At 40.1% G+C, this 48,764-nt stretch carries 41 protein-coding genes (1 of these 41 only partly in view); 13 read left to right on the top strand and 28 right to left on the bottom strand.

Features of this window, described 5'->3' with window-relative positions; translation table 11 throughout:
• Nucleotides 1–1,711: the 3' portion of a heavy metal translocating P-type ATPase gene (locus tag BLR27_RS10150; protein WP_090704466.1), read on the top strand. The gene continues 554 nt to the left of window position 1, outside the view; the window shows 1,711 of its 2,265 coding nt (coding positions 555–2,265); the start codon falls outside the window, past its left edge; it ends in the stop codon at nucleotides 1,709–1,711.
• Nucleotides 1,712–1,739: 28 nt separating this feature from the next.
• A complete protein-coding gene (locus BLR27_RS10155) occupies nucleotides 1,740–1,946 on the top strand; it encodes a heavy-metal-associated domain-containing protein (protein WP_090704547.1) in 207 nt (68 codons plus the stop codon).
• 63 nt (nucleotides 1,947–2,009) lie between these two features.
• Here the strand turns inward: BLR27_RS10155 and BLR27_RS10160 are convergent, their stop codons facing one another.
• On the bottom strand, nucleotides 2,010–2,771 hold the full coding sequence (locus tag BLR27_RS10160; protein ID WP_090704468.1) for a DUF4382 domain-containing protein: 762 nt from the start codon (nucleotides 2,769–2,771) through the stop codon (nucleotides 2,010–2,012).
• A 115-nt stretch (nucleotides 2,772–2,886) separates the two neighbouring features.
• Between BLR27_RS10160 and BLR27_RS10165 the strand changes: the two genes are divergently transcribed.
• From BLR27_RS10165 to BLR27_RS10175, 3 genes are all read left to right on the top strand, one after another.
• Nucleotides 2,887–3,114: a hypothetical protein gene (locus BLR27_RS10165; protein ID WP_143007724.1), complete on the top strand. Its 228-nt coding sequence runs from the start codon at nucleotides 2,887–2,889 to the stop codon at nucleotides 3,112–3,114.
• A gap of 4 nt (nucleotides 3,115–3,118) precedes the next feature.
• A complete protein-coding gene (locus BLR27_RS10170; RefSeq protein WP_090704472.1) occupies nucleotides 3,119–3,946 on the top strand; it encodes a hypothetical protein in 828 nt (275 codons plus the stop codon).
• Between the two features lie 78 nt (nucleotides 3,947–4,024).
• Complete coding sequence (locus BLR27_RS10175; protein WP_143007725.1) at nucleotides 4,025–5,056, top strand: hypothetical protein; 1,032 nt, start codon at nucleotides 4,025–4,027, stop codon at nucleotides 5,054–5,056.
• Nucleotides 5,057–5,085: 29 nt separating this feature from the next.
• Here the strand turns inward: BLR27_RS10175 and BLR27_RS10180 are convergent, their stop codons facing one another.
• Nucleotides 5,086–13,014 (bottom strand): PKD-like domain-containing protein, encoded by a 7,929-nt coding sequence (locus BLR27_RS10180; RefSeq protein ID WP_090704476.1) that lies wholly within the window; start codon nucleotides 13,012–13,014, stop codon nucleotides 5,086–5,088.
• A gap of 319 nt (nucleotides 13,015–13,333) precedes the next feature.
• The gene (locus BLR27_RS10185) at nucleotides 13,334–13,762 is read right to left on the bottom strand and encodes a response regulator (RefSeq protein ID WP_090704477.1); all 429 of its coding nucleotides are present in this window, start codon (nucleotides 13,760–13,762) and stop codon (nucleotides 13,334–13,336) included.
• A gap of 173 nt (nucleotides 13,763–13,935) precedes the next feature.
• Here BLR27_RS10185 and BLR27_RS10190 point away from each other — a divergent pair, with 173 nt between their 5' ends.
• A complete protein-coding gene (locus tag BLR27_RS10190; RefSeq protein ID WP_090704479.1) occupies nucleotides 13,936–16,746 on the top strand; it encodes a S8 family serine peptidase in 2,811 nt (936 codons plus the stop codon).
• Between the two features lie 29 nt (nucleotides 16,747–16,775).
• Here BLR27_RS10190 and BLR27_RS10195 read toward each other — a convergent pair whose 3' ends face one another.
• Together BLR27_RS10195 and BLR27_RS10200 are read right to left on the bottom strand one after the other, a co-directional pair.
• On the bottom strand, nucleotides 16,776–17,972 hold the full coding sequence (locus tag BLR27_RS10195; protein WP_090704481.1) for a cytochrome-c peroxidase: 1,197 nt from the start codon (nucleotides 17,970–17,972) through the stop codon (nucleotides 16,776–16,778).
• A 196-nt stretch (nucleotides 17,973–18,168) separates the two neighbouring features.
• Complete coding sequence (locus BLR27_RS10200; RefSeq protein WP_090704483.1) at nucleotides 18,169–18,747, bottom strand: thymidine kinase; 579 nt, start codon at nucleotides 18,745–18,747, stop codon at nucleotides 18,169–18,171.
• A 177-nt stretch (nucleotides 18,748–18,924) separates the two neighbouring features.
• On the opposite strand from BLR27_RS10200, the gene BLR27_RS10205 reads away from it, so the two are divergent.
• A complete protein-coding gene (locus BLR27_RS10205; RefSeq protein ID WP_143007726.1) occupies nucleotides 18,925–19,833 on the top strand; it encodes a hypothetical protein in 909 nt (302 codons plus the stop codon).
• On the opposite strand, the gene rodA is transcribed toward BLR27_RS10205, so the two are convergent.
• Entirely contained in the window at nucleotides 19,826–21,085 is a 1,260-nt protein-coding gene (gene rodA, locus BLR27_RS10210) for a rod shape-determining protein RodA (protein ID WP_090704487.1), read from the bottom strand. The genes BLR27_RS10205 and rodA overlap by 8 nt on opposite strands.
• The gene (gene mrdA / locus BLR27_RS10215; RefSeq protein ID WP_090704489.1) at nucleotides 21,078–23,003 is read right to left on the bottom strand and encodes a penicillin-binding protein 2; all 1,926 of its coding nucleotides are present in this window, start codon (nucleotides 23,001–23,003) and stop codon (nucleotides 21,078–21,080) included. The genes rodA and mrdA overlap by 8 nt, the downstream gene beginning before the upstream one ends.
• A 416-nt stretch (nucleotides 23,004–23,419) precedes the next feature.
• Between mrdA and BLR27_RS10220 the strand changes: the two genes are divergently transcribed.
• Together BLR27_RS10220 and BLR27_RS10225 are read left to right on the top strand one after the other, a co-directional pair.
• The gene (locus BLR27_RS10220; protein WP_090704491.1) at nucleotides 23,420–24,295 is read left to right on the top strand and encodes a helix-turn-helix domain-containing protein; all 876 of its coding nucleotides are present in this window, start codon (nucleotides 23,420–23,422) and stop codon (nucleotides 24,293–24,295) included.
• Nucleotide 24,296: 1 nt separating this feature from the next.
• Nucleotides 24,297–24,722 carry a DUF983 domain-containing protein gene (locus tag BLR27_RS10225; protein WP_176767666.1) on the top strand — a complete coding sequence of 142 codons (426 nt, stop codon included), beginning with the start codon at nucleotides 24,297–24,299 and terminating at the stop codon, nucleotides 24,720–24,722.
• Between the two features lie 3 nt (nucleotides 24,723–24,725).
• On the opposite strand, the gene BLR27_RS10230 is transcribed toward BLR27_RS10225, so the two are convergent.
• The 7 genes from BLR27_RS10230 to BLR27_RS10260 form a co-directional block, all read right to left on the bottom strand.
• The gene (locus BLR27_RS10230; RefSeq protein ID WP_090704492.1) at nucleotides 24,726–25,241 is read right to left on the bottom strand and encodes a rod shape-determining protein MreD; all 516 of its coding nucleotides are present in this window, start codon (nucleotides 25,239–25,241) and stop codon (nucleotides 24,726–24,728) included.
• Nucleotides 25,241–26,068 carry a rod shape-determining protein MreC gene (mreC, locus tag BLR27_RS10235; protein ID WP_090704495.1) on the bottom strand — a complete coding sequence of 276 codons (828 nt, stop codon included), beginning with the start codon at nucleotides 26,066–26,068 and terminating at the stop codon, nucleotides 25,241–25,243. The genes BLR27_RS10230 and mreC overlap by 1 nt, the downstream gene beginning before the upstream one ends.
• A gap of 287 nt (nucleotides 26,069–26,355) precedes the next feature.
• Nucleotides 26,356–27,378 carry a rod shape-determining protein gene (locus tag BLR27_RS10240; RefSeq protein ID WP_090704497.1) on the bottom strand — a complete coding sequence of 341 codons (1,023 nt, stop codon included), beginning with the start codon at nucleotides 27,376–27,378 and terminating at the stop codon, nucleotides 26,356–26,358.
• Nucleotides 27,379–27,481: 103 nt separating this feature from the next.
• Complete coding sequence (gene purH, locus BLR27_RS10245; protein WP_090704499.1) at nucleotides 27,482–29,008, bottom strand: bifunctional phosphoribosylaminoimidazolecarboxamide formyltransferase/IMP cyclohydrolase; 1,527 nt, start codon at nucleotides 29,006–29,008, stop codon at nucleotides 27,482–27,484.
• Nucleotides 29,009–29,241: 233 nt separating this feature from the next.
• Nucleotides 29,242–29,820 (bottom strand): phosphoribosylglycinamide formyltransferase, encoded by a 579-nt coding sequence (gene purN, locus BLR27_RS10250; RefSeq protein ID WP_090704501.1) that lies wholly within the window; start codon nucleotides 29,818–29,820, stop codon nucleotides 29,242–29,244.
• Nucleotides 29,821–30,063: 243 nt separating this feature from the next.
• Nucleotides 30,064–31,188, bottom strand: a complete 1,125-nt coding sequence (gene hppD / locus BLR27_RS10255) for a 4-hydroxyphenylpyruvate dioxygenase (RefSeq protein WP_090704503.1) — start codon at nucleotides 31,186–31,188, stop codon at nucleotides 30,064–30,066.
• Nucleotides 31,189–31,259: 71 nt separating this feature from the next.
• Nucleotides 31,260–32,426 (bottom strand): homogentisate 1,2-dioxygenase, encoded by a 1,167-nt coding sequence (locus tag BLR27_RS10260; protein WP_090704505.1) that lies wholly within the window; start codon nucleotides 32,424–32,426, stop codon nucleotides 31,260–31,262.
• 350 nt (nucleotides 32,427–32,776) lie between these two features.
• Here BLR27_RS10260 and BLR27_RS10265 point away from each other — a divergent pair, with 350 nt between their 5' ends.
• Both BLR27_RS10265 and BLR27_RS10270 read left to right on the top strand, forming a co-directional pair.
• Nucleotides 32,777–33,781, top strand: coding sequence for a fumarylacetoacetate hydrolase family protein (locus tag BLR27_RS10265; RefSeq protein ID WP_090704507.1), 1,005 nt, complete (start codon nucleotides 32,777–32,779; stop codon nucleotides 33,779–33,781).
• 6 nt (nucleotides 33,782–33,787) lie between these two features.
• Nucleotides 33,788–34,690, top strand: a complete 903-nt coding sequence (locus BLR27_RS10270; protein ID WP_090704509.1) for a flavin reductase family protein — start codon at nucleotides 33,788–33,790, stop codon at nucleotides 34,688–34,690.
• A 209-nt stretch (nucleotides 34,691–34,899) separates the two neighbouring features.
• Here BLR27_RS10270 and BLR27_RS10275 read toward each other — a convergent pair whose 3' ends face one another.
• The 4 genes from BLR27_RS10275 to BLR27_RS10290 all read right to left on the bottom strand — a co-directional run bounded on the left by BLR27_RS10275 (nucleotide 34,900) and on the right by BLR27_RS10290 (nucleotide 38,475).
• Nucleotides 34,900–35,640, bottom strand: coding sequence for a LytR/AlgR family response regulator transcription factor (locus tag BLR27_RS10275; protein ID WP_090704511.1), 741 nt, complete (start codon nucleotides 35,638–35,640; stop codon nucleotides 34,900–34,902).
• Nucleotides 35,641–35,642: 2 nt separating this feature from the next.
• Nucleotides 35,643–36,710: a sensor histidine kinase gene (locus BLR27_RS10280; protein ID WP_245704490.1), complete on the bottom strand. Its 1,068-nt coding sequence runs from the start codon at nucleotides 36,708–36,710 to the stop codon at nucleotides 35,643–35,645.
• A 53-nt stretch (nucleotides 36,711–36,763) separates the two neighbouring features.
• On the bottom strand, nucleotides 36,764–37,534 hold the full coding sequence (locus BLR27_RS10285) for a LiaF transmembrane domain-containing protein (protein ID WP_090704515.1): 771 nt from the start codon (nucleotides 37,532–37,534) through the stop codon (nucleotides 36,764–36,766).
• Nucleotides 37,535–37,701: 167 nt separating this feature from the next.
• A complete protein-coding gene (locus BLR27_RS10290; RefSeq protein ID WP_090704516.1) occupies nucleotides 37,702–38,475 on the bottom strand; it encodes an NYN domain-containing protein in 774 nt (257 codons plus the stop codon).
• A 218-nt stretch (nucleotides 38,476–38,693) separates the two neighbouring features.
• Here BLR27_RS10290 and BLR27_RS10295 point away from each other — a divergent pair, with 218 nt between their 5' ends.
• A complete protein-coding gene (locus BLR27_RS10295; RefSeq protein WP_090704551.1) occupies nucleotides 38,694–39,602 on the top strand; it encodes a Gfo/Idh/MocA family protein in 909 nt (302 codons plus the stop codon).
• A gap of 162 nt (nucleotides 39,603–39,764) precedes the next feature.
• Here the strand turns inward: BLR27_RS10295 and BLR27_RS10300 are convergent, their stop codons facing one another.
• The 9 genes from BLR27_RS10300 to BLR27_RS10340 form a co-directional block, all read right to left on the bottom strand.
• Nucleotides 39,765–40,223, bottom strand: coding sequence for a DUF1801 domain-containing protein (locus BLR27_RS10300; RefSeq protein ID WP_090704518.1), 459 nt, complete (start codon nucleotides 40,221–40,223; stop codon nucleotides 39,765–39,767).
• Between the two features lie 8 nt (nucleotides 40,224–40,231).
• Nucleotides 40,232–40,675 carry a molybdenum cofactor biosynthesis protein MoaE gene (locus tag BLR27_RS10305; RefSeq protein ID WP_090704552.1) on the bottom strand — a complete coding sequence of 148 codons (444 nt, stop codon included), beginning with the start codon at nucleotides 40,673–40,675 and terminating at the stop codon, nucleotides 40,232–40,234.
• 7 nt (nucleotides 40,676–40,682) lie between these two features.
• Nucleotides 40,683–41,795 carry a HesA/MoeB/ThiF family protein gene (moeB, locus tag BLR27_RS10310; RefSeq protein WP_090704520.1) on the bottom strand — a complete coding sequence of 371 codons (1,113 nt, stop codon included), beginning with the start codon at nucleotides 41,793–41,795 and terminating at the stop codon, nucleotides 40,683–40,685.
• A gap of 2 nt (nucleotides 41,796–41,797) precedes the next feature.
• Nucleotides 41,798–42,031: a MoaD/ThiS family protein gene (locus BLR27_RS10315; protein ID WP_090704522.1), complete on the bottom strand. Its 234-nt coding sequence runs from the start codon at nucleotides 42,029–42,031 to the stop codon at nucleotides 41,798–41,800.
• A 15-nt stretch (nucleotides 42,032–42,046) separates the two neighbouring features.
• Entirely contained in the window at nucleotides 42,047–42,778 is a 732-nt protein-coding gene (locus BLR27_RS10320; protein WP_090704524.1) for a sulfite exporter TauE/SafE family protein, read from the bottom strand.
• Between the two features lie 4 nt (nucleotides 42,779–42,782).
• A complete protein-coding gene (locus BLR27_RS10325; RefSeq protein WP_090704526.1) occupies nucleotides 42,783–43,982 on the bottom strand; it encodes a molybdopterin molybdotransferase MoeA in 1,200 nt (399 codons plus the stop codon).
• Nucleotides 43,983–44,083: 101 nt separating this feature from the next.
• On the bottom strand, nucleotides 44,084–45,064 hold the full coding sequence (gene moaA / locus BLR27_RS10330) for a GTP 3',8-cyclase MoaA (RefSeq protein WP_090704528.1): 981 nt from the start codon (nucleotides 45,062–45,064) through the stop codon (nucleotides 44,084–44,086).
• A gap of 13 nt (nucleotides 45,065–45,077) precedes the next feature.
• Entirely contained in the window at nucleotides 45,078–45,686 is a 609-nt protein-coding gene (locus tag BLR27_RS10335; RefSeq protein ID WP_090704530.1) for a nucleotidyltransferase family protein, read from the bottom strand.
• 4 nt (nucleotides 45,687–45,690) lie between these two features.
• Entirely contained in the window at nucleotides 45,691–46,812 is a 1,122-nt protein-coding gene (locus BLR27_RS10340) for an XdhC family protein (protein ID WP_090704532.1), read from the bottom strand.
• A 138-nt stretch (nucleotides 46,813–46,950) separates the two neighbouring features.
• Here BLR27_RS10340 and BLR27_RS10345 point away from each other — a divergent pair, with 138 nt between their 5' ends.
• Nucleotides 46,951–47,403 carry a YciI family protein gene (locus BLR27_RS10345; RefSeq protein WP_090704534.1) on the top strand — a complete coding sequence of 151 codons (453 nt, stop codon included), beginning with the start codon at nucleotides 46,951–46,953 and terminating at the stop codon, nucleotides 47,401–47,403.
• A 64-nt stretch (nucleotides 47,404–47,467) separates the two neighbouring features.
• Here the strand turns inward: BLR27_RS10345 and BLR27_RS10350 are convergent, their stop codons facing one another.
• Nucleotides 47,468–48,496 carry an LLM class flavin-dependent oxidoreductase gene (locus BLR27_RS10350; RefSeq protein ID WP_090704536.1) on the bottom strand — a complete coding sequence of 343 codons (1,029 nt, stop codon included), beginning with the start codon at nucleotides 48,494–48,496 and terminating at the stop codon, nucleotides 47,468–47,470.
• Nucleotides 48,497–48,764: the final 268 nt, after the last annotated feature.

Here is a 48,764-nt window from a genome sequence, read left to right on the forward strand (position 1 = left end):
CTATCCTGAATACTGGCATAACAGAGGATTACATCCGCACGTGTATTATGAGGCTGCATCAGTTATTATAGCATTTATTTCTTTCGGAAAATTACTGGAAGAGAAAGCTAAGTCAAACACGACAACAGCTATTAAAAAATTGATGGGATTACAGCCTAAAACAGTCAGAATTCTCAGCGATGGCAAGGAAGAAGAGATTCCTGTTTCGCAGGTTGTGCCCGGCCAGATCATCGTTTTGAGACCAGGAGAAAGGGTCTCCGTAGATGGTATTACTGTTTCAGGATCATCCTATTTGGATGAAAGCATGATCAGCGGTGAACCGGTGGCCGTGTTGAAGGTCGAAGGCGATAAATTATTTGCGGGTACAATTAACCAGAAGGGGAGTCTTCAATTTAAAGCCGAAAAGGTGGGTGCAGATACCATACTTGCACATATAGTAAAAATGGTTCAGCTCGCTCAGGGAAGTAAGGCTCCGGTACAAAAACTGGTGGATAAGATCGCCGGAATATTTGTCCCGGTAGTGATTGGTATTGCAATTTTGACATTTACTGTCTGGATGTTAATTGGAGGTGAACAAGCATTTACTCATGCTTTACTTACTTCGGTGACTGTACTTGTGATTGCTTGCCCCTGTGCTTTGGGGCTTGCAACTCCAACAGCAATTATGGTGGGTGTTGGTAAGGGTGCTGAAAATAATATCCTTATTAAAGATGCCGAAAGTCTTGAATTGGGCTATAAAGTCAATGCAGTAATTCTTGATAAGACCGGTACCATTACAGAAGGCAGGCCAATTGTTACCGCAATGAATTGGGCTGCTGAAATTAAGGATCAGGATGATTATTTAAAGGTTTTGTTCAGCCTGGAAATAAATTCTGAGCATCCACTTGCTGATGCGGTAATTAAGAAGCTAAAAGAGGACGGAATTTCAGGTTTTCCACTGGATTCATTTGAAAGTATCACAGCCCGGGGAGTGAAAGGTGTATATAATGGGATTGGATTTTTCGCAGGGAATCTTCACTTTCTTGAAGAGCAAAATATAGTTTTAACTACAGATCAGGAAGATTATGTACAGAAAAAGCAACATGAAGCAAATACAGTAATCTATTTTGCCGATCAGACAAAGGTTCTTGCGATCATTTCTATTGCCGATAAAGTGAAGGATTCATCAAAAGAGGCCATCCGCCAACTGCATGAAATGGGTATTGAAGTCCATATGCTTACCGGGGATAATGAGCAAACAGCTTCTGCTGTAGCAAATGAAGTTGGAATAAAAAGCTACAGGGCTGAGGTTCTGCCCTCAGATAAGGCCGATTTCATTAAACAGCTTCAGTCTGAAGGAAAGATTGTTGCAATGGTAGGAGATGGGATCAATGATTCTCATGCCCTGGCACAGGCAGATGTTAGTATTGCGATGGGCAGGGGTTCAGATATAGCCATGGATGTTGCCAAGATCACCCTGATTACCTCCAATCTGCAGTCCATACCCATGGCATTGAAACTTTCAAAAAAGACTGTTCAGACTATTCGTCAAAACCTGTTCTGGGCCTTTATTTACAATATTATTGGGATTCCGCTTGCGGCGGGTGTATTGTATGGCTACAATGGGTTTTTACTCGACCCCATGATAGCAGGTGCAGCAATGGCGCTCAGTTCGGTATCTGTTGTTAGTAACAGTCTCAGATTAAAAGCTTTAAAACTCAGGTCTAATTAATTAAACAATGACAATAAAATCAGAAATAATGGAAGAAATAAAATTTAAAACGAACATTAAGTGTTCAGGATGTCTGGCTCAGGTTGGTCCGGCATTGAATGAAACTGTCGGAGAAAATAACTGGCAGGTTGATCTGGCTTCAGCAGATAAGACACTAATTGTAAATGGAGATCTTAAGGAAGTTGAAATAATAGCAGCTCTGAAAAAGGCAGGATATACAGCCGAAAGGATTTAAATAGCTTAAAAAAAGGAAGGGCACGCTAGCGTGCCCTTCCTTTTTTTAATTGTGAGATTGAATTTATTGAGTAATTGTGATCGTTCCAAGATCCTTTACAGATCCTGTAACTACGGCAACATTCTCAATAGTTTTATTGATGTACGGACTTACCGGTTGAATCTCAATTTTATAAGTTCCAGCAGCTACACCTGGGAACCAAAATTTACCAGTAGCATCACTAACAGTTCCAAGAGTATCAGTTCCTGCGATCGCATAGATCTTAGGGTTTGAAGCTGAAGGTGTTATTGTACCTGTAATTGCTCCCGAAACAGCATTAGGAATTGCTCTGATTACCGGTTTTAAAATGTATTTACCACTTCCTGTCTGAACAATAGATTTTGCAGCATCAAAGTCAAGTAACATAGTATAGGCAACACCTGCTTCCAGGGTTTCCTGTACTTTTAATTTTACACCTGAAGTTTGTCCGCTCGGAGTAGTCAGATCATACGTTACACCATCGATCTTAACTTTATTTCCTGTATTATTTAATACAAGTCTCACTTCCTGGATATTTCCTGAAGGTATATCCTGAGAAGCAATAAGCGTATCCTTACCCATTCTGAAATTAAGAATATTAAAAGGGGTAGGACCAACAGCAAGAGTGCTTGTACCATCAGAAGTTAGAATCTGAATTTCTTTTACACTTAAATAAATTGCTTCATAAGCACCGGGACTATCGGTGATCTTCACATTCATTTTGGTCATACCGCCATCGGTATTCTTCTTACAGGCAGTAAATCCCATTGCAAGGCCTATAAAGCCTATGATCATTATTTTTTTCATAATATTATTTTTAGATGTACACTAATAAATCAATAACCCTGCCATTGCATTTTTTGATCTAAAATAAACTGGCTTGGTTTATGTTAGCATAGGTCATAACTAGATGAATATCAATATGAAAAGATTAATTAACTCTGCATCAATCCCACTACTGGCCATTGGGCTTTTTTTAATGGGCTCTTGTACTAACAATGCTACAAAATCTGCTGAGCCAGAAGTTGTTGTAATGGATTCGGTCTCAAAGGATCTTGAAAAAACCACCAGCGAACTGGAAGATAAAAACGCAAAGCTTGAGGCTTCGTTAGAAAAAATAGATAAAGAATTTGAACCTTCAGCAAAATAAAATCATGAAAAGTAATAACAATTTAAAGATGAGTTTTATGCCTTTGATCTTAATGATCGCTCTGGCCATTGCTGTTCCTCAACAGGATAAAAAGGATTCTCAAAACAAGGGGAAAAGTGAAGCTAAAAAGGCTGATGATGATAAGAAGAATAACAATTCTCAAAAAGGAAACGATCAGGGTAAGGAGAAGGGTAATCAAAGTAATGGGAATAATAACCAGAAATCTGATCATAAAAATGATCAAAGCTATGGTTCAAAGGATGATCATTCAGATAAAGGATCTGATAATAAAGACTGGAAAATTAAGCGCGGCAATGGAAATAGTAGAGTTTTAAATGGTAACAGGGATATTGATATCAATTGGGATCTGTCAAATTTCGCTATGCGCAGGACTCCTAAAAATCAAAAAAAGATAAGTATTTGTCATAAACCAGGTGCTTCTGGCTCGGGTAATCCTGTCAATATCAGTATTTCAGAAAATGCTTTGAACGCACATTTAAACCATGGCGATCAAATTGGAAATTGTTCTGTGAATTATTCAGATCGATGGTCAGATAATTATATTAAATCACGTGAAGGAGTTTATACGGTCTATGAACAGACTTATGAAACGATGACATACAGTGAAGCACTATTGAAGTTTGCAGCAGAAAAACTTTTGGGAATCAGGACTAATCTGAATACCAGCAGAGTTAATTTGAGCTCTCAGGAAGTTGAACGCAGAGAAATGCTGATCCTGGATCTGCAAAATAATGTGACCAGCCTGGAAGATCAATTGCAACTTAGCAGACAAAAAGTTGATTCTGATGTAAATATCATCGTTCAATTGTAAGCAGAAATAATAGTCGGATTATAAAAAGGCAATTCATATATTGAGGTTTTTAATTCTCAATATATGAATTGCTTTTTTTTGTTATTATTTTTCATGGGTCAGTATTCAGGCTTAATGAGTCCGGGAACTTTACCCGTAATTATTGAGGGCCAGCAACCCAACCTGTCGATAGATAATACTGGTATCATCAGAATGGTGTATGGAAACCAGGATAGGATCTATTGTATTACATCATCAGACAACGGACTTAATTTTTCAACGCCAGCTCTGGTTGCTGAATTGCCAAAAATGCATTTGGGGAGTAGTCGCGGACCTCAGATTGCCTCTTCAAGTACCAGAAGTTTAGTTAGTGCCATTGATAAAAACGGAAATATACATTCTTATATACTGAATCATTTAAAAGGCGTATGGACAAAGGTCGCTAATGTTAGTGATACACAGGGTTCGGCTGTTGAGGGACTTATGGCTCTTGCATCCGATAAGAATGATAATTTTTATGCAACCTGGCTTGACATCAGGGACGGTGGGAATAACAATATTTATTTCTCTTCCCTGAATTCCAAATCTCAAAAATGGAGTCCGAACACATTGGTTTACAAATCACCGGATAAACATGTTTGCGAATGTTGCAAACCCAATATTGTAGCAAATAATGGCAGGGTGGTAATTGGTTTTCGTAACTGGTTAATGGGAGCAAGAGATATTTATTATGCTGTTTCAACTAATAAGGGTAAATCATTTACTACAGCGGTTAAATCTGGGAATGGTTCATGGCAATTAAATGCTTGTCCGATGGATGGAGGGAGTCTGGCTCTTAATGCATCCGGGAAGGTGTCTGCGGCCTGGAGACGAAATGGAGATGTATATTATTGGACAGAAAAGCAGGTTGAACAGAAGCTGGCACCAGGAAGGGATGTTAGCATGGCTCAAAATCAGAATAGCGTGTATGTTGCCTGGCAAGACAGCAAAAAGATACACTTAATGAATCTAAACTCTAAGCAAATTTCCGAAATCGGAACTGGAACATCTCCTAAAATATATGTGTTAGATAATGGAAAAGCGATTTGTCTTTGGGAGGATAATAAGGTTGTAAGGTTTAAAATAATCTGATCAGAATAAATCAATTTCATTTAAGATTTTTATCTCTTCAGGATCAGATACCCTTTGTTAAGTCCAGTTATGGTTTTCCCGTTAATGATGCGGTTTGTTGTGATCAGGTAATAATACACTCCATCTGTTAGGGGTGTGCCAGTGTTAGTCAGCATTCCTGTATTAGCATAACCCTTAAACACCCGGTCACTTTCATTATAGCCATTTAAACGAAACACTTCATTTCCCCAGCGATTGAATATCAATACCAGGTTATCCGGAAAAGAAACTATGTTTTCTATTTTGAAGAATTCATTCCCCAGGCCATCATTATTGGCCGAAATTAATGGGTCTGGTTTGATATCCGGGTTAATGGGAACTTCATTTTTTACTGTTACAGGGATGGAAGCTTCCGGTGGATAAATGTCACCTATAATTACTACAGCTCCTGACCCAATTCTAACCAATGGATCAGAGCTTGAAATGATATCAATTATCACATCTTCATCTCCTTCCTGTTCGTCATCGGTTAATGCTGCAATAGTTATTTTTTCAGTGGTGCTTATTTTACCACGTGGAATCCGGATGTCCTGAAACTGGTCCAGCAGCACATAGTCGCGGTTTTTTACTGCTCTCCCCCTGTAGGCAACCCGGATAATTACATCATCCTTGAATGGTCTGAGTAGGCGCGCCGTTACTGTTGTTTTTTTACCCTCATTGACTGTGCTGAGCGAAGGAGTTAAGCTGACAATAGTAAATGGAAATACCTCTATTTTTAGGGTAGCGGTAGCACACAATCCCGAAGTATTACACACTCTGTAATTTATAGTTTCAATGCCCCAGAAGCCTACATTCGGTTTATAGACAAATGCTCCGTTTGCCCCAAAGGTTATGGTGCCATTTTTAGGATTAGAGGTAAGCATAAAACTGATTGTTTCATCCTGACGGTCGAAATCATTTAATGCAACACTCCCGGATATCTGGATCTCTTCATCGGTTTTGAAATAATCATCTACTGCAATTGGTGCACAATTTCCCGCTAGTAAATCAGCCGATACAAGGGTCGTGCATCCGTTTGCATCAGTCACAAGTAGTTCATATCGGCCCGGAGCGAGGTTATTAATAGTGTTTTCAGTTTGTGGCAGGCCGGTCCATTTGAGCGTATAAGGTTTAGTCCCTCCTGTAATAGTAGCAGCGATCATTCCATCGGTAGAGATCTTACAGGTGGTATTTTTTACTGTTAAGGAAGCTTTTAATACCTCCGGCTGATCAATTAAGATACTCTGCGTTTCCGTACATCCGTTTGCATCAACAACGGTAAGGGCATAGGTGGTATTAGGAGCAAGATTTTTTATGTCTTCTGTACTTTCATTGTTAGACCATTTATAGGTATATGGCATAGTACCACCGTTAACACTGATATTGATAGAGCCGCTTGGACTTCCAAAGCAGGTAGCATCAGTTTTAACAAATGAAATTTTAAGAGGCTCATTCGGTTCCCGGATGGATATCGATTCAGTAAGGATACATCCATTCGAATCTGTTATTATAAGAGTATAGGTGCCTGCTTTCAGATTGCTGATGTCTTTGATTGTCTGCCCGTCTGCCCATTTATAGGTATAGGGGGCCGTACCGCCTGAAGCTGTAATTTTCAGGGATCCATTCTGGCCTCCGAAGCATGATACATCCGTCCTTGTAAATGTTAGGCTTAAAGGTGCAGCAGGCTGCGATATCCGGATGTCAGGAGATATTACAGTTATACATTCAGGATGAGCTGCATCCCGTACATATACCTGATAGTTTCCATTAGTAAGCCCGGTAAAATTTGTACCACTTTGCCAGTTTTTGCCCAGATCTATGCTGTATTCATAATTCCCGAATCCTCCTGACGCCGATTCAATCTTAATTGAGCCATTATTAGAACCATAGCAGCTTACATTGATGGATGAAGCACTTGCTGTAATTGCAGAGGCAGGTTGAACCACTACTGCATTTCCTGTTCCTGTATTTGAACAGGAAAAGGCATCGCTAACAGAAGTAATTGTATAAGTTTTTGTAGCGTTCGAAGAAACATTAAAGGTATAGGTATTGCTGCCTATACCGCTGATTGTTTGAGGAGTTATTCCATCAGTATAGGTTATGGTCCATGGAGCTGTTCCTGTTAATTGAACGCTTAAGGTGGTAGTTGCCCCATAGCATGCTGTTTTCCCACCGCTAAGTGTGGCAGTAGGCAGAGGATGAACAACGATAGTGTATATACTTACAGTACCTGCACACCCATTGTAAAATGGTGTAATTGAATAGGTTACTGTACCTGCATTCAAGCTATTATTGGTAATTGATTGTGCCGGAATTGTATTTGTTCCGCTAGTTAAATATCCCTGCAGATTTGGGCTTGCTGTTGCTGTCCATGTAAAAGTAGTTCCCGGGATATTTGAAGTGATCACTACTTCTTTTGAAGCAGATCCTGTACAGATAGCTTGTGTTAATATGGCATTGCTGACTTTAGGCAAGGGTTTTACTGTGATCGAATAGCTGAAAGAGGGTCCGGTACATCCATTTACTATAGGAGTGACTGTTATAGTTGCAGTTTTTGCTGATGTTGTATTATTATCAGCTTTAAATGCCGGTACATTTCCGCTGCCGCTTGCTGCAAGTCCGATCGTCGTATTGGAATTGGTCCAGGTAAAAGTAGTACCTGTAATGTTACTGCTGAAATTGGATGCAGATACAGCGGATGCGGCACATACGGTTAAATTACCAGGTGTTACAACAGTTGGTGTAGGATTAATGGTAATAGTATAGGATGATGATGGCCCAATACAATTGTTCAATGTTGCAGTTACAGTAATTGTAGCGGTAATTGGAGCTGTGGTGTTATTGATAGCAATAAAGCCTGGCACCTTAGTGTAACCACTGGCTGCTAATCCGATTACCGGGTGCGAGTTGGTCCAGCTAATAGTTGCCCCCGGAGGAGTACTGTTAAAAATGGTTTCCGGTACAGCAGATCCTTTACAGAAGGTTAGATTTTCCGGGACTATTACGGTGGGCAATTGATTTACTGTTATATTGAATACTCTTGAAACACTGACACATGAATTTATACTCGCAGTTACTGCATAAGTTCCTGACATAGATGGATCAGAATTTAATCGTGTAATAGATGGACCTGATCCGGTAAAACCTTTCGGTCCGGTCCATTGATAGGTGGCAAGCGGATCCGGGTTTTGTACGGAAAGAACTAAAGGTTCACCCTGGCAAACAGGACTTAAAAATGGATTAACTGTTGGTTGTGGAGGAGCACCGGGACTTGTTATTGATAATGAAGGCCCTGTAAACAGGCATCCGCTGGCGTTTCTGACCACTACTGAATAACTGCCTGCTGCTAATCCAGTGAAGTTGCCGCCATTTTGGATAAAAGTGTTTCCTCCATTGATCGAATATTCTAAAGGTTCAGTTCCGGATGCGGTTATGGAAATTGTTCCGTTACTTAAATTACAGGCTGTTTCATTGGTAACAGCAGTTGAAGTGATTATAGGAATGGGATTTACGGTAATTGTATAACTGGATGATGGCCCTGTACACCCATTTAAAGAAGGGCTTACGGTAATGACAGCCGTTATTCCGGAAACAGCTGTATTGGTTGCGATGAAGCTTGGAATATTCCCGGTTCCACTTGCAGGAAGCCCGATCGCAGGGTTTGAGTTGGTCCAGATCAGGACAGTTCCCGGCGGACTACTGGTAAAGTTAGTCGATGGAACAGTTGTTCCGGCACATATGATTGAACTTGCAGGAACAATGACTGTTGGCAATGGATTTATGGTGATGGTAAAATTGTATTCTGCACCTGTACAATTATTCAGCGATGGAATTACGGTGATAGTTGCTGTGATGGGGGAATTAGAATTATTGACTGCAGTAAATGCAGGGATATTGCCGTTTCCGCTTGCTGCAAGGCCAATTTCAGGGTTTGAGTTACTCCAGCTGATAGTAGCTCCAGGTGGAGTACTATTAAAACTGCTTGATGGTACAGTGGATCCTTCACAAAAGATCTGGCTGGCCGGGACACTAATTATTGGAAGGGGACTAACTGTTAGGCTGAAGTTTTTTGAAATACTCACGCAGGAATTAACCGTAGCAGTTACGGCATAGGATCCTGACATGGAAGGGTCTGAGTTTGATCGTATAATAGAAGCTCCGGAAGCATTAAATCCAAGAGGGCCTGTCCAGGTATAGGTAGCCAGAGGATCCGGATTCAGGATCGAAAGAATTAAGGGTTCACCCTGGCAAACCGGACTGACAAAAGCATTGATCTCAGGTTGGGGTGGGGCTCCCGGACTGGAAACTGATAATGATGGTCCTGTAATGATACAACCAGTCGGATTACGCACCATCACCGAATAACTTCCCGCTGGTAAACCAGTAAAATTACCTCCATTCCTGACAAAAGTAGCTCCTCCGTTCACAGAGAATTCCAGAGGTTGAACACCATCAGCCGTTATTGTGATTGTTCCATCATTTATATTGCACTTTGATTCATCTGTGGCAATAGCTTTTATGATCTGTGGCAGAGGGTTAACCGAAATAGTATAGCTTAATGATGGACCTGAACACCCGTTAACAATCGGAGTAATTGTAATGATTGCGGATATTGCTGAAATGGTTGAATTCAATGTGATAAAGGCTGGAATATTTCCGGTCCCACTTACAGGAAGCCCGATCGCGGAATTTGAATTGGTCCATATATAAGTGGTCCCAGTTATGTTACTTGCAAAATTTGTAGCGGGTATGGTCGATCCTGCACAAACAGTAGAGTTACCCGGCCCGCTTACTCTAGGCAGTGGATTAACTGTGATGGTATAGGTTATTGGATTACCGGCACATCCGTTGATGGTGGGAGTTACGGTAATGCTTGCAGAGATGGCAGCAGCAGTGGTATTGAGTGCTGTAAAAGAGGGCACATTCCCTGTTCCGCTGGCAGCGAGTCCGATAGCGGTATTGGAATTGGTCCAGGAATAAGTGGCACCAGCTGGTGTACTGCTGAAGCTGCTTGAAGCGATGGTTGTACCTGCACAGCTGGTGATATTGGCAGGAGCCAGCATGACCGGCAAAGGGAAAACGGTAATGTTATAGCTGGATGTAGGACCTGTACACCCGTTAATGATTGGAGTTACGGTAATGGTCGCAGAAAGGTTGGTAGTTCCGGTATTGATGGCGGTAAATGAAGGCAGATTTCCGGCTCCGCTGGCGGGCAGTCCGATGGCGGTATTGGAGTTGGTCCAGGTATAAGTAGCCCCTGTCGGGTTGCTGCTGAAACTGCTTGCCGGAATGCTGGAGCCAGCACAGGCATTGAAACTAAGAGGAACCGTAACGGTTGGCAATGGGTTAACGGTGATGGTATAGGTACGGGAAGGTCCGGTACATCCGTTGACCATAGGAGTAACGGTCAGGGTAGCACTAATGGGTGCAGAACCGGGGTTAATTGCAGTAAATGACGGTATGTTTCCAGTTCCGCTGGCAGCGAGTCCGATGGCGGTATTGGAATTGGACCAGGAAAAAGTGGCTCCTGCAGGAGTACTGGTAAATAAGGCAGCGGGAACGGTTGCTCCGGTACAGATCACGGTATTTGCAGGTAGATTAACAACAGGCAATGGATTAACGGTGATGGTATAGCTTGCCGGCGCACCTGTACATCCATTCAAAAGGGGTGTCACGGTGATGGTTGCTGTGATAGGAGCAGAGCCTGAATTCAGGGCAGTAAATACAGGCATATCACCTGATCCGCTGGCGGACAGTCCGATGGCTGGATTGGAATTGGTCCAGGTATAAGTGGCCCCGGCCGGAGTACTGATGAAGCTTCCTGCGGGAATAGAAGCTCCGGCGCAGTAGATCATATTGGCTGGAACGGTTACCACCGGCAGTGGATCAACGATCAGAGAAAAAGTTTTTGCTGTACTAACGCATGAGCCAATACGTGCTGTTACGGCGTAGTTGCCAGACATGGCCGTTGTGGCATTGGTTCTGGTTATGGAAGTTCCGTTGGCAGTGAATCCTAATGGACCGGTCCAGCTGTAGGTAGCCAGAGGATCGGGGTTAGCGATGGTAATATTAATAGTCCCGCCCTGGCAAATGGGAGAGATAACGGCAGTGATCTCAGGTGCAGGCGGAGCTCCCGGGCTTGATACAGATAAGGTTGGTCCGGCAGTAGTACATCCGGAAGCATTCCGCACCATCACAGAATAACTGCCTGCGGCCAGTCCGGTGAAAGCACCTCCGTTTTGCAGGAAGGTACTTCCACCATTGATTGAATACTCTAATGGGGCAGCGCCAGTTGCATTTATAGTAATGGTTCCGTTACGTGCATCACATACAGATTCACTGGTTGCACTGGCAGAAACGATAACCGGCAGTGGATTAACCGTGATGGTATAGGTTATTGGATTACCGGCACATCCGTTGATGGTGGGAGTTACGGTAATGCTTGCAGAGATGGCAGCAGCAGTGGTATTGATTGCTGTAAAAGAGGGCACATTCCCTGTTCCGCTGGCAGCGAGTCCGATAGCGGTATTGGAATTGGTCCAGGAATAAGTGGCACCAGCGGGTGTACTGCTGAAGCTGCTTGAAGCGATGGTTGTACCTGCACAGCTGGTGATATTGGCAGGAGCCAGCAATACCGGTAAAGGGAAAATGGTAATGGTATAGCTGGATGTAGGACCTGTACACCCGTTAATGATTGGAGTTACGGTAATGGTCGCAGAAAGGTTAGTTGTTCCGGTATTGATGGCGGTAAATGAAGGCAGATTCCCTGTTCCGCTTGCAGCGAGTCCGATAGCGGTATTGGAGTTGGTCCAGGTATAAGTAGCCCCTGTCGGGTTGCTGCTGAAACTGCTTGCCGGAATACTGGAGCCAGCACAGGCATTGAAACTAACAGGAACAGTGACGGTTGGCAATGGGTTAATTGTTACAACAGCAGCACTGGATGTGACTGAACCACAGCCGTTAGTGACTATAATATCATACGATCCGGCATCGGTACTTGCAACTGAGGGGATATTAAAGGTATTATTATTTGCCCCGGAAATAGAAACACCATCTTTTCTCCATTGATAACTGCTTGATAATTCGCTGCTTACAGTAACACTGAGATTTAATGGCAAGCCCAAACAAACTGCCTGGCTTAAAGGGTTATTAATTACAGGTAAATTATTAATTGATGCTGTTACCGGTGTTTTATTACTTTCGCAGGTAGTTCCGGTATTGGTAGTTACTGAAATGGAAACTGAATATTGAGTGGTAGTATTTAAAACGGGAGTTACATACTGTGAATTTTCACTTGACTGCAATAAAATGCCATTATTGTCATACCAATTGTATTTTTCTCCAATTTGCGCTCCTGAAGCAGTTAAGGTTATTGTACCACTGCTACAACGTGCCTGAGAAGGAACTATAGGTGCTGGAATATTTGCCGGACCAGTACCTGAAATGGTAAAATCACTGGCAGAGCCCAATAAACCGGATAATAGTACAACATACCATTTATCTTTTACAACTGTAAACGGAGTTATTGGGTCGTTATGGTCAAATTGGCCGCATATATTTAGGTTATTTAAGGAGGAACAACTTGTGGGTTGTGTGTCAAATCCACCCCATACCCATATATTGACTCCGCCTGTTGCAAGAGTGGTGGTTAAATTGATCTGACCATTTTCCGTGGCTTTAAATATTAACCATTGTGCATTACCTAGTCTTTGTCCGGCTGTCGAACATGAGCCATAATTTGGTCCGCTCGGTGCGTTTACGCCGCTATTTGCAGGTAATCTAAAAGTTAAAGGTGATTCGCACGTATAAAATCGGGTGGATGAGTTAGTGAAGCATTGCGCTGTGCCATTCTGTGCATTAGTTATAAATAAAATAATAAACAGGAAAAACTTTATCCAGACACTAACAGGAGCAAGAATAAAATTAAAAAAGTTTTTCATACTGCCTGCTCGAATTCATGATCGAGTGATATCATGACTATTAGCCTTTCTTACGGGAAAATGGTGATAAATGTTACTGGAATGGCCTTATATAAATTATTAGAATTCAATTTTTCGGACTTGATAATAACTTGTCTCAATAATTAAATAACTATTGATTTTAGGATTGTTAACGATAACAGTTTTCGATTTAATTAATATCAGGATGTGTTTTTGATACGGGTTTTAAAAAGCGGAAATAACAGATTAAAGTCAGGAATAGGATAGTTGGACACAAATAAATTGAACCTGTTCCAAAAAAATCGAAATGATTCCTAAACTAGCTCAATAAAAGTGATGAACTTTGAAGATTTTTAAGATAATCGGAAGTTAATGACGATGTCAGAAAGTCGATCACAAAAGGATATTGCTTTGCTTTTTCAGAGTGATCTTCATCAATTGAAAATGAAGTGATGATAATCTTTGTCTCTGTAAAAAATGGCCAGATATCCAGAGAGAAGTGATGTAGAAATTCCCATCCATCCATTACGGGCATATGTAAATCTAATAGGATGAGTCGTGGATAATTGCATGCCGGATCAAAGTCTGCCTTTAAATAATTTTTGCAATACTCCAATCCTTCACGACCATTTAACAAAGTGGTAACTTCATCTGAGATGTTTGATTTTTTCAGGATTTGCTTTTGAATCCATAATGTAACTTCGTTATCATTGATACAAAGCACATTTTTATATCTATCAGTAGGCATAAATGTATTGGTTCAGTAGATGTACATATATACGAATTGGCATTTGAAATGTTACGTATATTTAATATGTAAGTTGGATATTGAGTGCATCTGGTTTAGTTATCAAGGGCCCAATAAATTGAATATTAATTAACTTATTCCCTTATTTTATTAGTTTTGGCAAACACTCCTGAATGAAAAGATTTTTACTGCTGGTATTTTTTTTCTCCTCATTGGCAGCATCCGGGAGTGATGATCCTCAATCAGTAAATCCGAGAGTCTTTAAATTGCCTAAAGGGCTTAGTGCCAAAGATTACCTGCCAAATACACTGATTGTTAAGTTCAGAAAGGGTGTATCAACCGGTGATATCCGTTCTGCAACATCTTCATTTGGATTAAATAGCCTTAAGCTTAAATCCGCTGTGATACAACAGGTTAATCAGGTTTTTAAGGATGCATTGTTGTCAAAGTCAGGTCAGTTGCTTTCAACCCTCAAAACAACTGACAGTATTGGTCTTGACCGTGTGTATGAATTTAATTTTAATTCAGATAAGACTATTGTAGAGGTCATTAACGAAGTGCTTGCGAATGGGATGGTTGAATACGCAGAGCCAAGTTATATTTATCATACAGCCTTTATTCCGAATGATCCATTTTATACAGGATATCAAAGCTTTCTTAAGCAAATAAAGGCCGAACAGTCCTGGGATCTGATCAGGAACTCATCGAATACTGTTATTGCCATTGTCGATTCTGGTTCGGATATGGATCATATAGATCTTAAAGCGAACATTCTCCTTCCAGGAAAAGATCTGGTTGGTGCCAGTTTTAGTACTCTCCTGGAGGATGATGATCCGGATGTTAAAAGTGATAGTACCGATCATGGTGTTAGAGTCAGTGGAATGGCATCTGCTGTTTCAAATAATGGTATTGGAATTGCAAGTGTTGCATCCAACGCTAAGCTTTTGATCGTAAAGGCAGGTGCAGATAATAATGGTTCTACCATTTATAGAGGTTATGAAGGAATTAAATATGCAGCGGATAATGGCGCACATATTATAAACTGCTCATGGGGTGGACCCGGAGGAGGGTCTTATGGTCAGGATGTGGTCAATTATGCCTTGTCAAAAGGATGCCTGATAATTGTTGCAGCAGGCAATTCGAACACTTCAGTACCCGAGTATCCTGCAAACTACCCTGGAATAATGTCCGTAGCTGCTGTGGATATGAATGATCGTAAGAGCAGTTTTTCAAACTATGGTAGCCATGTATCAATTGCTGCACCCGGTGAGGTCTTTACAACTACCAATGGGAATAAATATGATGTAGCAAGGGGGACTTCCCTGGCTGCCCCGATGGTTGCAAGTGCTGCAGCATTGGTCAGATCAAGGTTCCCGCTTTTTGATATGGTACAGGTAAAGGAACAATTAATGGTTACATCCGACAATCTTGACGCAGCTAATCCTGCATTTTCCGGATCTCTTGGAAAAGGTCGTTTAAATGTTTTTCGTGCACTCACTGAGGCAGTTCCCGCAATCAGGTATCAAAACATTACAATATTAGATAAAGGAAAGGGATCGAGGCCTTCCGGTGATACATTGCGCATTTTCCTTGATCTTAAGAATATTTTGTCGCCTGCAACGGGTGTTATTGCTAAGTTAAGTTCTGCCAATCCCAATATTCAGATCATTGATCAGGAAGTTCTTATAGGTAATATGGCCACCATGCAATTAAAGACCATGATGGGCCCCTTTCGTGTTTATATAAAACCCGGAATTTCTGAAAATGCACTGGTAGATTTTATAGTCTCTTATTCTTCCGGTGGTTCTTATGCTGAAAATGAAAAATTTCAGATCAGGGTTGCGTTGGATTATCTGAATATTGAGGTTAATCAGGTATCCACTACTATAAGTAGTAATGGCCGTATCGGATATAGTGATCCGGATTCCAGGAACGGATTAGGTTTTATATACAAAGGTGATCCCTTATTATTTGAAGCTTCATTAATGATCGGTACCTCTGCAGTTAATGTTTCAAATAATACCAGGAATGATAAGGGTGGTGCCGATGAACATTTTATAAAAAAGAAAATTGTTTACAAGGATCCTGATCCGCTTGCCGCATTTTTGAGTCGTTCAGAATTTGATGATTCCGGGAATCCAGCCCGACTGAACCTGTATGTCAGGCATTCTATAAGGGCTTTCTCGGCTGCTCCCGATGATAAATATGTTCTGGCCGAGTATGAAATTGAAAATACAGGTAAAACAGTTTTAAATGATATTTACGCTGGTCTTTTTACCGATTGGGATGTAGATCCCTATGGAACCGACATTACCAAATACGATGTAATCAACAGACTGGGATATGTTTACGGAAAATATGGAAACACACCTTATGCCGGAGTCAAACTGTTGAGTCCGATAGGACAACCCTTATATTATCCGATGAGTGCCCAGGTTTTAGGTGATCCGCTTCAGACCGGAAATGGTTTTAGCGTGGCCGAGAAATATCAAACCCTTTCGAGTGGTATTAAGGCAACAAGCCTGGGCGAGAATTCTTCAAATGGTTATGATGTGATGTTTGTCTCCGGTTATGGACCTTATACTATTCCTGTGAATGGCTCGGTTAAGGTGGCATTCGCCTTGCTGGCAGGCGATAATTTGACTGATATTCAGGCATCTGCTATTTCCGCACAAAAAAAATACGAAGAGCAAAATAACTCAATGGCAGAAATTTTGGAGGATGGATTTGTACTGGAGCAAAATTATCCTAACCCTGCTGCCGATCAAAGTACGATTGAATTTGGAATCGATAAAGCAGGATTGGTCTCACTTTTACTTTATAATTCAATTGGTCAACCTGTTAAAGAATTGCTCAATGGAAGTTTGCAGAAAGGTTCTTATGGTGTAAATGTTGAGCTCACAGATTTAGACCCCGGAATTTATTTCTATAAAATGTTGTTTGATGGCAAAGAAAAAACATTGAAGATGATCATCTCTAAATAGATCCCAAAATACACTGTACGGTCAGTGGATCATAGAAAAGGATCGCTCCATTTTTTATCTGTATAAACGTTTGTTCCTGAAAGTGTTTGCAAAAATGCGACAAGAGCACTTACTTCATTTTCAGTTAAGTTTAAACTCTGCCCGATTCTATTTGGTGCCAGCCGTGCATCCAGATTCGGATTTTGATTCTGATTTAAAGCAATTGTATTATAGTGATTAATCGCTGCCCTCACTGTTCGGTTCGCTCCGGTATGCATCATAGGACTGTTCACTCTTCCGCCAACTCTGGTTAGGTCTCTTAATGAAGGAGCACGTGTAACTGTCAGATCCCTGTTTGCACCATTGATAACTCCGATAATTCCATTGTTTCGGCTGTTAGGATCGATATCAAATTCAGGGGCATTATGACAGGCATTGCAGCCAACACCGCCTGCTATTCTGCTGGAATTTGCATCAAAAACAGGAGGTGTTATAAATAAATTTTTCCCCGAGTTTTCTTCGGCAGTGAAATTAGGAAAGTTTTGATTGTCATTAGCAACTTGTACTCTTCCTGCGTCATATTTGGAATCAAAAGATTGAATGCTTCTGATAAATTGTGCGAGACATTCCTGTAAGCGTGACTCTGTGACATTTACATCATTATAGGCAAATTTAAACAGTTCATTATAATATGGTATTCCTTGTAGTTTGGTCAATAAAGTACTAAAAGCGGGTCTACCATTCTGACCGCTAAAACCCATTTCGGAATGATCCATCATAGGCTGGGTAGTTTGCAGTTCCAGGCTTGCCGCCCGCTCGTCCCAGAAAAATTTTTGCTCTACAGCAAATCTTGAATTGACCAATCTCATTGAATGTCTTGCAGTTACGCCGCCAAGAATCGCGCTACTTACCAATGCAGAATCACTAAATGCAAATTCTTGTTTATGGCAGCTGGAGCATGATACCGAATTATTTACACTTAAACTTTTGTCATAAAATAGTACCCTTCCCAAAGTTGCTTTCGCATTTAATATCGGGTTGGCACCGGTATTGTCTTTTATGATATAGGCAGGTTTGATCTGTCCTGAATAATTACTCAGACTATTCAGATCTATATTATCTCCAAAAGCAGCCTTTATCGCAGGGAAACTCAGCTCCGGAGTGCTTTGACTATCGCTTTTACTACAACTTGCGGCAATGATTACCAGAAAGCATATGGTAAAAAGGACTTTTAGGATATTCTTCATAATCTAAAGTTTAAGGATCAGGAAAGGAAAGGCAGAATTGGGTTAACTGGTAGTTAAAATCTTTACGGTTTTTATTGATATACGTAATCTTCTCTTGCTTAAGTTTAAGGTTCCTGAAGACCTATACAAAGGGATCTGTACCTCAGATAAAGGAAGATTTGAGAAATTTGAATAATTACACTTGTACAGCTGATTTTTAACCGATACTATTATAGCAGGTTCTGCAGCGGGGTTCGTAACTTTCTTTTTCACCCAGTAAAATTTTTGATTCACTGGCTGCTGTACGGTAAGAATAGGTTGCGGGACCGCCGCATTGCAGACAAACGGCATGAACCTTAGTCACTAATTCAGCAATCGACATCAATGCAGGCATGGGGCCGAATGGCTTACCCTGAAAGTCCATATCCAGGCCTGCAATCACCACGCGTATTCCGCGATTTGCAAGTTTGTTGCAAACATCAGGTAATTCATCATCAAAGAATTGAGCCTCATCAATGCCAACCACTTCGGTATTTGCACCTAATAAAAGAATGGAGGCAGCATTTTCAACAGGAGTGGAATGTATAGAGTTCAGATCGTGAGAAACCACAGAGTTTTCATCATAGCGCGTATCTGTTTTGGGCTTGAAAATTTCAACGTTTAGTTTGGCTATTTGTGCACGGCGAAGCCTTCTGATCAGCTCTTCTGTCTTTCCGGAAAACATGGAACCGCAAATAACTTCAATGCTGCCCCCTAGTTCTTTTCTTCGCTTAAAATTATGCTCACTGAATAACATTCTGCTCGTTTCCCCGCTTTTTTTCTGGTATCAAATATCTGAATTTTCTGCCGGATTGACGGTGTTAGGGATTAAATATTAGTCCCTATTCTAGATAAATGTCCTTATATTTGGATATGCGCAATTTTCTTTAGCGCCATTTTAAGGCTGATCTGAGTCCAAAAACCCATTTTTGAAATGATGATGAATAAGAAAGAAATTTTTAAGAAAGTCGGTGGTATTATTTCTGAGCTTAATGAACAATTTGAATATCTCTCCCAAAATCCGGATAATTTAAATGAGCTTGAATTGGAGCTTTTTGCAGCGAATGCTGATTTTCTATCCGACCATATTTCAATCCTTTTAAAACTAAATAAAAGTTCCGGCGAATTAAAAAAGGATAATACTATTTCTGAAATTAAGAATGAGGAAACCAGAAATGTAGTTTCAGTGAAAAGTGAATCGCATGAAGAGGAAGTTTATGAAGAGGAGGTGGAAGAGGTAACTATCCCTGACTGGAAGTTCGGAATAGAAAATGAAAGCCTTGTATCTTTTGATTTTGAAGAAAAGTCTGCTGATGAGCTATTCGACAGACCCCTTACGGAAGAAGAAATGCGGGTTATTGATGAGAAAACAAGATTAAAAACGGTACCGCTAGAAGAATCTGTTGTGGATTTGGATAAAAGTGAAGCGATGGAGAACCTTCAGCATGTAATTTCTGAGGAACCGATTGTAGAATTTCAAGCCAATGAAACCATTGAAGAGCCGGTGTCTCATTCTGAATCAGACCTGCATCCACTTACTTTAAATGAGATACTTTCTGCTCAATCCTCACAAAATACTGTATCCAGCCAGTTTAATCAAAGGCAATCCAAAGACCTTAAAGGACTCATCAGCCTGAATGACAAATTACAATTTGTAAGAGATCTTTTTAACGGATATAGTCTGGCATATAGTGAAGCAATAGAGCTTTTGAATCGTTTCGATAATTTTGAAGCCGCAGATAATTTTCTAAAACAAAATTATGCGTTAAAGAATAGCTGGGCAGAAAAACAGGATGTTGCTGATAAGTTCTATGAGATCCTTAACCGTCGATTTTCTAAATAATACCCATACGGTTTGAATCGAATTTTAACAGAATAAAGAGCAGGATCGTAAAACTCCATAGCGATGAACCTCCATAGCTAAGAAATGGCAATGGAATTCCAATCACCGGAATCAGTCCGATGGTCATTCCAATATTGATAAAAATGTGAAAAAACAGGATGGATGCCACTCCATAGCCATATATTCTTGAGAAGGAAGATCGCTGTCGTTCTGCAATATTTACGATTCTTATCAGTAAGAACAGGTAAAGCCCTATTACAACAAAGCATCCTGCAAATCCCCATTCTTCACCTACCGTGCAGAATATAAAGTCAGTGCTCTGTTCAGGAACAAAATCATATTTAGTTTGTGTACCCTGGAGATAACCCTTGCCCCAAAGACCTCCGGAACCGATCGCAATTTTTGATTGATTCAGGTTATATCCAATTCCCCGTGGGTCGTTTACTTTACCAAGAATAACGTCAATACGGTTCTTTTGATGGGGTTTAAGGATCTCATTATATGCGAAATCAACTGAGAATATAAATAGTATAGAAAAAAGCACTCCAAAGCCTGTTACAGTGATCATTTTTCTGTTTTTCCGATAGAAATAGATCATGATCCCTGCAAAAACAAGTACACCGACAAGCACAATATATTTATTATAGAGAACTGTAAGAACGAATAGTAAGATTGAAAGACCTTCTATTACCAGGAAGTATCCAGAAAGTCCTTCGCGATATAGCACAAAGATCAGTGAGCTGAAGGTTAGGGCAGAACCTGCATCCGGTTGCAATAGTATGAGCGCTGTTGGCAAGAGAATAATAAACGCTGCTACTAATTGTGTTTTAAGATCCTGCACTTTTATTGTCCCTGAACTGAGATACCTTGCCAGCAGGAGACAGGTGGCAAATTTGGCAAATTCAGATGGCTGTAGCCTGAAACTTCCAATAGGTATCCATGCCTGATTGCCACCAACATTCCGGCCAATAATGAGCACGAGAATGAGCAGAATGATTGTTATTCCATAGAAAATGGGAGAAAAAGTATTAAAGAACTTGCTGTCCAGCAGGAGAATAGCGAAACCAATTATTATTGCAGAAATTATAAAGATCAGCTGTTTGCCATAATTGGTATCCAGATCCAGAATGCTGGGATTCATAGGGTCATAAACAGCCGCATGGATGTTGAACCATCCGATCACGCAGAGGGTTAGATAGGTTAATATGATGAACCAGTCTACATTAAAAAAGAGGCTGCGTTGATTATTCATTATTACTTATAACTCTATTTGCCTTATTAGGCTTTTTGGTATTATTACTAGTACTATCTGTTACGGGTTTTTTAACTGAGGGTGAATTGCCAACGGCTCCCGGTAATAAATTCGCCTGCAGCAAGCGATCTACATACGCCTGAGGTCTGCTGATGGTCTTTTTAATATATTTTTCAACCATTAAGCTGGCTATTGGCGCCGACCAGGTTGCTCCAAATCCTGCATTTTCAACAACTACGGCTATAGCTATCTTTGGATTATCACGCGGTGCAAATGCTACAAATACAGAATGGTCTTTTCCATGTGGATTTTGTACGGTTCCCGTTTTGCCGCACATTTCAATATCGATGATCTTCGAATACCATGCAGTACCGCTGGGTTGGTTTACCACCGCACTCATTCCATCTATAACTACATCGAAATATTTGGAGTCGATACCTGCATTGTTTTTTTTGAGGTATTCTTCCTTAATAACTTTTTTATCACCTATGGCCTTGATAAGATGTGGTTTATAAAAAAAGCCACGATTGGCAACGATAGCCATCACGTTGGCCATTTGTAAAGGTGTAATACCTAGTTCCCCCTGTCCAATGGATAGAGAAATTGTATAGGCAGATCCCCAGCGATCATTTTTGAATCGTTTTGTATAGAGTTCATCTGTCGGCAGCAGTCCATTTCGTTCTCCCGGAAGATCAATTCCCAGTGCAGTACCAATACCAAAAGAAGAAACAGCATTCCTCCATTTTTTAAATGCATTTACAGGGCGCATACCTGCAAAATCGATCATACGACTGTAAGTATAGCCATAATAGGTATTGCAGGATTCTGTAATAGAGGATTTCAGATTTACTGACCCATGAACGTGGGTGCATCCCATATATCCTCTTCTGCCATAACGATAGCCCCCGGGGCAAAAGAAATATGTATTTTCATTGATCAAGCCGAATTGCTGAGCAACTAATGCATTTACTACCTTAAATATGGAGCCCGGTGGATATTCAGCCTGAATTGGCCGAACGAACATTGGCTTGTATTTATCATTCAGTAAAGCCATATAATTATTGCCACGCTGCCGGCCTACCATGAGGTTTGGATCATAACCCGGACTACTGACAAAAGATAGAATTTCTCCAGTGGAAGGTTCGATTGCCACGATACTGCCGATCTTATTTTGCATCAGCTGTTCACCGAATTTTTGCAGATCCTTGTCAAGTGAAGACATCATATGTTCCCCTGATACAGCCACCGTATCATACTTCCCACCCGCATAATTTCCTTTAGGTCTGTTCAAAGCATCCACCATAAGATTTTGAACACCACGTTGTCCTCTTAATAATTCCTCGTATGATTTTTCAATTCCTGTGATGCCGTGATAATCTCCCTGGCTATAGAAGCCATTAGATTTTTCGATCACTTTTTGATTTACTTCCCCGATATAGCCCAGGAAATGGGCAGCAATACTATCAGGGTATCGGCGAACTGTGCGGTTTTGAACAAAAAAGCCCGGGAAATTGGTCAGTTTTTCCTGAAATGATGCATATATCTGCACAGAAAGTTGTTTTTCAAATATGGATGCCTTGTAGGGAGAGTAGTTTCGTGCTTTTTTAAAACGTCTGTCAAAACCGGCTTTATCAATTCCAATCAGTTTGCAGAATTCAAGTGTATCGAAAGCCTTAACCTCACGAGGGATAACCATAAGGTCGTAAACAGGTTCATTTTGTACCAGGATCTTTTCATAGCGGTCTAAAATTACACCCCTTGCCGGGTAAATTGGTAACCGTCTGATCACATTATTTTCTGCAGAAAGAATATATTCATCACTGATCACCTGAATGTAAAACAGACGGGCAAGCAGAATCGCTATTATAGCGATGAATATTCCCTGAACCACAAACTTCCTGGCAAAAAAACTATTCATTAACCTGTATGAAATTATGTATTAGTCCCGCTTTATTCATTTTGATATTTCAATCGCTTAATGTTGGTTGAACACTTTTGTAACCAAAGCTTTTTTATCAAACGCAAAAGTAAGAAAGAATTGTTCAGCAGTTGTTAGCTGTATTTAATTATTTGGTCATTTTCACTCGGCTATGTGTAATTATGCTTCTGGTTTGATTGATTCGCCAATGCTTATTTTCCATTTTATTCCGGTGATGTTAAAAATTGTCATATTACTTATGTTTACCCGAATCTCCACGATTTTCATTTAGAATTTCTTTTAAATGGGCTTCATGGCTGATCTTTATTTAATATATAGCAATAAATCAGTAAAAAGTACCATTTAACCCATGAATTGTGCCACTCTATTGGTATAAGTATCTGTAAATTTGCAGGATGAAGGGTGAAATTCCTGTTTATAATATCACTTCCTTTGCTGAGTTCAGGAATGAAGATATTCTGGTTAGCCGTTTAGCTAGCTATTGGGCATCTCATAAAGACCTTTATAATTCACACCGTCATAATTTTTATCACTTTGTGATGTTTACTAAGGGCAATGGGACTCATACGATTGATTTTCAAACCTTTCCTGTCAAAGAGTTTCAGATCTATTTCATGATACCCGGACAGGTTCACAGTTGGGATTTTGAAGGTAATGTAGATGGGTATGTTATCAATTTTTCAATTCCATTCTTTCAATCCTTTTTATTAAAACCGGATCTGCTTGAAGAATTTACTTTTTTTAGCGGATCTGTAAATGATTCCGTACTTCAAATACCAAATGAACTGGAATCGAAGGTTAGAGGGATATTTGAAGAAATATTATCTGAGGGTACAGAAAACCGACCATTCAATCTTCACTTGGTCCGGGCCCTGCTCTTACATGTTTTTATTCTGGTTTCCCGCTTAAATGCTGCTCCTGCTCTCGAAACCGGTACATCATATAATCATACCCTCCTGAAGAACTTCAGAAAACTTATTGAGAACAACTATGCTAAACTCAGGCTTCCTAGGGAATATGCAGAACTGCTTTATATAACTCCCAATCATTTAAATGCCTTATGTAATGATTTACTGGGTATTCCAGCCGGGCAGCTTATCAGAGACAGGTTGTTCCTGGAAGCGAAAAGGCTATTGGTCAATTATGATCTTACAATCAACGAAATTTCCGATCGTCTTAATTTTAATGACAATTCCTATTTCAGCAGATCATTTAAAAAACATGCGGGGATCAGTCCCGAAGAATTCAGAAGAAAAAATTTAACTAAATAATATGGAAAATACTCATAATAATACCGGTATAAAACCAATTTCACAGACCTATGCTGTGTTGAATGCGAAATGCCCCCGTTGCAGAAGAGGAGATATGTTTATGAATCCTATGTACGGCTTTAAATCACAGAAAATGTATACAAGCTGCTCTCATTGTGCCTTAAAATATGAACGTGAACTGGGATATTTCTATGTATCGATGTTCATCAGTTATGCTTTAAATGTAGCTCAGATGATCACTGTTGGCATATTGACTTATTTTATTACGGGAAATACTGAAAGCCCATGGCTTTATATGGGTACTATTTTTCCTGTTGTGCTAATTCTGGCACCATTAAATTTCAGATATTCCAGAGTTCTACTTCTGCATTATATGACCCCAGGATTAAATTATATTCCATCCATGAGTGAGAATAAAGGATCTTAAAGATTAGCGAACTTTTTTGCGGAAGAAGGCAAATTCTGTGATCAGTATTAGAAAAACTGTAAAAAGCGTACTCAGAATCACACGAATTAAGGTGTATCCGATTTCGGTGAATTTAAAATTTTCGAAAGTAAACAGAATAAAATGATGAGAGAATGTCAGAATAAAGGCATAGAAAATAAACCATCGGAAGCCCATGATCCCAAGACTTGGTTCAGGCTCATTGTCAAATCCATCACGTTGAACAGTAAGGCTGATAAAAACGATCCTTACAAATGCCATTACCGTACAGGCAGCGGCATTTAGTCCCAGTGTGTCATAGAAAACATCAATTGTTAATCCTGTTAAGAATGCAAACAAGAAGAGTAGTCCATTGGGAATTCCAAAAGGAAGAATAAGAATAAATAGAATATACATATAGGGTATACTCAGGTTATAATAGCCAATGTTTTTCAACAGAAATACCTGAGTGGCGATCAGCAAAAGAAAACGGATACTATTGGTGATTACTACTCGTCCCATTATTCGACTTTATTTTGAGCTTCTAAAGACAATTGTTCTGCGGATAAAAGATTATTGATCACATAGACATATTGTAATGTCGCAAAATCAGTATCTAATTTCACTTTAATATCAAGAGAACTATCGCCATCCTTGGCTCTGGTTTCTGCAACATAACCAATATTAGTTCCTTCCGGAAACAGAGAAAATTCTGATGTAACTACTCTGGCGCCTTTTTTTATGATCAAATGACTTTGAATATCCTTTAGATAGGCAAATCGCGGATCATAATTCCCATCCCCCCAAACCAGGGAGCCGATATTGCCATTTACATTAGCGCTAACTTTTGTTTCGGTATGAAGTAATGAACGTATGGTTGCAAAATTTTCATTAACATTTAATACAATGCCTACAATTCCTTTAGCAGAAGTAACACCCATCCCTTTGGCGATCCCATGTTTAGTGCCACGGTTAATGGTCAGATAATTATTCTTCTGATGTACGGAGTTGTTAATGACTCTTGCAACAGTATACGTGTATTGTTGTTTTAATGTGGTATCACGGACTGTAATCTGCTTTATACTATCACTTTTAAAGGAAGTAGCGAGCTGATTTCTAAGTTTGGCATTCTCTGCAGCCAGGCTGTCATTGGTTTTCCCAAGTGTCAGGTAACTGCTGATTTCATTTACCCGTTCATAGGACCGGCCAATCAGCTGATTTGAAGAATTCCAGACACTTGCACGCTGGTAAGAATTGTTCTTAATAAGTAGGATCAGCGAAATGGTGAAAAATATAATCAGTAGAAAAAATGCGTTGTACTTACTGATGAAAAGCCAGAGGTTACGCATGCTTGGAGTTATAAGTTTTAAGTTGTAAGTCTATGGTTATAAGTTATAGGTTGTAAGTTATAGGTTTTAAGTTGTCTGTTGTTTAAGGTTTAAATAAGGCTTAATTTATAACATTCGATCTGTTGCATGTATAGTTTAATAAATTTTGATATTGGAAATATTATTCATCTTTCGAAGATAAACTTTATAATACTTACCACTTATTACTCAGCACTTACTACTTAAAACTTATTACTTAAAACTTACTACTTAAAATTTACTACTTACCACTTAAAACTTACTACTTTCTATTGCATCAAAAATTTAAAAGTCCCAATATTCTTCAATGCGATTCCAGTTCCGCGAACAACTGCACGCAATGGATCTTCGGCAACATGAACAGGTAGTTTTGTTTTAGCTGCAATTCTTTTATCAAGGCCACGTAATAATGCGCCTCCGCCTGTTAAATAAATTCCTGTTTGATATATATCTGCAGAAAGTTCAGGAGGAGTGATCTCCAGAGCTTTTAAAATTGCTTCTTCAATTTTTGAAATTGATTTATCCAGACAATGTGCTATTTCAGTATAGGATACGGTGATCTGTTTAGGAACTCCTGTCATAAGGTCACGCCCCTGGACAGCATAATCAGAAGGTGGATCTGAAAGTTCGGGCAATGCTGCTCCAACTTCAATTTTGATCTTTTCTGCTGTACGGTCACCGATCATGATATTATGTTGTCTGCGGATATACTGAACAATATCACTGTCAAAATTATCTCCGGCTACACGGATAGACTGATCACAAACAATACCTGAAAGTGCAATAACAGCTATCTCAGTGGTACCACCACCAATGTCAATGATCATATTTCCCATCGGTTCTTCCACATCTATTCCAATACCGACAGCAGCAGCCATAGGCTCATGGATCAGGTAAACTTCTTTTGCTCCTGCGATCTCTGCCGAGTCACGTACAGCACGCTTTTCAACTTCTGTAATACCAGATGGGATGCATATTACCATACGTAAGGAAGGGAAAAACCAGCCTTTACCATTGTTGATCATTTTGATCATACCACGGATCATGTATTCAGCAGCATTGAAATCGGCAATAACGCCATCTTTTAATGGCCTTACTGTGCGGATATTATCATGGGTCTTACCTTCCATCTGCATGGCCTGCTTGCCTATTGCAATAACCTTGTTGGTTGTCCGGTCAAAGGCCACAATTGAAGGCTCATCAACTACAACTTTATCGTTGTGTATTATAAGAGTATTTGCAGTGCCAAGGTCAATGGCAATCTCTTGTGTAAACCAATTAAATAATCCCATTCCTTATTTGTTATCGTGGTGAAAAGTATGCTAAGATAAACTCTTTTTATCAATGATTATTATGATGATGTCTGTTCGGCTTCATAATAATCTTCATCGGTTTTTAATGTTTAAAGTGTCTGATTCCAGTGGTAACCATTCCTACACCTTTGTCGTTTGCCATATCAATGGATTCCTGATCTTTTATGGATCCTCCTGGCTGTAATATCATAACTACACCAGCTTTGGCTGCAATTTCGACACAATCAGGGAAAGGGAAGAAGGCATCAGATGCCATCACGCTACCCTCAATACTGAAGTTAAAAGCTTTTGCTTTGACTATTGCCTGTTGTAAAGCATCAACCCTTGATGTCTGTCCAACACCGCTGGAAATTAAGCGGCCATCTTTTGCCAGGACAATTGTGTTCGATTTGGTGTGTTTAACAATTTTATTTGCGAAAACCAGATCCATTAGCTGTTGCTGCGTAGGCTTGCGTTCAGTTACTGTGGTCATTTGATCAGCAGTTTCCATTAACAAGTCTTTATCCTGTTCAATAACGCCATTCAATAATGTTTTGAATTGCTTTGCAGGAAGCTGAACATCATTTCTTTTTAATAAGATACGGTTCTTTTTCCCGGATAATATTTTTTGGGCGTTCTCCTCGAATGAAGGAGCGATCAATACTTCAAAAAATAGATTGCTTATTTCCCTGGCGGTTTCTTCATCTATTTCGCGGTTACAGATCAATACACCTCCGAATGCTGAAACCGGGTCGCAGGCCAGTGCGGTTTTCCATGCGTCCAGAATTGAATCGCTGGAAGCTATACCACAAGCATTTGTATGCTTTAAAATTGCAAATGTTGGAGTTTCAAATTCATCGATCAGAGCAACTGCAGCATCCACATCCACCAAATTATTGTAAGAGAGTTCCTTGCCGTTCAGCTTTTCAAACATGGCATCCAGATTGCCATAAAAAACACCTTTCTGATGCGGGTTTTCTCCATAACGCAGGGTGCTGGCTTTTTGCTCGCTGTATTTGAATACAGTTAAAGGATCTTCCTGATTGAAATAATTGAAAATTGCTGTATCGTAATGTGATGATACGTTAAATGCCTGACGTGCAAATGATTTACGATGACTTAACAGGGTATATCCGCCATTTTCAGAAAGAATATTACCTAAAGTTTTATAATCATCTTTTGAGGCTATGATCACTACATCATTAAAATTCTTTGCTGCTGCGCGTATTAGTGAGATGCCACCAATATCGATCTTTTCAATGATGTCTTCCTCTGATGCTCCAGAGCTAACTGTTTCTTCGAAAGGGTAGAGGTCAACAATAACAAGGTCGATCTCAGGAATTTCATATTGCCCGATCTGTACCTGATCTTCCTTATGTTCTCTGCGATTTAAGATACCACCAAATACTTTTGGATGGAGGGTTTTTACCCTGCCACCAAGAATGGAGGGATAACCTGTCAGATCTTCTACTGCTATCACATCAATGCCAAGTTCACGAATGAATTTTTCAGTCCCGCCGGTTGAATAAAAAACAACTCCCTGTTCATGAAGTTGTTGGATTAGTGGGGCTAAATTATCTTTATAATAGACAGAAATTAAGGCGTTTTTGATCTTAACAGGGTGGCTCATTGAGAATACGGTTTTAAAGCCGCAAAGATAGTTTTTTTGATCGGTTTGATGTTAAAATTTAGCTAAAAAAGCTAAAGAAAATGGTGAAGGCAGAAAGCTAAAAGCGTTTGGAAAAATTGGTATTTTATTAAAAAAGGCAGGAAGGATTAGAAATTAGCAGGATATTTATTAAAAAAAACTTTCAATTTTATATTGTGCTTTCTGGTTTTAGCTTTCTGCTTTCACCTTTCAGCCTAACTTTTCATCTTTTTCAGCAATTGCTCAACCACTTTAGGATAGTGCAGATGTTCAAGCTGCTGACCCTTGAACTTGATCATTTCAATATCATCACCCTTTTCAATTTTAAAACGCGACTGATGTATAGCCTCACCCTCATCGAAATGTTCATTAATGAAATGGATGGTAATTCCTGATTCTTCTTCACCGGCATCCAGTATTGCCTGATGCACTTTATCACCATACATTCCTTTACCTCCATATTTAGGGAGAAGTGCAGGATGAATATTGATGATCTTATTTGGAAATGCTTTTATCAGGTTCTCAGGAATAAGCCATAAAAAACCAGCAAGTACGATAAGGTCGATCTGTAGATTCTTTAATAGTTTGACTATATCATCGGTTTTGTAAAATTCGTGCTTATCAAAACTGTGGGAGGGGATCTCAAAATTATCTGCACGCTGTAAAACGTAAGCTTCAGGATTATTGGTCAGAACAATGGCGATCTCTGCATCCTGATGTTTTTTAAAATATTCCATGATCTTTTGGGCATTTGATCCGGAACCGGAGGCGAAAATGGCGATACGTTTCTTCAAAGCGATACTAATTTTAACAAAGATATTGTTTTGGGGGTTTTAAGGAAATGAAATCGCAAATTTCATTGAAATACAGGGATATCCCTATATTTTTGAAACAATTGAATCTTGGTCCCTGCCTATTTATTAAACGGATGAAGGATCTTTACCAACAGAAACAAAATGATTCTATGTAGTAAAGATCCATCACTGCCTAAGGATATAAAATTTCTTAGTATTATTGAATAGGTATTAGCGTTTTCCTTACAAATTCCCTCTTAACTCCTGCTCGCGTTCCAATGCTTCAAATAAAGCCTTGAAATTTCCGGCTCCAAATGATTTTGCACCCTTGCGCTGAATGATCTCAAAGAAAAGTGTCGGACGGTCTTCAACAGGTTTGGTAAAGATCTGCAATAAGTACCCTTCTTCATCACGGTCAACCAGGATCCCTAAATGTTTCAGCGGCTCAATATCTTCCTCGATCTTACCAACACGCTGCTCCAGATCATCATAGTATACCGCTGGGACCTTTAAAAATTCGACCCCGCGATCCTGAAGTTTTGTTACTGTGTCAACAATGTCATGGGTTGCAATGGCAATATGCTGAACACCCTCATCACCGTAGAAATCAAGGTATTCTTCAACCTGTGATCTCTTTTTGCCCTCTGCAGGTTCATTGATCGGAAATTTAACATAACCATTCCCATTGCTCATTACCTTACTCATCAGCGCGGAATATTCGGTAGAGATCTGCTTGTCATCAAAGGTCAGGATATTTCGGAAACCCATTACATCCTCATAGAACTTAACCCATTTATCCATCTGGTTCCATCCTACATTTCCCACACAATGATCTACATAAAGCAATCCTGCCGGTTCCGGGTTATAATGACTTTCCCATTTTTGATATCCCGGCATGAATAATCCCGTATAATTATGGCGTTCAATGAATAAATGAACCGTTTCGCCATAGGTATAGATTCCGCTCATGCGAATCTCGCCGTTTTCATCCTCCAGCGTTTGAGGATCCATATAACTTTCTGCCCCTCTTGAAGTAGTCTGTAAATGAGCATCATAAGCATCATCTACCCAGAGGGCAATGATTTTTACGCCATCGCCATGCTTGGTTAATTGTTCGGATATAGGATGTTCCGGAAATAATGGAGTGGTGAGTACCAGTCGGATCTTGTTTTGTATAAGAACATAGGAAGCACGGTCTTTTACACCAGTCTCCGGACCTGCATATGCAAGGTTTTGAAATCCAAAGGCGGTTTTATAAAAATGTGCCGCCTGCTTGGCGTTACCAACATATAATTCGATGAAATCTGTTCCTTTAAGGGGAAGGAAATCAATATTTTGTGTTATATTTTCAACTAATTCTGTTTTCATGATCGTTTTTTAATATGAACCTAAAAGCCGTCTGCCAATAATTGGGAACAGCCCATTTCTCAGGATTTACTTTATTCTATATTCTCCTGCCAGCTTTTATGATAGCTTTCATCCTCAATGCTCAGGGCATAATCCGTCAGCATTAATGGTTTGAAAGGATCGATCATAACGGCCAGCTCTTCAGTTCTTTCTTTGCCAATTGATTTTTCAACAGTCCCCGGATGCGGTCCATGAGGAATTCCGCCCGGATGCAGAGTGATCTGTCCCCTGACCACACTTTTTCTGCTCATGAAATCGCCATCTACATAGTATAAAACCTCATCACTGTCCACATTGCTATGGTTGTAAGGGGCAGGTATAGCGTCGGGATGATAATCATATTTACGAGGACAGAAGGAGCAGATTACGAAATTATGTCCTTCAAAGGTCTGATGGACCGGTGGCGGTTGATGAACCCTGCCTGTGATCGGTTCGAAGTCATGAATAGAAAATGCCCAAGGATAATGAAAGCCATCCCATCCTATAAAATCGAAGGGATGAGTACCGTAAATATAAGGGTAGATTAAACCCTGCTTTTTGATCAGCACTTTGAAATCACCTTTTTCATCGATCGTTTCAAGATCTTGCGGGCGTTTGATATCCCTTTCACAGAATGGGGAATGTTCCATTAATTGTCCCCATTCGTTTCGATACCTTTTTGGGGTGCGTATCGGACTGAAACTTTCTACTATGAACAAGCGGTTATCTTCCGTATTGAATTCCATCTGATAAATAGTACCCCGGGGAACAACCAGATAGTCGCCGTATTCAAAGGGTATCTTTCCAAACCCGGTTTTCAGAGTTCCGCTGCCCTCATGAATGAAAATAACTTCATCTGCCTGACTGTTCTTGTAAAAATAATCGGTCATGGAATGTCGCGGAGCAGCCAGAGAGATATGAAGATCACTATTCACTAAAACAGGCTTGCGACTTTCCAGATAATCATTTTCAGGCTTGATCTTGAAGCCGGTAAGACTGGTATGGCGCAAATGTTTTTCTCTTGCGATCTTTGGTTCTACAGAATAGGGCTCACCCAATTCTTTGACAATTGTTGGGGGATGACAATGATAAACCAGCGAATATAGGCTGGAAAAACCTTCGGTTGAGACCAATTCCTCAGCATACAGTGAACCATCCGGTTTACGGAATACGGTATGACGCTTATGAGGAATAGATCCTAATGTATGATAAACAGGCATAAATTAGAATTTACTGGAATTTATAATTGGTTGATACAAAGGTAAGCTTTTCTTTCAGTGAAACTTGCATGGGCCTGCCTGCGGTAGGCAGGTTTACCGCTCATACAACGAATGAACTTAGCTGGGCGATCTTTTGAACACTGCTGAAGACATAAAAAAATGCAAAAAACTTGCGCTCATGCAAGCCTTCCTGCGGTAGACAAGCTTTATAACCTTTAAAAAACAATAATATTTTTATGAAAATTAAATCATAAAGAGCCTGCATTTCATTTGTTTTATTTAGCTTCAAATTTATCCATACAGTCAAAAATTATTAGTTTTGATAAGCTGCTAACCTAAATTATAATTTCATGAAACTAGTTTCCTATAAAACCGAAGACCGTGAGCATTTGGGCTTATTCATTAAGGGCCATATTTATAATCTGAATTCCTGTGATAAGCTTATTCCTGACTCCATGAATGAGTTTCTGAATGGGGGAGAGGAATTAATGGACAGGGCAAAAAAAGTTGATAATGAAATAAAGTCGGGTAAGCAGGAAGCGAAAGAGGAGATCTTCTTTGAGGTTTTGGCTCCGGTTCCTCATCCAAGTTCTTGCAGAGATGGATACGCGTTCAGACAGCATGTGGCTTCGGCCCGCAAAAACAGAAAGGTAGATATGATCCCCGAATTTGATCAGTATCCCATTTTTTATTTTACAAATCATAATTCCATTCAGGGTGTTGGGGATATTGAATGTATGCCTGATCATTTTGAAAAGCTTGATTTTGAGTTGGAGGCCTCCATTGTGATCGGTAAAAAGGGAAGGAATGTGAAGGCTTCTGAAGCCGATGATTATATAGCCGGTTATATGATCATGAATGATATGAGCGCCCGTACCCTGCAGATGGAGGAGATGCTGTTGAATCTGGGTCCCGCAAAAGGAAAAGACTTTTCAACGGTTATTGGTCCATGGCTGGTTACTCCTGATGAACTTGAATCCTATAAAATTCCGGCAAAGCCTGGCCATACTGGTAATGCCTATGCGCTGGATATGAAATGCTGGGTGAATGGTAAAGAGGTTTCTTCCGGGTCAATGGGTGATATGGACTGGACCTTTGCAGAGATCATTGAGCGTTGTTCTTATGGTGCGGATATTTTGCCGGGCGATGTAATTGGCTCAGGAACAGTCGGAACAGGTTGTTTCCTTGAATTAAATGGAACCGGACTGTTGAATGATCCTGATTTTAAGCCGCAATGGCTTCAACCCGGAGATATTGTAGAGATGGAGATCACCGGACTGGGAAGGCTTACCAATACGATCATTAAGGCAGATACTGACTGGTCTATTTTAAAATTAAAGAAGAAAAGTATTTAGATATCTATGCTAACTATTAATGTAGCTGATCTGAAGACCGCCGAATTGCAGAATTATCTGCAGTATGCGATTGCTCCGCGTCCCATCTGTTTTGTTTCAACCATTGATAGGGATGGCAATGTCAATTTAAGTCCCTTCAGCTTTTTTAACATGTTCAGCACCAACCCTCCGGTTTGTATTTTTTCACCAGCGAGGAGGGTTAGGGATAATACGACCAAGCATAGCCTTGAAAATGTTTTAGAAGTACCCGAATGTGTGATCAATGTGGTGAATTACAGCATGGTACAGCAAACTTCTCTCGCTAGTGTAGAATATCCAAAAGGTACCAATGAATTTATAAAGGCTGGATTTACACAGTTGGCTTCCGATCTTGTTAAACCACCAAGAGTGGCTGAATCGCCCGTGCAAATGGAGTGTACTATCCGGGAAGTGATCAGTTTGGGCGAAAATGCCGGAGCAGGAAATCTGGTGCTTGCAGAGATCAAACTTATCCATATCAATGAGGAAATACTGGATGAATCGGGTAAGATCGATCAGGCCAAAATTGACCTTGTAGCACGTTTAGGTGGCGATTGGTATTGTCGCGTAACAGAAGCTAATTTATTTAAGGTTGAAAAACCTGTGCGTACTCTGGGTATAGGGGTAGACCTGCTTCCTGCATCCATCAGAAACTCCGATATACTGACAGGCAATAATCTGGGGCAATTGGGAAATGTGGAAGCTATGCCTTCTGATGAAGAAATTGAGAAGTTTCAATTTGATCCCGAATTAAGGCAAATATTGAACGCCACTATCGGTGACAACCGGACAAGAGAACGGGAATTGCATCAGTATGCCAGGACTTTACTTGAGAAGGGGAATGTGAATGTGACTGATGCCTGGAAAGTTTTACTTAGTTATGAGGTCTGAGGTCGGAAGCAATACTACGAAATTCAAATTAGTACTTCATTATTCAAATTCTTGATTCTTGGCTCAATTGGTCTGAGGTCTGAGGTCTGATGAATGAGGTCTGAAGAAATGCGGGTAATTTCAAATTTGAACTTCATCATCCTGGTTCTTGGCTCCTGCTTCTTGGTTCATAGCTCAGACCTCAGTCCTCCTACCTCAGTCCTCCTGCTTCATAACCCCAATACCTGCCTTAACTTCGGATATCCTGTTTTACTTACCGGAACTTTTTCTCCTGATTTAAGGATTGCCAGATGTGAATCCTTTTCATAAGGGTCAATCCTGGTAATCTCATTGATCCTTACGATGTAGGAACGGTGAACCCTGACAAAATTATCCTCACCCAACATCTTTTCGAAATAGGCCATGGTCTTATTTTTAAGGAATGAGCCTTCAGGGGTATGGATCTTTACATAATCATCGTCTGCCGCAAGGAACAGAATATCGGTGACAGGAATGATCTTGATCTTGTTGCCTGTTTTGACTACAATGCGATCATTTTTAGGGCTTGAACTTTGCAGGTTTTCAAGCAACTCTTTCGTATTTTGTTTAGGCTCTGATCTTTGTTGCTGATCCATCCATTTCTGCACCGCTTTATCAAATCGCTCCCTGGTAAATGGTTTCAGCAGGTAATCAACTGCATGCTCTTCAAATGCTTTTATTGCGTATTCATCGAATGCGGTAGTGAATATTACGGATGGTGGTTGTTCAATAAGTTCGAGCATTTCAAAGCCATTGATCTTAGGCATTTGTATATCCAGAAATATAAGGTCAGGGTTGTACTGGGCAATAGCCTTGACGCCCTCAAAGCCATCATTACATTCCTGAACGATCTCGATTTCTGGCCAGTTTTGCAGATATTCTATCACTACGGAACGAGCCAATGGCTCGTCATCAATTAAAATCACTCTCATATTTATACCTGAGGAATCTTTACAATAGTTGTAAATATATGGCTATAAGACGTTGTTTCCAATAGGTCTGTCCTGCCAAATAATAAGTGTAATCTTCGTTTTACTCCGCTAAGTCCAAAACCGGTTCCATGCTTGGGTCTTGTGGTATCAGGGTCGTAGGGGTTCTGAACAGTAATATGCAGTTCATTTTCAACGCATTCTCCAAAAATACTGATCGTAACCACTCCTGTGGTATCGTAAAGACCAAACTTGATGGCATTTTCAACAATTGGCTGTAGAAGCATGGGAGGCAGTTTTTTTGCTTTACAGGCTTCATTATAAGAGATCTCAGTTGATAAACGATGACCAAATCTTACTTTTTCGATATCAAGATATAATTGTAAATGTTCAAGTTCGTCGATGAGTGATACAGGCTGCTGATCTTCTTTTTTCAATGTACCACGTAGAAAATCAGACAATTGGTGGATCATTTTACGGGCTTCTTCAGGTCTGCTTCCTATCAGTGCGGTAATGGAATTCAGACTATTGAAGAGAAAGTGTGGTTGAAGCTGCTGCCTTAAGTTGTAGAGTTCAGCATCTCTGGCAAGGGTTTCGGCCTCAAGTTTTCTTTTCTCTGTTTCTTTCTGGTCCAGCTGGGTGTACCAAACAACGCTAACCATGGCCATTAAGCCAATCATGAGCAGTCCGATGAAAAACCGGATGGGTAATGAATTGTATAAGAATTCAGAATAATGAGGATCGTTTAAGATCAATTTGTCAAGAGTCCAGTTATTGACTACCAGCCATAAAGAAGCAAGAATAGAACAATACAAAAGCATCAGCAGGTAGCCGTTCTTTTCGGGCCTGTAATATTGAAGGTTGTTGCCAATAAGGTAGCAGGCTATTGCAAGTAGGCTAATACTGACCGAGCTATCAATAAAGGATGTTTGTGCGCTGAAGCCAAACCAGAGCAATATTGCCGACTGAGATATCATACAAGCTACAATGCATTGTACCACGATCAATGTCAGCTTGCTTTTCGACAATACCGGTTCAGAAGTTTGTTCAGTACTAACCTGCTGTCTTAACACTGTTTATTGATTTTGAGTTTCATTTTTATACCCTGGTTTGGGATCATTAAATCTTAGAAACTTTTAATATCTATTCCGCCGAAGATGGATGTACCTTCGATGATCAGAACTTTATCAGGAATCGCATTTAATTGAGGCGGACGTTTATCTTCTATACCACCGAATATTGCTACCATCTCTGACTGAACAGTCCAGTTTGCAGGTACAATGATCTTAGTGCCACCAAACACCTGTACCACTTCAATTTTTACACGCCCTTTTATATCAGCCTGCATCAGGTTGATCTCTGATCCTCCGAAAAAATTCACGATATCACCTCCCTGGAAGTTCTTTGAAACTATATTTTTCTTTATTCCTCCAAAAATTGAGGCTGAATCAATTCTGTCCCCTGAAAAGTCACCAGTGTTAAAACCTGACTGTGTATCATTTGGCTCTGTGTCAAAATTGAATCCGGAGTCCACTTTTTTATCCCATTCAGAAGATCCCAATTGGGTTTTCTTTTTCCGGCCTAATATCATCCATGTTCCAAATCCAATGATCAGAAACGGCCAGAAAAACCTGCCTAGATCCATGTCTGGCAATATTTTATTACTTAAAAATATGACACCAATTACGATTGGCATAAAAGCCGATGGGCGATTAAATCCTTGACGTTTTCCTATGAATACTCCTATGATGATCAGGAATACCGGCCAGCTGAATATCCAGGAAGGAATAAAGAAAATATCTAATGTCCTAAATAAAAGTATGAATCCTAATCCAAGTAGGATCAAGCCTACTAAGGCTTTACCTGATTTTTGATTTGAGCTTCCAGAATTTTCCATAGCATATTAATTTGAATCAAAAGTATTGTCTTATTCTCTATTGGTAAATATATATTAGGCGAGTTTACTACTCTTCTCGGTGAATGTCGGAAAAATGTCGGTAAAAATTTCAAGGTTAATTAATAAAAGACCATTGTTCATCGATCCTGCTTGAATTTGCCAATATTCTAATTGCCTTTTATTTTGATATATACGTGTTTTATGTTTCCTTTTCCTGATACTCTTTCATCAAATTCAAACTTATTCAGACTTTTGATCAGGGGAAGAAGTTTAGGGTAATTGTAATTTCTGGAATCGAAATCCGGCTTCTTTTTCAGGAGTAAATTGCCCAGATTTCCAAGGTATGCCCAGCCGTTTTCATCCTCCAGATCAGAAATACTATCGCTGATCAGTTTGATAAGTTCCTTGTCAATATTATTCAAAGGAGCTGTATTTTTTTGAGTGGTTTTTTTAGACTTCTTTACAGGAAGAGATTCATCAGGTGCAGACTCCGCTTCTTCAGACTTTAGTATCTCAATGTAAATGAATTTATCACATGCTGTGATAAAGGGAATTAAGGTTTTCTTTTCACCGATTCCTATTACCATCATTCCGGCTTCTCTCAAACGGGTAGCAAGTCTGGTGAAATCGCTGTCGCTGGATACAATACAAAAGCCATCAACTTTGCCTGAGTATAAAATATCCATTGCATCGATGATCATGGCGCTGTCACTCGCGTTTTTGCCGGTTGAATAACTGTATTGCTGAATGGGTGTGATCGCATTTTCAAGAAGTACCTTTTTCCATCCGGAAACGGTTGGTTTTGTCCAGTCGGCATAGATCCTTTTAAAGGTAGGAGTACCGTATTTGGCTATTTCCTGAAACATGGGTTTGACATTGGCATAGGGTACATTATCTGCATCAATAAGTACTGCAAGCCTCAGATCTTTAGTTATTTCCATGTTCATTCAATTTAGTTAAATTTTTATAGCAGGATTGATTCCTTAAATAAAGGTAGGCCTTTATTTATTATCTGCAGATAGCTGACAGGTCAAATAACTATATTTACCTGTTATCATCAGTATTTTGGATCAGGAATATGCTGATCCCAATTATTTTAATTACAGACTCTGTATTCCGGCCGCTTTTTGATTCGGGTCAGAAAATAATAAGATTTAACATGTTAAAAATTGGCATTATTGGATTAGGTGATATTGCTCAAAAGGCCTATTTACCTTTTCTGTGCAGTAAACATCTGGAACTTCATCTTTTTACCCGTGATCAGGATCGCCTTTCTGCTATTGGCAATCAATACAGGCTCAAAAATCTGCACTTCAGCCTTGAATCAATTCTGAATAGTGGTATTCAGGGGGCATTTGTCCATACTGCAACAGAGTCGCATGAGTATATCGTGGAACAGCTTTTACTTCATAATATCCATGTATATGTTGATAAACCGATCACTTATCATTATTCTTCGGCTAAAAGGCTGGTTGAACTGGCTCAGAGCAAGGGATTGATTCTGATGGTGGGATTTAACAGGAGATATGCACCTGCGTACATGGAATTGAAAAAGGTGATGGATCCTAATATGATCATTCTTCAGAAGAATCGCCATTCATTGCCCGCTGATGTACGCACCTTTGTTTTTGATGATTTTATCCATGTTGTTGATACCATGCTATATCTTTTTACCTATCCGGTTAAGGAGATAATAGTCAGAGGGATGCAAAATAAAGGATTGTTACTTCATGTGGTCGTTCAGCTGATCGCAGATAACGGTGCCATTGCCATTGCTGTCATGAACCGTGATTCAGGAACTCTTGAAGAAAAGGTTGAAGTATTTAGCGCGGAGGAAAAGAAAACTGTTTGTAATTTAACTGATCTGAAGATCAACCGAAACAAAACTGAGATCTCAGCCGGAATAAATGATTGGGAATCAACTCTTTCAAAGCGCGGATTTGAGCATATTGTTGCTGATTTTTTACAGGCTGTTGAAAGCGGAGGAAGCACTCGTTTCAGTATGCAGGATGCGTTGCTGACGCATGAGATGTGTGAGAGGATAGTTAGTGAGTTGGTTAGTAGTTAGTTAGTAGTTAGTTAGTAGTTAGTTAGTAGTTAGTTAGTAGTTAGTTATCACCCGATAGCTATCGGGTTGACAGTTATCAGTAAAGAGATATCAGTTATCACCCGATAGCTATCGGGTTAACAGATTGGGTACGGTAGCCAGACAACAGACAACAGACAACAGTTAACTGTTAACCCTGATACTTTCATACGTTTCGATCCAATCTTTCACGCTCATTTTTCTAACAAGTTCAGCGATTAGCTGGAAAGGAATCTGATCCATTTTCTTAAATCGAATACAGCTTTTGCCCATATCAAGTTTCGATTTGGAATATTTGGGATATTCTGAAATAAACCAATCAAGGATCGCTTTATTCAAATAAATTCCCATATGATAAAAAGCAATGAAGTGTTTTTGAGATGCAATAGCGAAAAAGGGGAGTGGTAATTTCGGATCGCAATGGTAACCTGCCGGGTAAATTGAATGTGGCACTACATAGCCGATCATTCCATAGCTCATTTCTTCAGAAAATCCTTTCGGCAGATTGTCCAGAATTACTTTTCTCAGATGATTCATCGACTCTTTTCTTTCTTCCGGTAAGGAATCGAAATAGTCCTGGGGTGTGAGTGCTGTAGATTGCATGACAGGTTTTATTTATTGACTTTCCATTGATGGGATTCGTTTTCCATTATCTCTCTGCCCCAAACAGGAAGTTCAGCTTTCAGCCTTTCTACAGTCTCCTCGCAGGCATCCATTGCAGCTTTGCGATGTGCGGAAGAAGTGAAAACAAAGAGGCAGATTTCACCAGCCTGAACTTCTCCCAGGCTATGATGAACATGCATACAAGTGAGGGGATATTTAGCGAAAATATCTTCACGGATCAGGTGCATTTTTTCCTGTGCCATGTCCTCAAAAGCAGTAAAGTCTATGGATTTTACCTTTCCATTTTCTGTTTCATCCGCCCTTACCTGACCAAGGAAAATACTATGTCCGCCAATGGCTGTTTGGGAACTGTGTTTCTGAATACTTTCAGCAATAAATGTTGCAGGAATTGCACCCTGCTGGAAAATATTTTTTGGTTTTCTTTCTGACATACCAGAACTATTTATTTTTTTGCCAACCGGCGATTCCATCTTTTAAACTATATATTTTCCTTGATTTGCCATAATGTTTACTTAATATCTCGGCTGCACCTGTACTTCGTTTTCCAGACTGGCAGAAGAGCACAATGGTTTGTGCATCTATATCAGGAATTTGTACCTTAAGATGGCTTAATGGAATATGAATATGGTCAAAATCATCAACTGCAGGCATTTCTCCTGTTTCTCTCACATCAACAATCTGGATATCCTTATCATCCATCATTAGTTCAAAATCTTCATGCCTCAGATCGAAATTCGAATTAATGGAGCAAAACCAGTCGTAATTGAAGTCTTTAAATGCATCAGCATCTGCTGGGATCATTTTAGCTGTTTCAGGCATAACCATTAACTCCATTTCAAAGAAGTGGTTATTCAGAGAATTATAAGTAAGTAAGCGGTTAAGCAGCGGCTCCCCAATTCCGGTGATCAGTTTGATCGTTTCATTGGCCATCATCGTTCCGATAATTCCGGGAAGAACTCCAATCACGCCTGCCTCTTCACAATTTAAAACTTCATCATCTGCGGGAGGCAGTGGGAACAGGTCGCGGTAATTAGACGGTATTTCTGCATTGGAGGAAGGTTTGTTAAATACAGCTAATTGTCCCTCAAAACGTGAAATAGCACCATATACAAGGGTTTTGTTTAACAGAACACAGGCATCATTGATCATGTACCTGCTTGTGAAATTATCTGTACCATCGACTATGATATCGAATCCAGAAATGATGTCCAGAGCATTGGCATTACTTAGCTTCTGATTAAATACCACGATCTCAATGTCTGGATTGATCTGTCCCAGAATATCACCGGCTCTCAGGGATTTTGAAAGGCCGATATCATTGACTGAAAATAGTACCTGCCGGTGAAGATTGTTGAGTGAAACCAGATCGAAATCCACAATACCGATGCGGCCAATACCTGCGCCGGCAAGGTAAAGTAATGCCGGACAGCCCAAACCTCCGGCTCCAACGACCAGTACTTTTGCATTTTTTAATTTCTGCTGACCGCTTTCGCCCAGTTCTTTTAATGAGATCTGGCGTTGATATCTTTCGTTCCCTGCTGGTTTGCTCATGGTTATCCTCCTGAAAAAGGTGGTAATAAGGCAATATTAGTATCGCCGGTAAGAATGGTGTTGCCCTGAATGGTTTTTTTATTCATTGCAATAGCATATTTTGTATTGGCCAATGCGGGATACAATTTATGCAGGGTCTCTTGAAGAGTATCGGTGTCAGGTATATCATGAAGTATCAGTTCAGAAGTCCCCGTGATATCTGCTAATTGTCCGAAAATCATAACTTGTACCTGCATATTTACTCTGTTTAATTATGTAAAGATCAGTTTTATTCCTGCTACCAGGAGCACTATTGCCAGTGTATTTTTTAATATGTTCTGATTGAATTTCAATGAACCGAAATAAGACCCGCAAAGACCACCTGCAAATGCTATGGAAACAAAGCTGATCATATCCGGACTGAAAATTAACCCTTTGTACATGTGTCCTGCCAGTCCTGAGAACGAATTTACGAAAATAAATAATGCACTGATCGCAGCAGTCTGTTTCTGGTCGGTCCATTTCAGCAATAATAAAATGGGAGAAAGAATAATGCCTCCACCGATCCCAATCAACCCTGAAAGAAAACCAATAACCGAGCCAATCAGAATGGAAAGCCAAACATTGTTCTTCTGAATCTCATCTGCGGAAATGTTTTTGAAAAATAGAAAGCGTACAACCGGAATAATCAGTAACAGACCTAATATTTTTTTATAAAAATCTGCATCCATGGTGATGAGTCCGCCGGCAAATGCCATCGGTATGGATGCGAGTGCCAGCGGCAGAAATATATCCCATTTAAAGTGTTTACCCCTGTAAAACTGGATGAAAGAAGTAAGTGAAACAAACAGGTTCAGCATCAGGGCAGTGGGTTTCATTACTTCCGGTGAGATCGCATAAATGGCCATTAATGCAAGATATCCACTGGCGCCTCCATGTCCCACAGATGAATAGAGAAATGCGACTATAAATAAGAGCAGATAAAAAATATAGATGCTTTCCATTTGATTAAAATGATGGCAGCAAATGAATTTCTACCAGTTGGCCTTCATTAAATTCTGTTTGATCCTCATCCAGTTTGATAAGGCAATTAGCCTTTGCAAATGAACTAAGTCTGAATGATTCTTGTGCTTTAAGATCATGGACCATGTTTCCGTCATAGTATCCCTTCAAAAATTGAGTCAGACCAGGAGCTTTTTTCTGTGCTGAACTTATCGGAGCCTGAATATGTTTTAAATCTATATTGCTGTTATTCAATATCCCAAGGGCAGGGTAAACATATTCATAAAAACAGCTCATTACGGATCCGGGATTTCCTGGAAGTCCGAAAATGTACTTTTTCCCTTTTTTGCCAAAGTAAATGGGCTTGCCTGGCTTCTGTTTGATCTTATGAAATACTTGTTCTATTCCGTTTGCCTGGGCTGCTCTGATCACAAAATCATAGTCGCCAACACTAACGCCACCGGTAAGTAATACCAGATCACTTTGCTGAAGGGCACTATTTAAAACAGCAGTAAGTGTTTCGAGAGTATCTTCGGACGATAAAATATTAACCTTGAAGATACCAGCTTGTTTTAATGCAGCTTTTAATGCAAATGAATTTGATTCATAAACCTGGCCGTGTTCTAAGGCCAAACCTGGTTGCTGAAGTTCATTTCCGGTTAGTATAATTGTAACTGAAGGTTGCGGGAATACCAAAAGTTCATGGATACCAAGTCCCGCGATAAAACCTATTGCAGGAGGACTCAGGAAGCAGTTTTTTTCCAGGGCCAGTTCACCGGCTTTTGCTTCGGAACCTTTTAGCCTTACATTGAGACCCTTTATAATATTCTGATCTGAGATTGTTAACTCATCATTGTTTACACTGGTCTTTTCCTGCATTACCACGGTGTCTGCACCGGGAGGAACAGCTGCACCGGTAAATATCCTGCGGGCATTTTGTGTTTTTAAGGGAATAGATTCCGCTGGACCTGCCTGAGCTACACCATCGATAAAAAGTTCTCCGTTCTTCTGCCAGCCGTCAAAATTCAGGGCATAACCATCCATCGATGACTGATTAAAGGGTGGTACATCAGTTACTGAAAAGACATCTTCCGCAAGAATCAAACCTGCAGCATCATTTAAAAATACCTTTAAAGGGGGAAGGGGTATAATCGTCTCTGCGATGAGTTTTTTTGCTTCTGAAACAGGTATGAATTCTTTGGGCATCCGGGTTTGTTTAGGACTAACAGATGGTGAATTTCGATAAAAAATTGCTGATTAGCTATTGGGGACTAAATATAAAAAATCTAATTGCTTATTTTTTCCCCCTATCCCCCAATACTGATCATACTTCTATTATGAAGGTCTTCAGTATGGATCTTTTCAAAATCTTTGGTGAATTGTCCGCCCAGTTCTTTGGCTTTGGAAGCGATACTTTCCTGAATAAGCGGTAAAACATCTTCACCTTTTCTTAGTGCCGAAAGCAGGTCGGTTTCTTTTTGAGAGAAGAGGCAGTTTTTCATTTTACCATCGGCTGTCAGGCGCATGCGGTTGCAGCCACTGCAAAATGGAGAGCTCATTGTACTTATTATGGCAAATGTGCCTTTGTGGCCATCAATGGCAAATTTTTTAGCGGTATCATGGAGATCATTCTGCAGAGGGGTAGGGGTATATTTCTGGCCGATCACTCCCAGCATTTCCTCCATGGTGAACACCTGATTGCTTGTCCAGCGGTTACCATCAAAAGGCATGAATTCAATGAAGCGTACATGTACCGGTAAATCTTTGGTCCAGGCAACAAAATCATTTATCTCATGATCATTCATTCCTTTCATCACCACTACATTAACCTTCACATGGAAATTTTTGTTGATCATCAAATGGATGTTATCCATCACCTTCTGAAATCCATCACGGCGTGTAATGATCTGAAATTTATCTGCATCCAGAGTATCGAGACTGATATTTAATGATTTAACCTTCGCCTCCTGAAGAACATCTGCAAAATCATGCAGTCGGGTAGCATTTGTTGTGAGTGTAAGCGAAACGGGCAGTTTGGATAAGCGAAGGATAATATCTGCGGCATCCTTTCTGACAAGAGGTTCACCTCCCGTTAAGCGGATCTTATTTACGCCATTTTGTACAAATATCTTTGCCAGCGATTCTATTTCATCAGGCTGCATAAGCCTTGAATGAGGGGTAAACTCATAATCCTCCTCAGGCATACAGTAAAAGCAACGCAGGTTGCAGTTATCAGTCAGTGATATCCTCAGGTAATTATGAATTCGGTCAAAAGAATCAATAAGCATAGATAAAAGTAAGTTATTTGGATAAATTCCTGTAATTTTCTCTTGTATCAATATCAATACTTCCCTGATCAAAAGAAATACTTCCTGTTTTTTGACTGTATTTTTTGATCAATGATTTAGCGCCGCTTTCTCCTTCCAAAGCAGAAAGCTCAGAAAATAAGCTTTTATGAAAAAGGGCAGGTGTACCCAGGGTGTTCTCATAGCTGCTTGCAATAATTGGCTTTCCTGTTTCCCGGTGTTGTTTTATAAGCTCATTCAGGAGTGATGCGCTCACAAAGGGCTGGTCGCATACCATCAGAATTACAGCTTCTGAATCAGGAGCAATTGCATTAAGTTTGTTTATGCCGCAGGAAATTGATGAGGCCATTCCACTTTCCCATAAGGTGTTTTCTTCGATCAATATATTAGTCTGATCGAGCTCCTTTTCTATCATTTCTTTATTTGAACCTAAAACGACCATCACCGGGCTGACCTGACTTTCAAGAGCAATATCGATACTATGTTGCAGGAGAGTCTTTCCGCGATAGCTCAATAGTTGTTTGGGACTTCCAAGACGCGCTGACCTGCCTGCTGCCAGAATGATGACTGCAATATTTGCTGGTTTACTTTCTTTTGCAGGCATAATTTTAGCTTCTTGGATGAATTGGTGATTTTCTATACTTCAAAAAAGCACCATTTCTTCCTGAAAAGGCAGCCCGGATGCCGGCTGCTAATGATAAGGCGATCTCTTCAGGTGTTTGTGCCCCTATATCCAATCCCAGAGGAGCGTAGATCCGTTCCATTTCAGATTCATTTACAGGCCGGCCTTCATCGGCAAGCTCTTTCCATATTTTTTCAGAACGTACTTTAGGGCCGAGCATTCCAATGAAAGGAGCAGATGTTCTGAGTGCTTTAGGTAAATTTATTTTATCAGTCTTATAATCATGCGACATGAGGATAATGGCTGTATGTTCATCGATCAGCATTTCGAAAAACTCTGAAGGTGCTCTGATCTCATCTGCGAGAGCCGATATTTTAGAATTGACCTTTAATAATTCGGCAACAATACTTACCCTCCAACCGATCTCTTTTAGAAGACGGCACATCGGATAAACGTCATATTGATGCCCCATCAAAACGACATGGATCTCTGGTGGCAGGATCTCAATGAAAACTGCAAGACTCCTGCCATCAGGAGCCTCACAAGTGAATGAACCTGATTTTTTATCGGCTATTCGTTGCTTAACTGCATGATCCACGGAGCTTTCCAGACTTTGATCCCCAATTATTGTCAGGCTTTCAGGTCCTTTATATTGAATGAGCTGACCTGGTTTTATATCCTGAAAGTCGCCGTTTACACTAGATATTGTGATCAGGATATGCGTTTCCCTGCTTGCTTGAATGCAGGTTTTCAAAACTTCAACGGGGTTGTTGGGGTCGTTAAAATCAAGGGGACAAAACAGAACATCAATAATACCGTTGCAACCTAATCCCACACCGATCTGATGAGGATCATCTTCACTGGTATCATAGGTAATGAGGGTAGGGCGTGAGTTATTTATGGCTACTCGTGCACGTTTGAGAGCATCACCTTCCAAACAACCGCCACTTATTCCACCCACCCACGTGCCATTATCTAAAACCAGCATGCGTGCACCCGTACGACGATAAGAAGATCCTTCAACACGTACAACAGTTGCAATTGCTGCCCGCATAACCGATCTATCTATTTCATCATATGCTTTAATTATGGCTTTTATCTCTTTCATTATTACCTGTAAATGTCTTTAAATTGCTCGATTATTACATTTTTGCAAAATATATTATGCTTTTCCGCTTTTTTGAAATTGCAATATTTTATTTAAAACAGTAAATTCAATAATAGTTTTGTTTAAATAATAACAATTATGAAATATCTACTCACAATCTTTTTACTCATTCACTTTTCAGTCATATACGGTCAGAGCGACAATTCCAAATATAATAAAGCATTAGCTGAAAAATTGGGAGCAGATGATTATGGAATGAAAATGTATGTTTTTGTGATCCTGAAAACGGGTACCCGTACTGCGGATAAAAATACAACAGATAGCTTATTTAGAGGACATATGCAGAATATTGGCCGACTGGCTGATTCAGGAAAACTTGTTGTTGCTGGTCCGATGAAAAAAAATGACATGAATTACAGAGGTATATTCATCCTGAATGTGAGTAGTCTTGAAGAAGCAAATTTACTTTTGGACACCGACCCTGCTGTTAAGGCTAATTTGCTTGCTGCTGAGTTATTCCAATGGTACGGATCTGCCGCATTGCCTGAGTATCTCAAATATCATGAGATGCTTGAGAAGAAAAAGTTCTAGCTGATCTGCTGGACCTTTTGTTTCTTCCAGTCAGACTACCTGCACTCTGGAGTTTTACGAGCAACTAAGCTAATGCCTTCCTCACTGCAGGTGCTACCACAGTACCATATAATTCAATAGATCGCAGTACCTTTTTATGTGGCATATCACCCATGCTCATTTGAGCCAGAAAACGGGTGTTCCCGAAGAGCTCATGCTCGTATAAAATTTTATCGATCACTTCCTGCGGACTGCCCACTAAAAGGGCTCCTTTTGCTGATCTGGAATAGTCAAATTGCTGACGGCTTAACGGTGACCATCCGCGCTCTTGTCCGATGCGGTTCATCATGGTAGCATACGATGGAAATAGCTCATCTGAAGCCTGTTGTGAATCATCAGCGATATAAACATGCGAGTTGATACCTATTTGAAGATCTGCAGGGTTTTGTCCGTTTTTTGCTGCTGTTTCACGATACAAATTAATAAATGGAACAAATTGTTCCGGCATTCCCCCAATGATGGCCAATGCCAATGGAATTCCAAGATTCGCAGCCCTGACTGCCGACGCAGGTGTGCCACCTACAGCTATCCATATTGGGAGTGTATTTTGAAATGGTCTGGGATAAATACCTTTATTTTCAAAGGAGGGGCGGTGTTTTCCTTTCCAGGTCAATCTCTCTGATTTATTGATCTGAAGCAGGAGATCCAGTTTTTCTGAGAATAAGTCATCGTAATCATTAAGATCAAAGCCAAAAAGTGGGAAGGATTCAATAAAAGAACCACGACCAACCATGATCTCTGCCCGTCCTGATGATAACTGATCCACCGTTGCGAAGTCTTGAAATACCCTTACCGGATCATCAGAACTTAGCACAGTTACAGAACTGCTTAGCTTAATGTTTTTTGTTTTCATAGCTGCTGCAGCCAATAGTACCGCTGGTGCTGATGCAGCATAATCAGGCCGGTGATGTTCTCCAATCCCAAATACATCAAGACCGAGCTGATCGGCCAGTTCTATTTCTTCAATAAGTTCTTTTATTCGCTGATGTGTGCTTGCACTTCGGTTAGTTGTGCCTGGCAGCATATCTGCGAAAGTATATAAGCCTAATTCCATTTTTTATCCTTGAAAATTGTGTTTTAACCTGATAAGATCGGTAATAAATACCTTGCTCTCGGAAAGGCAAATCTCGTATTTATATTTGTTAGCGGGTAAAGTTATCGGGAACAAATTATAGGGTTTCTGTCAAATTTTGAAATGATGCATTTGTGTTTTCCTGGGCGGTGTTCTCCTTTAGACTTGTAAAAGTAAAACAGAGTATAGAACTTGTGTTTTACAATAGTTACAAGGGCAAAGGCAAATTAAGGTGTTCTCCGGGAATTAA

This window comes from Daejeonella rubra (assembly GCF_900103545.1).
In the GTDB taxonomy this organism is placed as follows: Bacteria; Bacteroidota; Bacteroidia; order Sphingobacteriales; family Sphingobacteriaceae; genus Daejeonella; species Daejeonella rubra.

Coding starts and splice junctions, on each gene's coding strand:
- BLR27_RS10260 (WP_090704505.1), bottom strand. CDS start 32,426: ATGCCTGTTTATCATACATTAGGATCTATTCCTCATAAGCGTCATACC.
- BLR27_RS10165 (WP_143007724.1), top strand. CDS start 2,887: ATGAAAAGATTAATTAACTCTGCATCAATCCCACTACTGGCCATTGGG.
- BLR27_RS10265 (WP_090704507.1), top strand. CDS start 32,777: ATGAAACTAGTTTCCTATAAAACCGAAGACCGTGAGCATTTGGGCTTA.
- BLR27_RS10195 (WP_090704481.1), bottom strand. CDS start 17,972: ATGAAGAATATCCTAAAAGTCCTTTTTACCATATGCTTTCTGGTAATC.
- BLR27_RS10185 (WP_090704477.1), bottom strand. CDS start 13,762: ATGCCTACTGATAGATATAAAAATGTGCTTTGTATCAATGATAACGAA.
- mrdA (WP_090704489.1), bottom strand. CDS start 23,003: ATGAATAGTTTTTTTGCCAGGAAGTTTGTGGTTCAGGGAATATTCATC.
- BLR27_RS10155 (WP_090704547.1), top strand. CDS start 1,740: ATGGAAGAAATAAAATTTAAAACGAACATTAAGTGTTCAGGATGTCTG.
- BLR27_RS10275 (WP_090704511.1), bottom strand. CDS start 35,640: ATGAGAGTGATTTTAATTGATGACGAGCCATTGGCTCGTTCCGTAGTG.
- rodA (WP_090704487.1), bottom strand. CDS start 21,085: ATGAATAATCAACGCAGCCTCTTTTTTAATGTAGACTGGTTCATCATA.
- BLR27_RS10160 (WP_090704468.1), bottom strand. CDS start 2,771: ATGAAAAAAATAATGATCATAGGCTTTATAGGCCTTGCAATGGGATTT.
- BLR27_RS10325 (WP_090704526.1), bottom strand. CDS start 43,982: ATGCCCAAAGAATTCATACCTGTTTCAGAAGCAAAAAAACTCATCGCA.
- BLR27_RS10205 (WP_143007726.1), top strand. CDS start 18,925: ATGATGATGAATAAGAAAGAAATTTTTAAGAAAGTCGGTGGTATTATT.
- BLR27_RS10190 (WP_090704479.1), top strand. CDS start 13,936: ATGAAAAGATTTTTACTGCTGGTATTTTTTTTCTCCTCATTGGCAGCA.
- BLR27_RS10345 (WP_090704534.1), top strand. CDS start 46,951: ATGAAATATCTACTCACAATCTTTTTACTCATTCACTTTTCAGTCATA.
- BLR27_RS10180 (WP_090704476.1), bottom strand. CDS start 13,014: ATGAAAAACTTTTTTAATTTTATTCTTGCTCCTGTTAGTGTCTGGATA.
- BLR27_RS10300 (WP_090704518.1), bottom strand. CDS start 40,223: ATGCAATCTACAGCACTCACACCCCAGGACTATTTCGATTCCTTACCG.
- BLR27_RS10230 (WP_090704492.1), bottom strand. CDS start 25,241: ATGGGACGAGTAGTAATCACCAATAGTATCCGTTTTCTTTTGCTGATC.
- BLR27_RS10295 (WP_090704551.1), top strand. CDS start 38,694: ATGTTAAAAATTGGCATTATTGGATTAGGTGATATTGCTCAAAAGGCC.
- BLR27_RS10340 (WP_090704532.1), bottom strand. CDS start 46,812: ATGAAAGAGATAAAAGCCATAATTAAAGCATATGATGAAATAGATAGA.
- BLR27_RS10270 (WP_090704509.1), top strand. CDS start 33,788: ATGCTAACTATTAATGTAGCTGATCTGAAGACCGCCGAATTGCAGAAT.
- BLR27_RS10240 (WP_090704497.1), bottom strand. CDS start 27,378: ATGGGATTATTTAATTGGTTTACACAAGAGATTGCCATTGACCTTGGC.
- purH (WP_090704499.1), bottom strand. CDS start 29,008: ATGAGCCACCCTGTTAAGATCAAAAACGCCTTAATTTCTGTCTATTAT.
- BLR27_RS10220 (WP_090704491.1), top strand. CDS start 23,420: ATGAAGGGTGAAATTCCTGTTTATAATATCACTTCCTTTGCTGAGTTC.
- BLR27_RS10290 (WP_090704516.1), bottom strand. CDS start 38,475: ATGGAAATAACTAAAGATCTGAGGCTTGCAGTACTTATTGATGCAGAT.
- BLR27_RS10225 (WP_176767666.1), top strand. CDS start 24,297: ATGGAAAATACTCATAATAATACCGGTATAAAACCAATTTCACAGACC.
- moaA (WP_090704528.1), bottom strand. CDS start 45,064: ATGCTTATTGATTCTTTTGACCGAATTCATAATTACCTGAGGATATCA.
- BLR27_RS10285 (WP_090704515.1), bottom strand. CDS start 37,534: ATGGAAAATTCTGGAAGCTCAAATCAAAAATCAGGTAAAGCCTTAGTA.
- BLR27_RS10305 (WP_090704552.1), bottom strand. CDS start 40,675: ATGTCAGAAAGAAAACCAAAAAATATTTTCCAGCAGGGTGCAATTCCT.
- BLR27_RS10350 (WP_090704536.1), bottom strand. CDS start 48,496: ATGGAATTAGGCTTATATACTTTCGCAGATATGCTGCCAGGCACAACT.
- moeB (WP_090704520.1), bottom strand. CDS start 41,795: ATGAGCAAACCAGCAGGGAACGAAAGATATCAACGCCAGATCTCATTA.
- BLR27_RS10315 (WP_090704522.1), bottom strand. CDS start 42,031: ATGCAGGTACAAGTTATGATTTTCGGACAATTAGCAGATATCACGGGG.
- BLR27_RS10200 (WP_090704483.1), bottom strand. CDS start 18,747: ATGTTATTCAGTGAGCATAATTTTAAGCGAAGAAAAGAACTAGGGGGC.
- BLR27_RS10335 (WP_090704530.1), bottom strand. CDS start 45,686: ATGCCTGCAAAAGAAAGTAAACCAGCAAATATTGCAGTCATCATTCTG.
- mreC (WP_090704495.1), bottom strand. CDS start 26,068: ATGCGTAACCTCTGGCTTTTCATCAGTAAGTACAACGCATTTTTTCTA.
- BLR27_RS10320 (WP_090704524.1), bottom strand. CDS start 42,778: ATGGAAAGCATCTATATTTTTTATCTGCTCTTATTTATAGTCGCATTT.
- BLR27_RS10170 (WP_090704472.1), top strand. CDS start 3,119: ATGAAAAGTAATAACAATTTAAAGATGAGTTTTATGCCTTTGATCTTA.
- hppD (WP_090704503.1), bottom strand. CDS start 31,188: ATGAAAACAGAATTAGTTGAAAATATAACACAAAATATTGATTTCCTT.